Origin of the sequence: Burkholderia savannae (assembly GCF_001524445.2) — a bacterium.
Lineage (GTDB): Bacteria > Pseudomonadota > Gammaproteobacteria > Burkholderiales > Burkholderiaceae > Burkholderia > Burkholderia savannae.
In genome coordinates this window covers 3,659,410-3,714,605 of record NZ_CP013417.1, presented here as the reverse complement: position 1 = coordinate 3,714,605, position 55,196 = coordinate 3,659,410, and the positions used below count along the sequence as shown (strand labels likewise).

Annotated in this window: 55 protein-coding genes and 8 pseudogenes (2 of these 63 only partly in view); 32 read left to right on the top strand and 31 right to left on the bottom strand. The window is 64.1% G+C overall.

What is annotated here, in order from left to right; genetic code table 11:
• Positions 1–481 carry the 5' portion of an Lrp/AsnC family transcriptional regulator gene (locus WS78_RS18175; RefSeq protein WP_038748296.1) on the bottom strand. 8 nt of this gene lie to the left of the window's left edge, so the window shows 481 of its 489 coding nt (coding positions 1–481); the start codon lies at positions 479–481; its stop codon lies off the left edge, out of view.
• Positions 482–592: 111 nt separating this feature from the next.
• Between WS78_RS18175 and WS78_RS18170 the strand changes: the two genes are divergently transcribed.
• Positions 593–1,507, top strand: a complete 915-nt coding sequence (locus WS78_RS18170; RefSeq protein ID WP_082717672.1) for a DMT family transporter — start codon at positions 593–595, stop codon at positions 1,505–1,507.
• 224 nt (positions 1,508–1,731) lie between these two features.
• Here the strand turns inward: WS78_RS18170 and WS78_RS18165 are convergent, their stop codons facing one another.
• From WS78_RS18165 to WS78_RS18145, 5 genes are all read right to left on the bottom strand, one after another.
• On the bottom strand, positions 1,732–2,043 hold the full coding sequence (locus WS78_RS18165) for a DUF1289 domain-containing protein (protein WP_059578359.1): 312 nt from the start codon (positions 2,041–2,043) through the stop codon (positions 1,732–1,734).
• A complete protein-coding gene (locus tag WS78_RS18160; RefSeq protein WP_059578362.1) occupies positions 2,040–2,546 on the bottom strand; it encodes a YbaK/EbsC family protein in 507 nt (168 codons plus the stop codon). The genes WS78_RS18165 and WS78_RS18160 overlap by 4 nt, the downstream gene beginning before the upstream one ends.
• A 52-nt stretch (positions 2,547–2,598) precedes the next feature.
• A complete protein-coding gene (locus tag WS78_RS18155) occupies positions 2,599–3,531 on the bottom strand; it encodes a hydroxymethylglutaryl-CoA lyase (protein ID WP_038748291.1) in 933 nt (310 codons plus the stop codon).
• A 92-nt stretch (positions 3,532–3,623) separates the two neighbouring features.
• Complete coding sequence (locus WS78_RS18150) at positions 3,624–4,565, bottom strand: 2-hydroxyacid dehydrogenase (protein WP_059578365.1); 942 nt, start codon at positions 4,563–4,565, stop codon at positions 3,624–3,626.
• 4 nt (positions 4,566–4,569) lie between these two features.
• Entirely contained in the window at positions 4,570–5,007 is a 438-nt protein-coding gene (locus WS78_RS18145; RefSeq protein ID WP_038748288.1) for a VOC family protein, read from the bottom strand.
• Positions 5,008–5,156: 149 nt separating this feature from the next.
• Here WS78_RS18145 and WS78_RS18140 point away from each other — a divergent pair, with 149 nt between their 5' ends.
• Positions 5,157–5,792 carry an RBBP9/YdeN family alpha/beta hydrolase gene (locus WS78_RS18140; protein ID WP_038748286.1) on the top strand — a complete coding sequence of 212 codons (636 nt, stop codon included), beginning with the start codon at positions 5,157–5,159 and terminating at the stop codon, positions 5,790–5,792.
• Positions 5,793–5,873: 81 nt separating this feature from the next.
• Here the strand turns inward: WS78_RS18140 and WS78_RS36015 are convergent.
• The 4 genes and pseudogenes from WS78_RS36015 to WS78_RS18125 all read right to left on the bottom strand — a co-directional run.
• Positions 5,874–5,948, bottom strand: a pseudogene (locus WS78_RS36015) (ADP-ribose pyrophosphatase); the annotation flags it as partial.
• 126 nt (positions 5,949–6,074) lie between these two features.
• Positions 6,075–8,192 carry a phosphocholine-specific phospholipase C gene (locus WS78_RS18135; RefSeq protein ID WP_059578370.1) on the bottom strand — a complete coding sequence of 706 codons (2,118 nt, stop codon included), beginning with the start codon at positions 8,190–8,192 and terminating at the stop codon, positions 6,075–6,077.
• Between the two features lie 46 nt (positions 8,193–8,238).
• Positions 8,239–8,538, bottom strand: coding sequence for a hypothetical protein (locus tag WS78_RS18130; protein WP_038748281.1), 300 nt, complete (start codon positions 8,536–8,538; stop codon positions 8,239–8,241).
• 274 nt (positions 8,539–8,812) lie between these two features.
• Complete coding sequence (locus WS78_RS18125) at positions 8,813–9,271, bottom strand: Lrp/AsnC family transcriptional regulator (protein WP_038748280.1); 459 nt, start codon at positions 9,269–9,271, stop codon at positions 8,813–8,815.
• A gap of 124 nt (positions 9,272–9,395) precedes the next feature.
• Here WS78_RS18125 and WS78_RS18120 point away from each other — a divergent pair, with 124 nt between their 5' ends.
• From WS78_RS18120 to WS78_RS18110, 3 genes are read left to right on the top strand one after another with little or no spacing between them, the layout of a single operon-like run.
• Positions 9,396–10,124: an AzlC family ABC transporter permease gene (locus WS78_RS18120; protein WP_059578374.1), complete on the top strand. Its 729-nt coding sequence runs from the start codon at positions 9,396–9,398 to the stop codon at positions 10,122–10,124.
• A complete protein-coding gene (locus WS78_RS18115) occupies positions 10,121–10,423 on the top strand; it encodes an AzlD family protein (RefSeq protein ID WP_038748276.1) in 303 nt (100 codons plus the stop codon). Before WS78_RS18120 ends, WS78_RS18115 begins: the two co-directional genes overlap by 4 nt.
• Positions 10,424–10,429: 6 nt before the next feature.
• The gene (locus tag WS78_RS18110) at positions 10,430–11,272 is read left to right on the top strand and encodes an alpha/beta fold hydrolase (RefSeq protein ID WP_059578377.1); all 843 of its coding nucleotides are present in this window, start codon (positions 10,430–10,432) and stop codon (positions 11,270–11,272) included.
• A 525-nt stretch (positions 11,273–11,797) separates the two neighbouring features.
• On the opposite strand, the gene dapA is transcribed toward WS78_RS18110, so the two are convergent.
• Positions 11,798–12,685 (bottom strand): 4-hydroxy-tetrahydrodipicolinate synthase, encoded by an 888-nt coding sequence (gene dapA, locus WS78_RS18105; protein ID WP_197419453.1) that lies wholly within the window; start codon positions 12,683–12,685, stop codon positions 11,798–11,800.
• A 281-nt stretch (positions 12,686–12,966) separates the two neighbouring features.
• Here dapA and WS78_RS18100 point away from each other — a divergent pair, with 281 nt between their 5' ends.
• Complete coding sequence (locus WS78_RS18100; protein ID WP_226377166.1) at positions 12,967–14,706, top strand: tyrosine-type recombinase/integrase; 1,740 nt, start codon at positions 12,967–12,969, stop codon at positions 14,704–14,706.
• Between the two features lie 99 nt (positions 14,707–14,805).
• Here the strand turns inward: WS78_RS18100 and WS78_RS18095 are convergent.
• The 3 genes and pseudogenes from WS78_RS18095 to WS78_RS18090 all read right to left on the bottom strand — a co-directional run.
• Positions 14,806–15,617, bottom strand: a protein-coding gene (locus WS78_RS18095) for an IS5 family transposase (protein WP_156437532.1) whose coding sequence is annotated in 2 segments (ribosomal slippage) — positions 14,806–15,269 and positions 15,269–15,617 — 813 coding nt in all. Because the reading frame shifts where the segments join, the coding sequence is not laid out codon by codon here.
• A 261-nt stretch (positions 15,618–15,878) separates the two neighbouring features.
• Positions 15,879–16,094 (bottom strand): hypothetical protein, encoded by a 216-nt coding sequence (locus WS78_RS36010; protein WP_145986824.1) that lies wholly within the window; start codon positions 16,092–16,094, stop codon positions 15,879–15,881.
• Positions 16,091–16,375 (bottom strand): annotated as a pseudogene (locus WS78_RS18090) (aldehyde dehydrogenase family protein); the annotation flags it as partial. The pseudogene WS78_RS18090 and the gene WS78_RS36010, both read right to left, overlap by 4 nt.
• Positions 16,376–16,452: 77 nt before the next feature.
• Between WS78_RS18090 and tnpA the strand changes: the two are divergent.
• The 3 genes from tnpA to tnpC all read left to right on the top strand — a co-directional run bounded on the left by tnpA (position 16,453) and on the right by tnpC (position 18,989).
• Positions 16,453–16,914, top strand: a complete 462-nt coding sequence (gene tnpA, locus WS78_RS18085; protein WP_059584105.1) for an IS66-like element accessory protein TnpA — start codon at positions 16,453–16,455, stop codon at positions 16,912–16,914.
• Entirely contained in the window at positions 16,914–17,267 is a 354-nt protein-coding gene (tnpB, locus tag WS78_RS18080) for an IS66 family insertion sequence element accessory protein TnpB (protein ID WP_059580646.1), read from the top strand. The genes tnpA and tnpB overlap by 1 nt, the downstream gene beginning before the upstream one ends.
• A 99-nt stretch (positions 17,268–17,366) precedes the next feature.
• Positions 17,367–18,989 (top strand): IS66 family transposase, encoded by a 1,623-nt coding sequence (tnpC, locus tag WS78_RS18075; protein WP_059670996.1) that lies wholly within the window; start codon positions 17,367–17,369, stop codon positions 18,987–18,989.
• A 9-nt stretch (positions 18,990–18,998) separates the two neighbouring features.
• On the opposite strand, the gene WS78_RS18070 is transcribed toward tnpC, so the two are convergent.
• From WS78_RS18070 to WS78_RS36005, 6 genes and pseudogenes are all read right to left on the bottom strand, one after another.
• Positions 18,999–19,259, bottom strand: coding sequence for a hypothetical protein (locus WS78_RS18070; RefSeq protein WP_059574446.1), 261 nt, complete (start codon positions 19,257–19,259; stop codon positions 18,999–19,001).
• A 94-nt stretch (positions 19,260–19,353) separates the two neighbouring features.
• Positions 19,354–20,541, bottom strand: a pseudogene (locus WS78_RS18065) (aldehyde dehydrogenase family protein); the annotation flags it as partial.
• Positions 20,542–20,560: 19 nt separating this feature from the next.
• Positions 20,561–22,225: a GMC family oxidoreductase gene (locus WS78_RS18060; protein WP_156437380.1), complete on the bottom strand. Its 1,665-nt coding sequence runs from the start codon at positions 22,223–22,225 to the stop codon at positions 20,561–20,563.
• Between the two features lie 166 nt (positions 22,226–22,391).
• The gene (locus WS78_RS18055) at positions 22,392–23,333 is read right to left on the bottom strand and encodes a LysR family transcriptional regulator (RefSeq protein ID WP_038748267.1); all 942 of its coding nucleotides are present in this window, start codon (positions 23,331–23,333) and stop codon (positions 22,392–22,394) included.
• Positions 23,334–23,581: 248 nt separating this feature from the next.
• Complete coding sequence (locus WS78_RS18050; protein ID WP_226377164.1) at positions 23,582–24,574, bottom strand: alpha/beta hydrolase; 993 nt, start codon at positions 24,572–24,574, stop codon at positions 23,582–23,584.
• On the bottom strand, positions 24,575–25,495 hold the full coding sequence (locus WS78_RS36005; RefSeq protein ID WP_156437381.1) for an alcohol dehydrogenase catalytic domain-containing protein: 921 nt from the start codon (positions 25,493–25,495) through the stop codon (positions 24,575–24,577).
• Positions 25,496–25,795: 300 nt separating this feature from the next.
• On the opposite strand from WS78_RS36005, the gene WS78_RS18035 reads away from it, so the two are divergent.
• Positions 25,796–26,686 carry a LysR family transcriptional regulator gene (locus WS78_RS18035; protein ID WP_059584030.1) on the top strand — a complete coding sequence of 297 codons (891 nt, stop codon included), beginning with the start codon at positions 25,796–25,798 and terminating at the stop codon, positions 26,684–26,686.
• Positions 26,687–26,714: 28 nt separating this feature from the next.
• On the opposite strand, the pseudogene WS78_RS18030 reads toward WS78_RS18035, so the two are convergent.
• The 3 genes and pseudogenes from WS78_RS18030 to WS78_RS18025 all read right to left on the bottom strand — a co-directional run.
• Positions 26,715–27,107 (bottom strand): annotated as a pseudogene (locus tag WS78_RS18030) (IS5/IS1182 family transposase); the annotation flags it as partial.
• Positions 27,108–27,132: 25 nt separating this feature from the next.
• A pseudogene (locus WS78_RS37660) lies at positions 27,133–27,320 on the bottom strand (transposase); the annotation flags it as partial.
• Between the two features lie 157 nt (positions 27,321–27,477).
• Positions 27,478–27,852 carry a winged helix-turn-helix transcriptional regulator gene (locus tag WS78_RS18025; protein WP_059608709.1) on the bottom strand — a complete coding sequence of 125 codons (375 nt, stop codon included), beginning with the start codon at positions 27,850–27,852 and terminating at the stop codon, positions 27,478–27,480.
• A 130-nt stretch (positions 27,853–27,982) separates the two neighbouring features.
• Here WS78_RS18025 and WS78_RS18020 point away from each other — a divergent pair, with 130 nt between their 5' ends.
• The 8 genes from WS78_RS18020 to WS78_RS17985 all read left to right on the top strand — a co-directional run bounded on the left by WS78_RS18020 (position 27,983) and on the right by WS78_RS17985 (position 36,042).
• Positions 27,983–28,744 (top strand): isochorismatase family protein, encoded by a 762-nt coding sequence (locus tag WS78_RS18020; protein ID WP_052145010.1) that lies wholly within the window; start codon positions 27,983–27,985, stop codon positions 28,742–28,744.
• Between the two features lie 255 nt (positions 28,745–28,999).
• The gene (locus WS78_RS18015; RefSeq protein WP_085701526.1) at positions 29,000–29,290 is read left to right on the top strand and encodes a DUF1427 family protein; all 291 of its coding nucleotides are present in this window, start codon (positions 29,000–29,002) and stop codon (positions 29,288–29,290) included.
• Positions 29,287–31,179, top strand: coding sequence for an amidohydrolase (locus WS78_RS18010; RefSeq protein ID WP_038755458.1), 1,893 nt, complete (start codon positions 29,287–29,289; stop codon positions 31,177–31,179). Before WS78_RS18015 ends, WS78_RS18010 begins: the two co-directional genes overlap by 4 nt.
• 1 nt (position 31,180) lies before the next feature.
• On the top strand, positions 31,181–31,636 hold the full coding sequence (locus tag WS78_RS18005) for a DoxX family protein (RefSeq protein ID WP_059584761.1): 456 nt from the start codon (positions 31,181–31,183) through the stop codon (positions 31,634–31,636).
• Positions 31,637–31,684: 48 nt separating this feature from the next.
• Positions 31,685–32,551, top strand: coding sequence for a glyoxalase (locus tag WS78_RS18000; RefSeq protein ID WP_226377242.1), 867 nt, complete (start codon positions 31,685–31,687; stop codon positions 32,549–32,551).
• Positions 32,552–32,562: 11 nt separating this feature from the next.
• Positions 32,563–33,321 (top strand): YoaK family protein, encoded by a 759-nt coding sequence (locus WS78_RS17995; protein WP_226377163.1) that lies wholly within the window; start codon positions 32,563–32,565, stop codon positions 33,319–33,321.
• A 29-nt stretch (positions 33,322–33,350) separates the two neighbouring features.
• The gene (locus tag WS78_RS17990) at positions 33,351–34,793 is read left to right on the top strand and encodes an alginate export family protein (RefSeq protein WP_059584765.1); all 1,443 of its coding nucleotides are present in this window, start codon (positions 33,351–33,353) and stop codon (positions 34,791–34,793) included.
• A 331-nt stretch (positions 34,794–35,124) separates the two neighbouring features.
• Positions 35,125–36,042 (top strand): LysR family transcriptional regulator, encoded by a 918-nt coding sequence (locus tag WS78_RS17985; RefSeq protein WP_059584769.1) that lies wholly within the window; start codon positions 35,125–35,127, stop codon positions 36,040–36,042.
• 108 nt (positions 36,043–36,150) lie between these two features.
• Here WS78_RS17985 and WS78_RS17980 read toward each other — a convergent pair.
• The 4 genes and pseudogenes from WS78_RS17980 to WS78_RS17965 form a co-directional block, all read right to left on the bottom strand.
• Positions 36,151–36,928: pseudogene (locus WS78_RS17980) on the bottom strand (IS5/IS1182 family transposase); the annotation flags it as partial.
• A 191-nt stretch (positions 36,929–37,119) separates the two neighbouring features.
• Positions 37,120–37,800 carry a hydrolase gene (locus WS78_RS17975; protein ID WP_038755466.1) on the bottom strand — a complete coding sequence of 227 codons (681 nt, stop codon included), beginning with the start codon at positions 37,798–37,800 and terminating at the stop codon, positions 37,120–37,122.
• A 436-nt stretch (positions 37,801–38,236) separates the two neighbouring features.
• On the bottom strand, positions 38,237–38,527 hold the full coding sequence (locus WS78_RS17970; RefSeq protein ID WP_085701525.1) for a XapX domain-containing protein: 291 nt from the start codon (positions 38,525–38,527) through the stop codon (positions 38,237–38,239).
• A 255-nt stretch (positions 38,528–38,782) separates the two neighbouring features.
• Positions 38,783–39,544, bottom strand: a complete 762-nt coding sequence (locus WS78_RS17965; protein WP_052145010.1) for an isochorismatase family protein — start codon at positions 39,542–39,544, stop codon at positions 38,783–38,785.
• 130 nt (positions 39,545–39,674) lie between these two features.
• On the opposite strand from WS78_RS17965, the gene WS78_RS17960 reads away from it, so the two are divergent.
• Positions 39,675–40,049, top strand: coding sequence for a winged helix-turn-helix transcriptional regulator (locus tag WS78_RS17960; RefSeq protein ID WP_059584228.1), 375 nt, complete (start codon positions 39,675–39,677; stop codon positions 40,047–40,049).
• Positions 40,050–40,118: 69 nt separating this feature from the next.
• On the opposite strand, the pseudogene WS78_RS37995 reads toward WS78_RS17960, so the two are convergent.
• Positions 40,119–40,454, bottom strand: a pseudogene (locus tag WS78_RS37995) (integrase core domain-containing protein); the annotation flags it as partial.
• Positions 40,448–40,553 (bottom strand): annotated as a pseudogene (locus WS78_RS37990) (transposase); the annotation flags it as partial. The pseudogenes WS78_RS37995 and WS78_RS37990, both read right to left, overlap by 7 nt.
• A gap of 405 nt (positions 40,554–40,958) precedes the next feature.
• Here WS78_RS37990 and WS78_RS35990 point away from each other — a divergent pair.
• On the top strand, positions 40,959–41,885 hold the full coding sequence (locus tag WS78_RS35990) for a hypothetical protein (protein ID WP_156437589.1): 927 nt from the start codon (positions 40,959–40,961) through the stop codon (positions 41,883–41,885).
• A gap of 655 nt (positions 41,886–42,540) precedes the next feature.
• Here the strand turns inward: WS78_RS35990 and WS78_RS17945 are convergent.
• A complete protein-coding gene (locus tag WS78_RS17945) occupies positions 42,541–42,990 on the bottom strand; it encodes a hypothetical protein (protein ID WP_156439886.1) in 450 nt (149 codons plus the stop codon).
• A gap of 934 nt (positions 42,991–43,924) precedes the next feature.
• On the opposite strand from WS78_RS17945, the gene WS78_RS17940 reads away from it, so the two are divergent.
• From WS78_RS17940 to WS78_RS17885, 12 genes are all read left to right on the top strand, one after another.
• Positions 43,925–44,107 carry a Flp family type IVb pilin gene (locus tag WS78_RS17940; protein ID WP_038747161.1) on the top strand — a complete coding sequence of 61 codons (183 nt, stop codon included), beginning with the start codon at positions 43,925–43,927 and terminating at the stop codon, positions 44,105–44,107.
• Between the two features lie 86 nt (positions 44,108–44,193).
• Positions 44,194–44,673: a prepilin peptidase gene (locus WS78_RS17935; RefSeq protein WP_059584235.1), complete on the top strand. Its 480-nt coding sequence runs from the start codon at positions 44,194–44,196 to the stop codon at positions 44,671–44,673.
• A gap of 18 nt (positions 44,674–44,691) precedes the next feature.
• Complete coding sequence (cpaB, locus tag WS78_RS17930; protein WP_059584238.1) at positions 44,692–45,684, top strand: Flp pilus assembly protein CpaB; 993 nt, start codon at positions 44,692–44,694, stop codon at positions 45,682–45,684.
• 48 nt (positions 45,685–45,732) lie between these two features.
• Positions 45,733–47,109, top strand: coding sequence for a type II and III secretion system protein family protein (locus WS78_RS17925; protein ID WP_059584240.1), 1,377 nt, complete (start codon positions 45,733–45,735; stop codon positions 47,107–47,109).
• Positions 47,110–47,125: 16 nt separating this feature from the next.
• Positions 47,126–47,503, top strand: a complete 378-nt coding sequence (locus WS78_RS17920; RefSeq protein WP_038747022.1) for a CpaD family pilus assembly lipoprotein — start codon at positions 47,126–47,128, stop codon at positions 47,501–47,503.
• A gap of 27 nt (positions 47,504–47,530) precedes the next feature.
• Positions 47,531–48,745, top strand: coding sequence for an AAA family ATPase (locus tag WS78_RS17915; RefSeq protein ID WP_059584243.1), 1,215 nt, complete (start codon positions 47,531–47,533; stop codon positions 48,743–48,745).
• Positions 48,742–50,115, top strand: coding sequence for a CpaF family protein (locus WS78_RS17910; protein WP_038747164.1), 1,374 nt, complete (start codon positions 48,742–48,744; stop codon positions 50,113–50,115). Before WS78_RS17915 ends, WS78_RS17910 begins: the two co-directional genes overlap by 4 nt.
• Positions 50,112–51,086: a type II secretion system F family protein gene (locus tag WS78_RS17905; RefSeq protein WP_059584244.1), complete on the top strand. Its 975-nt coding sequence runs from the start codon at positions 50,112–50,114 to the stop codon at positions 51,084–51,086. The genes WS78_RS17910 and WS78_RS17905 overlap by 4 nt, the downstream gene beginning before the upstream one ends.
• Positions 51,083–52,045, top strand: a complete 963-nt coding sequence (locus tag WS78_RS17900; protein ID WP_081989503.1) for a type II secretion system F family protein — start codon at positions 51,083–51,085, stop codon at positions 52,043–52,045. Before WS78_RS17905 ends, WS78_RS17900 begins: the two co-directional genes overlap by 4 nt.
• A complete protein-coding gene (locus WS78_RS17895) occupies positions 52,042–52,896 on the top strand; it encodes a tetratricopeptide repeat protein (protein ID WP_038747030.1) in 855 nt (284 codons plus the stop codon). The genes WS78_RS17900 and WS78_RS17895 overlap by 4 nt, the downstream gene beginning before the upstream one ends.
• On the top strand, positions 52,893–53,321 hold the full coding sequence (locus WS78_RS17890; protein ID WP_059584247.1) for a TadE/TadG family type IV pilus assembly protein: 429 nt from the start codon (positions 52,893–52,895) through the stop codon (positions 53,319–53,321). The genes WS78_RS17895 and WS78_RS17890 overlap by 4 nt, the downstream gene beginning before the upstream one ends.
• 62 nt (positions 53,322–53,383) lie before the next feature.
• Positions 53,384–54,397: a pilus assembly protein TadG-related protein gene (locus WS78_RS17885; RefSeq protein ID WP_059584249.1), complete on the top strand. Its 1,014-nt coding sequence runs from the start codon at positions 53,384–53,386 to the stop codon at positions 54,395–54,397.
• Here WS78_RS17885 and WS78_RS17880 read toward each other — a convergent pair.
• A protein-coding gene (locus tag WS78_RS17880; protein WP_226377162.1) for a glycosyltransferase family 87 protein crosses the window boundary here: on the bottom strand, positions 54,370–55,196 show its 3' portion. It continues 406 nt past the right edge of the window; 827 of the gene's 1,233 nt are visible here — the last part of the coding sequence; the start codon falls outside the window, past its right edge; its stop codon occupies positions 54,370–54,372. The genes WS78_RS17885 and WS78_RS17880 overlap by 28 nt on opposite strands.

The following is a 55,196-nucleotide window of genomic DNA, read 5'->3' as shown; positions in this document are numbered from 1 at the left end:
CTTCGATCGCAAGCGGCGGCAATCGTCGTGCGACGGGCGTCGACTTGACGATCGCCGTGCTCGTCTCCGCGCGCTCGGTCACCTTCGCGAGTATGCCGTCGAGCTGCTCGATCGAGCGCAGGTACAGCCGGCAGACGAAGCAGTCGTCGCCCGTCACCTTGTCGCATTCGACGAACTCGGGAATACGCCGCAACAGTTCCTCGACGAGATGCAATTGGCCGGGCAGCGGCTTCACGCGCACGATCGCCTGCAGCGTGTAGCCGAGCGCGCGCGGATCGAGCTCGACCGTGAAGCGCGCGATCACGCCCTGCGCTTCGAGCCGGCGCAGACGGTCGGCGGTGCTCGGTGCGGACAGCCCGACGCGCCGCGCGAGCTCGCTGACGGGCTGGCGCGCATCGTCGGCGAGCGCGCGCAGCAGTTCGCGGTCGATCACATCGAGCATGCTCGCCGCCGGCTGCGGCGTCGAAAGGCGTTTTTGCATGACAGCCTTCTTTTCACAGGTGGAAAGACGTTCTGCGCTCAGTTTAGCGATGGAGATGCGCAAATCAAGTCCCTAAAATCAAAGCCAGGCTTTCCTCTTGCGAGAACTCTCATGGCTTCGGACATGGCTTCGAACGAAACGCGCCGCGGCGCGCTCGAAATGGTGGTCGCGATGCTGATGTCGGGGACGATCGGCTGGCTCGTCGTGTCGTCGCAGCAGCATCTGATGAACGTCGTGTTCTTTCGCTGCCTGTTCGGCGGCGCGACGATGCTGATCATCTGCGCGGCGCTCGGCTTTCTGCGCCGTGATCTGCTGACCAGGCGCACGGTCGCGCTCGCCGCGATCGGCAGCGTCGCGATCGTCGCGAACTGGGTGCTGCTGTTCGCCGCGTATTCGCGCGCGTCGATTTCGATGGCGACGGCCGTCTACAACACGCAGCCGTTCATGCTCGTCGCGCTCGGCGCGATCGTGTTCCGCGAGCGGCTCAGCGCGTCGGTCGTCGCGTGGCTCGCGATTGCGTTCGGCGGGCTCGCGCTCGTCGTGCGCGTCGTGCCGGCGGTGCTCGCGGTGCCCGGCCAGTATCTCGACGGCGTCGCGCTCGCGCTCGGCGCGGCGTTTCTGTACGCGGTGTCGTCGATCGTCACGAAGCGTCTGAAGGGCACGCCGCCGCATCTGCTCGCGCTGTTCCAGACGGGCGTCGGCGTGCTCGCGCTCGCGCCGTTCGTCCACTACGACGCGCTGCCCGCGACGGCGGGCCAGTGGCTCGATCTCGTCGCGCTGGGCGTCGTCAACACGGGGATCATGTACGTGCTGCTCTACGGCGCGATCCAGAAGCTGCCGACCGCGATGATTGGCGCGCTGTCGTTCGTCTATCCGGTCGTCGCGATCGTCGTCGATCGGATTGCGTTCGGGCAGACGCTCGCGTGGAGCCAGATGTTCGGCGCGGCGCTGATCCTGCTCGCCGCGGCGGGGGTGAATCTCGGCTGGCGGATCGTGCCGTCGCGACGCGTCGCGGCGCGCGGTTGAGCGCCGCGTGCGAATGCGGATGCGAGGAGTGCGAATGCGGGCTGCGACATTCCGACACGCGCAAGTAAGTTGTAGGGAAACTCCTGATGCGGTGCAGCGAGGGCGCTCGTATGATGCGCAGTGACGTTGATCACGTCCACAGAATTCTCATTGCGCATGCCGTTCGCCAGTTTGGGCGAACGGCTTTTTTTTCGTCGCGCGCATGCGGCTGCGCGCCGGCCGCGTCACGCACTGGCCGTGCGCCTCGCCGCCAGCCGCGCGAGCACCGCGCGCTTCGCGTCGTCGTCGAACTTGCGCCAGCCGGCGATTTCGTCGCGCGTGCGGCGGCATCCTTCGCACCAGCCGGTTCTCGCATCGATTCTGCAAACGTTCGTGCACGGCGACGGCACGCTCGCGACGGGCGCCGTGGTTGCCATGCTCGCTGCGGCCGCGCTCCCGTCGCCCCCGCTGACCCCGTGGGGCCTGTCGCCCCCGCCGGCCGCGCCCGGCGCATCGTCGAACCGCGCTGCGCCGTCGATCTTCGTCACGCCGCTCATGCGTCGCTGCGTTGCGCGACGTCGGCGATGGGCGCGCCCGTCAGCGACACGAGTTCCCGCGGCGACAGGTTGAACACCGCATGCGGATGGCCCGCCGCCGCCCACAGGCTGTCGAGCTCGAGCAGGTCGCGATCGATCAGCGTGACGGGCTCGACGAGATGGCCGATCGGACACACGCCGCCGATCGCGTAGCCGGTGTTGTCGCGCACGAACTTCGCGTCCGCGCGGCCGACTTCGCCGACCTGCGCGGCGACCTTCTTCTCGTCGACGCGGTTCGCGCCGCTCGCGACGACGAGCACGGGCGCGCCGTCCGCGCGGCGTCGAAACAGGATCGACTTCGCGATCTGTGCGACCGAGCAGCCGAGGCCCGCGGCGGCTTCGGCCGAGGTCTTGCCGGTTTCCTCGAGCATCACGATGCCCTTCGCATGGCCGCGCTCGCGCAGCAGCAATGCAACGCGTCGAGCGGAATCGGGAAGCTTGTCGATGGGGGCGGAGATAGCCATGATGGGAGCGCTTCGTATCCTCGTGTGATGTTTCGAATGGGTGCCGCGCGGCTCACGCGCAGGCGGGCGGTTCGGCGGCCGCGCGCCGCTTCGCGAGCAGCGCGCGGCCCGCGCGCGACACGTTCGCGCGGCCGATCGCGGTCGAGATGAAATCGCCGGCGGCGACGACCTGATCGAGATCGACGCCCGTGTCGACGTTCAGCCCGCGCATCATGTACAGCACGTCCTCCGTCGCGACGTTGCCGGTCGCGCCCTTCGCGTACGGGCAGCCGCCGAGGCCCGCGACTGACGCGTGGAAGATCGCGATGCCCTCGATGAGCGCCGCGTAGATGTTCGCGAGCGCTTGCCCGTACGTGTCGTGGAAGTGGCCCGACAGCCGCTCGCGCGGAAACACCTTCGCGACCGCGTCGAGCACCGCGCGCGTGCGGCCCGGCGTGCCGACGCCGATCGTGTCGGCGATGTCGATCTCGTCGCAGCCGAGCGCGGCGAGGCGCTCGACGACGTCGACGACCGCCTCGACGGGCACGTCGCCCTGATACGGGCAGCCGAGCGCGCACGACACGCTCGCGCGCAACCGCACGCCCGCGTCCTTCGCCGCGCGCGCGACGGGCGCAAAGCGCGCGATGCTCTCGGCGATGCTGCAGTTGATGTTGCGCTGCGAGAACGCTTCGCTCGCCGCGCCGAAGATCACGACTTCGTCGGCGCGCGCGGCGAGCGCGTTCTCGAAGCCCTTCAGGTTCGGCGTGAGCGCCGAGTAGATCGTGCCCGCGCGGCGCTCGATGTCGGCCATCACGTCGGCGCCGTCGGCCATCTGCGGCACCCATTTCGGCGACACGAACGACGCCGCCTCGATGTTGCGAAAGCCCGCGCGCGACAGCCGGTTCACGAGCTCGATCTTGACGTCGGTGGGCACGAACGCCTGCTCGTTCTGCAGCCCGTCGCGCGGGCCGACTTCGACGATCTTCACGGATTGGGGGAGCGTCATCCGAGTCTCCTGGTTCCTGTCTTCTGATGAATGTATCGTGGCATGCGGCTCTGCGGCTCTGCGGCTCTGCGGCGCGCGCTCGCGGGCCGCGGTCAATAGCCGCGCGCGCGGTCGACGATGCCGCCGATCGGCTCGCCGCGCTCGAGCGCGCCGATCTTCGCGGCGATTTGCTCGACCGCCTGCGCGCGCAGCGTATCCGCCGAGCAGTGCGGCGTGATCGCGATGCGCGGCTCGCGCCAGAACGGATGATCGTCCGGCAGCGGCTCGGCCGCGAACACGTCGAGCGTTGCCGCGGCGATGCGGCCGCTCGCGAGCGCGTCGAGCAGATCGGCTTCGACGAGATGCGCGCCGCGCGCGATGTTCACGAGGTACGCGCCGTGCGCGAGCTTCGAGAACGCGTGCGTGTTCAGGATGCCGTCGGTGTCCGACGTGCTCGGCAGCAGGTTCACGAGCAGCTTGACGCCGGAAAGGAACGCGTCGAGCTGGGCGGCGCCCGCGAACGTCGCGATGCCGTCGAGTGCCTTCGGCGTGCGGCTGTAGCCGCGCACCGGCAAGCCGAGCGCCGCGAGCGCGCGCGCGACGCCGGCGCCCAACGCGCCGAGCCCGAGCACGCCGACGACGAACGATTCGCGCGGATGCGGCTCGAGCACCTGCCAGCGGCGTTCGCGCTGCAACAGCGCGTATTCGTCGAAGCGGCGCAGATAGCGCAGCGCCGCATGCGTCGCGTATTCGACCATCTGGCGCGCCATCCCGGCGTCCTCGAGGCGCACGAGCGGCACGTCGGGCGGCAGCAGGCCCGGATGCGCGCGCTCGAGCGCGAGCACCGCGTCGACGCCCGCGCCGAGATTGAACACCGCCTTCAGATCCGCGCGCGGCGCGAAGAACTCGCGCGGCGCGCGCCAGACGAGCGCGTAGTCGGCGGGCGCGTCGTCGCCGGGCGTCCATGCGCGCAACTGCGCGCCGGGCAGCGCGCGCTCGATGTCGCGCTTCCAGTCCGGCGCGTCCCGATGCGGCGTATAGAACAGGATGCGCATGCGTCTACTTCGCGAACAACTGGCCGATGTCGGCGAACGCCTTGAATTCCAGCGCGTTGCCGCACGGATCGAGGAAAAACATCGTCGCCTGCTCGCCGACTTCGCCCTTGAAGCGGACGTGCGGCTCGATCACGAATGACGTGCCGGCCGCCGTCAGCGCGTCGGCGAGCGCGCGCCACTCGTCCATCGACAGCACGACGCCGAAATGGCGCACCGGCACGTCGTCGCCGTCGACCGGGTTGACAGCCGAGCGGCCCGTCTCGTCGGGCGCGAGGTGCGCGACGAGCTGATGTCCGAAGAAATCGAAATCGACCCAGCGATCGGAGCTGCGGCCTTCCGGGCAGCCGAGCAGGCCGCCGTAGAAGCGGCGCGCGTGCGCGAGGCTCGTGACCGGAAAGGCGAGGTGAAACGGGCGCAACGCGCCGCGCGGCGTGGCGGACATGCATCGTCTCCTTGAAGGAAGCTCTCATTCTACGGTTTTGCCGCGCGTCGCGTCGTGATGCGCGGAAATGCAAAGCACAAAATATTGGTTCGCCGCGCGCGGCGCGCACGTGACAATCGACGCCAGGCTCCTAGCTCCGCGAGGGACACATGCGCTCATGCAGCAAATCGACGTGGCCACCGCGGCTCGTCACGGTGCCCGGCCTGCACGGCAGCGAAGGCGCGCACTGGCAGACCTGGCTCGAGAGACAGTTCGCGCGCGCGCTGCGCGTCGAGCAGGACGACTGGGACGCGCCGCATCTCGCGCGCTGGGCGCAGAAAGCGCGCGATCTGCTCGCGCGCGAGCGCGGGCCGTTCGTGCTCGCCGCGCACAGCTTCGGCTGCCTCGCGACCGCGCATGCGCTCGCGCAGCACGCATCGGCCGCGGATGCGCCGGCGGCTGAGGTCGTCGGCGTGCTGTTCGTCGCGCCGGCGAATCCGCGCAAGTTCGCGTTCGCGGGCGACTTCGACGCGCGCCGCCTCACCGTGCCGTCGATCGTGATCGGCAGCGAGAGCGACCCGTGGATGACGCTCGCCGACGCGCGCGAGTTCGCGCACCGGCTCGGCAGCGCGTTCGTCAATCTCGGCGACGCCGGGCACATCAATACCGCGGCGGGTTACGGGCCGTGGCCGCGCGCGAAGTATCTCGTCGATACGCTCGTGCATTGCGCGGCGCCGCTCAGGTTTCGCGACGACGCGCCGGAGTTCGGCGCGAACGCGCCTGAGCCGCTCGTGACGGCGGCTTGAAGCCGTCGAGCGCGTTTCGTCGAGCGTTTTTCTTTTCTTTCCGCGCTTCAGGCTGTCTGCGCGCACGGCTAGACGGCGACCGCGCACCGCGTGCGTGAGCGGCTGCGGAAGATCGTCGAGCTCGAACCAGCCGAAGGCGTCGTGCTTGTCGGGCTCGTGCGCCGACAAAACGGCACTTTCCGCTTCGTCGCGGCGCGCATGCGCTTTCGATTGCGCATCGATCCGCGCCGACCGAGCGGCGGCGCACGCCGCGCGCGCCGCCGCCCGCATTCCGATCGTGCGTCAGGCCGTGACGGGCGCGATCGCCGCCGGATCGGAATAACTCGTCTTGCCGTTCTCGACATGGCCCGCGAAGCGGCGCACGAACTTGCCCGTCGCGCCGTCGGACACCGTCACGTCGTACCAGTGATGGCTCGCCGCGAGCGCCCATTGCTCGACTCGTTCGTCGCCGCCGCGCAGCGTGATGCGGCGCGGCGACGCGCCGTACGCATTGTCGGTCAGCGTGAGCTGCACGCTCCGGCCGCCGTGATTCTTCAGCTTCAGATACAGATTGCCGTTCGCGACGTCGTAGCCCGCCTTCACTTCCGGATGCGCGGCCGCGTGCCGCCCGTGGCCCTCGGCGGCGGCGGCGCCTTCGAACGCGCGCGCGAAGCCGTTCGGGCCGTACACCGAGAACGCATACGCGCCGTCCGTAGCCGCGAGATCGAATTCGTCGTGCAGCGAGCCGTGCGCGCCGACCGTGTAGCGCCACGGGCCGTCGCTGCGATTCGCTGCGTACACGTAGAAGTGCGCGCCTTGCTCGCCGCGGTTCGCGAACTCGATTCGCAGGCGCGCGCCGCCTTGCACCGACGCGTTCACGTGCAGTTCGTACGGCAGCGCGCGCGCCGGGCGCACGCCGGGCTCCTGCGGATCGACGGGGCTCGGCGCGGCGGGCACCGTCGGCGCGGGCTTCGTCGAGCACAGCCGATCGGCGATCGACCGATAGTTGCTGGTGTCGGGCAGCGGCGGCAGCGTCGCGTCCGGCGTGCGGAAATCGAACGCGGACGTGAGATCGCCGCACACCGCGCGGCGCCACGGCGTGATGTTCGGCTCGTCGATGCCGAAGCGCGCGGCGATGAAGCGGATCACCGACGTGTGATCGAACACCTGCGAGCACACGAAGCCGCCCTTCGTCCACGGCGACACGATCGTCATCGGCACGCGCGGGCCGAGGCCGTACGGCAGGCCGTCGGCCGTGTAGCTGCCGCCGCGGCCCGGGTTCACGACGTCGTGGATCTCGCCGTCGACGGTGATGGTGGACAGGCCCTGCGCGCGCGTCGTCGCCGGCTGCGGCGGCACGACGTGATCGAAGAAGCCGTCGTTTTCGTCGTACATGATGAAGAGCACGGTCTTGCGCCATACGTCGGGGTTCGACGTCAGCGCGTCGAGAATCTGCGACGTGTAGTTCGCGCCGTACGCGGGCGTGTATTTCGGGTGCTCGGAGAACGCGGCGGGCGGCAGCAGCCACGACACCTGCGGCAGTTTGTTCGCGAGCACGTCGGCTTTCAGGTCGTCGAGCGTGCGCGCCGTCTGCGCGCGCTGATACAGCGACGAGCCCGGCTTCGCGTTGATGAAGTTCGCGAAGTTCTGCAGGACGTTCGTGCCGTAGTTGCCGTTCAGCGGATCGGCGCCCGTCGTGCCCTGCTGATAGATCTGCCACGAAATGCCGTTCGCCTCGAGGCGCTCGGGATACGTGGTCCACGTGAGCAGGTCGTACTTCGGCGGCACGTCGCCGTCGACGTAATCGTTGTTGTCGAGCAGCGGGCCGCCGTACTTGCCCGTCGGGTCGACCGTGCCCGTCATCAGATACGAGCGGTTCGGATGCGTCGGGCCGGGCAGCGAGCAGAAGTAGTTGTCGCAGACGGTGAACGCATCGGCGAGCGCGTAGTGGAACGGGATGTCCTCGCGCACGTGATAGCCCATCGTCATGTCGGTCTTGTTCGCGGGCCACTGGTCGTAGCGGCCGCCGTCGATCGCGGCGTGCGTCTTGTACCACGAGTGATCGAGATCGCCGATGCATTGCGCGCTCGTCGTCAGCGTGTTCAGGCGAAACGGCAGCACGGGCTTGCCCGGATCGGCCTTCGACGGCTGATACCAGACCGGCTTGCCGTTCGGCAGCGGGATCGGAAAGCGGTCGTTGTAGCCGCGCACGCCGCGCAGGTGTCCGAAGTAATGATCGAACGAACGGTTTTCCTGCATGAACACGACGACGTGCTCGACATCGCGGATCGTGCCCGTGCGCGACGCGGCGGGAATCGCGAGCGCGCGGCGAATCGATTCGGGAAACACGGTGAGCGCGGCGGCGGCGCTCGCGGATTGCGCAACGGTATGCAGGAAACGGCGGCGGCTTTCTGACGTCATGTTTTCACCTTTGGCTCTGCGGGGAAGAAGGCGCGGCAAAAAGCGATCAGCCAGGATGCGATGCGGGCCGCGCGGAGGCCGCCGTCGCGCCGGATGCATCGTCGGCGTCGTCCTCGGGCGGGTAGTGGATCACGGGCGTCGCAAGCGGCGCGCTCGCGCCTGCGTTGCCGGCCGCCGTCGCGTTGCCGTTGAACGCGTTCGCGGCGCCGCCCTGCGGCGATGCCGGCGATGCGTCCGCGTGCGATTCCGCGCGGGCGTGCGAAGCCTCGTCGCTGCAAGCGGCGACGAGCGGCGCGACGCACAGTGCGCCGGCGAATGCGGCGAGAGCGGCGAGACGCTGGCGCATCGGCGTGTCTCCTGGAAGATCGCGAGTCTTGAACGTCCGCAAGTATGAGGAAACGATGCGTCGGTTACGTGAATCGTTTGCGACCGCCATATTATGACGATTGGCTTTCGGGCGGCCGGCGGCGGCGCGCGGGCGGCGCGGCGGCCGCGGACGCACGGCGCGGTGCGACGCTGTGCGGTGCGGCGTCTTGCGGCGCGCCTGGCCGCGCAGCCGGTCGAGTCGCGCGGCGATCGCGCGCGCCCTCGAATGCCCGGGCCGCCGAACCTTCACGCCGTCAAACCGGCACCTCCGACGTCAGCTTCACCTTCTGCAGCGGAATCTCGGTCTTCACGCTCTGCACGCCCTTGATTCGCGTCAGATGATGCATCTGGAACTGCCGATAGTCGTCGATGTCGGCGGCGACGACGCGCAGCAGGAAATCGCAGTCGCCCGCCATCAGATGGCACTCGACGACCTGCGGCAGTTGCCGGACCGCCTCGGCGAAGTGATCGACGGAGCCCGCGTCCTGCTCCTTCAGCCAGACGCGCGTGAACACGGTCAATCCGCGGCCGACTTTCGCGGGGTTGAGCACCGCGACGTATCGCTCGATCACGCCGTCCTCCTCGAGCAGCCGGACTCTCCTCAGGCACGGCGAAGGCGACAGGCCAACCTCTTTCGCGAGCTCGACGTTTTGCAGCCGGCCGTCGCGTTGCAGGGCTTGCAGGATGCGTCGATCGATGGCGTCAAGTTTCATTGGAATTCAATTCCAGAAAAGTATTGAAAATAGGTGGTTCGTACCAATTCGACATCAGGATATAGCAACAACGCAACCCAATTTCATCGAATTTGGCAGACAATATTGCCTCGAAGGAGGTTTCATGAACAGTCTGCCAACATCAACCGTCATTTCCGAGGAATCCACTGCAAGATCCGAAGCGTGGCGCGGCCTGCGCGCATCGCTGCCCGTGATGCTCGGCTTCGTTCCGTTCGCGCTCGTGCTGGGCGCGCAGGCGGCGCAAAAGGGCCTGAGCATCGTCGAAGTGCCGCTCCTGACCGGCCTGAATTTCGGCGGCGGTTCCGAATTCACGGCGATCCGGCTGTGGACGTCGCCGCCGCACATCTTGCTCATCGTCGCGATGTCGTTCCTCGTCAACTGCCGGCATATCCTGATGGGCGCGGCGTTCGCGCCGTATCTGCGGCATCTGTCGCGCAAGCAGACCTTTCCGGCGCTCTTCTTCATGTGCGACGAAAGCTGGGCGATGGCGCTCGACGACGCGCGGCGGCAGGCGCGCGGCCGCGTGAGCCTGCCGTATTACCTCGGCGTGTCGGCCGGGCTGTATCTGACCTGGATCTCGTGCACCGCGCTCGGCGCGGCGCTGGGGCCGACGATCGGAGACGTCGAGCGATACGGCTTCGACATGGCGTTCACCGCGGTATTCCTGGTGCTGCTGCGGGGCATGTGGAAAGGCGCGCGCGCGAGCCGTCCGTGGCTCGTCAGTCTCGTCGTCGCCGCGGTGACCTATCTGCTCGTGCCGGGCGCGTGGTACGTCGCGGCGGGCGCGCTCGCCGGGCTCGTCGCCGCCGTCGTCTGCGGGGAGCGGTCATGATCGACGTGTCCACGTTGCTGACGATCGTGCTGATGGCCTCGTCCACCTACCTGAGCCGGATTCTCGGCTACGTCGTGCTGCGCAATCGCACGCTGAGCCCGCGGATGCTGGCGGTGATGGAAAATGTGCCGGGATGCGTGCTGGTGTCGGTGATCGCGCCGGCGTTCGTGTCGGACAAGCCGGCCAACTTGCTCGCGCTGGCGATCACGCTGCTCGCGGCAACCCGCTTGTCGATCCTGCCGACCGTGCTCGTCGGCATCGTGTCGGCGGGCCTGTTGCGGCATCTGCTCGGTCAGTGACGGAACATGGACGAGCGGCGACACGCGACGGAAGATCGCCGGGTCGATACCGGGCGGGGGAGCCTGTTCGTGCGATGCTGGGCCGCGCCGCAACGCGCGCACGCGCACGACGGTGTTCCGCCACCCATCGTGCTGTTCCACGATTCGCTCGGCTGCGTTCGCCTGTGGCGAACGTTTCCGCAAGCGCTCGCCGAATGCACGGGCCGGCAGGTGATCGCGTACGATCGGCTCGGCTTCGGGCAGTCCGATCCGCGCACGGACACGCTCGACGCGAGCTTCGTGCGCGACGCGGCGCGGCGGTTCTTTCCGATGCTGCGCGAGCAGCTCGGCTTCGATCGTTTCGTCGCGCTCGGCCATAGCGTGGGCGGCGGCATGGCGGTGCATTGCGCGGCCGCGTATCCGTCGGCGTGCGAAGCGCTCGTCACCGAATCCGCGCAGGCGTTCGTCGAAGACAGGACGCGCGCCGGCGTCGCCGACGCGCGCGAGCAGTTCAAGCAGCGCGACGCGTTCGAGCGTCTGCGCGCGTATCACGGCGACAAGGCGCGCTGGGTGCTCGACGCCTGGATCGATACGTGGCTGTCGCCGGGGTTCGCCGGCTGGTCGCTCGAAGATGCCTTGCCGCAGGTGACGTGCCCGACGCTCGCGATCCACGGCAGCGACGACGAATACGGCTCGAATCTTCATCCGGAGACGATCGCGCGCTTGGTCGCCGGGCCGGCGCGGATCGAGATCGTGCCGGGCGCGCGGCACGTGCCGCATCGCGAGCGCGAGCGGTGGGTGGCGGAGCTTGTCGCGACGTTTCTTCGCGAGGTGCGGTGCGGCGGTTCCGAGCAGGGCGGTTCCGAATAGGCTGCATGGCGTTGGCGTTGGCGTTGGCGGCAACGGCAACGGCAACGGCAACGGCAGCGACGAGCGACGAGCGACGAGCGACGAGTGGCGAGTGGCGAGTGGCGAGTGGCGGGCCGTTGCGGCGCGCGCCGCTGGCGGCCGGCTTCCGTGTTCTCGGTTCCGCAAGCACGGCCATGTAATGAAACGCCGACACGCCCGCGTGTCGATACGCTGACGTTCCGAAACGCCGAAACGCCGAAACGCCGAAACGCCGAAGCTCCGAAGCTCCGAAGCTCCGAAGCTCCGAAGCTCCGATGCGACAAAGCGAACTATTGTCGAGTCGATGATGAGTCGAAAAGATGAACGACGAGACGACGCGTCACTCTAGAAAGCGACGCTCGAATCGACGGATTCGAACCGCCGCCGCATCACATACAAGCCACCGATCGACGCGTTGCCTTCCGCACGAACCGCACGAACCGCACGAACCGCACGAACCGCACGAACCGCTCAAACCGCTCAAACCGCTCAAACCGCTCAAACCGCTCAAGCGTCGGCCGTCTCGCTCTGCCGCAGCGCTTCCCAATGCGCGGCCAGCCGCGCTGCGAGCGCGTCGCTCACCGGCAGGAACGGCAGTCGCAGCTCGTTGTCACACCAGCCTTGCGCGGCGAGCAGCGCCTTCACGGGCGCGGGATTCGGTTCCGCGAATAGATCGGCGATGAGCGTTTGCAGCGCGACCGCGATCCGTCGCGCGTCGTCGAGCCTGCCTTCGCGCAGCAGCGCGTGCACGCGCACGTGCCACGCGGGCAGCACGTGCGCGGCGCTCGTGATCGCGCCGTGCGCGCCCGCGCACAGCGCCGCGAAATTCTGGCTGTCGTCGCCGGAGAGGATGCGCAGCGGCGTTTCGTGCACGAGCCGCAGCATCCGTTCGATCGTCCCGCCGCATTCCTTCACGCCGACGACGCGCACATCGCGCGACAGCGCCTGCAACGTGTCGAGCTCGACGTTCACGCCGGTCCGGTACGGAATGTTGTAGATGAGTACGGGCAGATCCGCCGCTTCGACGATCGCCTCGATGTGCCGCCGCACGCCCGCTTGCGACGGCCGAACGTAGACGGGCGGCGTGGCGAGCAGCCCGTCCGGGCGCAGTGCCGCGAGTTCGCGCGCGCGCTCGGCGACCGCGCGCGTTGCGCTCCCGTTGATGCCGAGCACGATCGGTAGCGTCGGCGCGGCGTCGCGCAGCGTTGCGAAAATCGCTTCCTGCTCGCCGGCGTTGAGGAGTGCGCCTTCACCCGTCGTCGCACCGGCGACGAAGCCCGCGATCCCTTCGCCCGCGTAGTGCCGAGCGAGGCGCGCGAGTGCCGGATGGTCGATTTCGCCCGCGTGGAACGGCGTGACGATCGGAAGCCAGATACCTTCGAAACGTGATTGCATGTGCATCCTCTAGGTGAAACGAATGGAGGGAAACCGTCCTGCCGGCCGGTGCCGGATCGAGATATGTGCGAAGAGCGAGTCAGCGCGCGGGCGACCCGCCCGGCGGTCGCCCGACACGATACGACGTCCCCGCGTGTTGCCGTTGATCTGCATGTCTCGATGTTGCGGAAGACGGTGATAGTGCAAGGTTATCAATGGGTTAGTGGTATTGGGGAAATGGGGATCACTGTCATGCAATTGCCCCCTTTTACTCAAACCGCTTACGCAGAAGTGACACAAACTTGGCTCGTATCAACTTCACCGCCGGGCGCGTGCGCGACTTTCGCTGCCCTCCCGATGCCAAGCAATTCTTTATGTGGGACTCGGGTGCGCCGGGCCTTGGGCTGCGCGCCACCGCTGGCAGCGTGTCTTATGTCTTCCAAGGTCGCATCGCGGGCAACACGGTTCGCACCACAATCGGCGACGCTCGCACATGGGATATCGATGGCGCTCGCCAGAAAGCGCGCGAACTTCAGAAACTCATCGATGAGGGTAAAGACCCGCGCGTCGAAAAGGCTACGGCTATCGCGGTTACGCAGGCACGGCGAGTCGAGTCGCGGCGCCGTCAGGCCACGCTGGATACTGCATGGAAGAGCTATATCGAAGCGAATCGTTCCCGCTGGAGCGACCATCATGTTGCGGATCATGAGAAGGTGTCTCATCGTGGCGGCGAAATGAGAAAGCGCGGACGCAAGCAACCTCGCGTTGGCGGCGCACTATCGAGTCTACTTGATGTGCCGTTGCCGGACTTGACCGCAGACGTGATTGCCGAGTGGCTAAAGCGCGAGACGGAAAGCCGACCGACCCAAGCTTCGCTCGCATTTCGATTGCTGCGCGCATGCGTGAACTGGTGTGGCGAACAACATGAATGGCCGGGACTTGTGCCGGAACACGTATGCCGTACACGCAAGGTGCGTCAGAACGTCCCAAAGATTCGTGCGAAATCCGATTGCCTCCAGCGAGAACAACTGGCTCCATGGTTCGACGGCGTGCGTCGGATTGCAAACCCTATCGTATCCGCATACCTGCAGGCGTTGCTTCTCACGGGAGCACGCCGCGAAGAAATGAGCGAACTCAAATGGACCGATTTGGACTTCCGCTGGAACACGTTGATCCTGTGGGACAAGGTGGACGGCGATCGAACGATTCCTCTGACGCCGTATGTGGGATCGTTGCTGGATGCATTACCTCGCCGCAATGAATGGGTCTTTAGCAGAGTCAAGTCGGAATCCGGCCGCTTGCAAGCTCCCGACGATCGGCATCGCATTGTCTTGCGGGCAGCGCATCTCGAAGGGCTCACCCTGCATGGGCTGCGCCGCTCGTTCTCGACGCTTACCGAGTGGATCGAGTGTCCTGCGGGCGTCGTCGCACAAATCACGGGCCACAAGCCAAGTGCCACGGCGCAGAAGCATTACAAGCAGCGCCCGATCGATTTGCTGCGCGTGATTGCCCGCGAATCGATCACGGTGATGCCTATATCCGCCAACGATCTCGAATGGTGGACCAAGCTCGACGAGACGGCTTTGTCTTGCGACGCGATGTGTTCGCACGATCGGATTGTCGTCCGTATAGGCGACGCGAAAACCTGGATCGCATCGCTTGGCACGAAGTTACCTGGCATATTGGCTGAGAACTGTTCGAAGTCGTCCGGCACATCGGCAGATCGGGATGTGTTACAAAACCCATCGGCGGCGGATATGACCGAAATTCGCTCGGTTCAACAATCAACCGTTTCGGTCGCTTGGCAGTTGCGGCTTGTCGAGCATTGGCCAGATATCGTGCGCGAGCATGGGGCATCCGTGGAGGCTCGCGCTGTCATGCGATACATCAAGAAGCATGACGAGTCGGGCGTGATTGTGGCTCATCCTGTCGCCGACGAATTGATGTGCCGTACGCAACTCGGCGATACGAAGATCGTGGGTCTCAAGACGTTCAAAAACGCCGCGAGCTTGCTGCGCAAGCGTGGTTGCCTGGGGACGTAGGGCTTTGCGAGGGGAGTGTGCGTGCTTCCCTCGGCATCCCGAGGGTGTCCCGAGACCGTCCCGTCTATCGTCCCGAAGTCGCTGAATGCCTAAGCATCTCTAACAGAATGATGTTTGAAGTTGTCGCCGGCAAATGATGCAGGCGGCGATGTTCACGAACGCTTCGTGGATTGCCGCGAGGCGTTCGAACCGGATGCGCTGCCGCCTGAAGTTGTGCAGCCATGCAAAGGTACGCTCGACGACCCAGCGAGTCTTGCCAAGGCCGCTGCCGCGAGGCCCCCCACGGCGAGCGATCTGCGTGGCGATACCGGCAGCGTGCAGAGGCTTGCGATATTTGCCGTGGCCGTGGCCGCGATCGGCTTGCACGATGACGGGCTTTGACTGCGGCCGTCCCCGCTCGCCGCGAATGGGTGGAATGGCCCCGATCAGAGGCGGCGGTTGAGTGACGTCGTTGCGGTTGGCGCACGTGAGAATCAGCGCGAGCGGGATGCCCTGCGCTTCGGTAACGAGGCGGTGCTTTGAACCGGGTCGTGCCCGATCGGTGGGATTGGGTCCTGTTTTTGACCTGATCCCACTGCGCGAATGGAGGATGAATCGATGACCACGCGCGACCAGTCGATGCGATCGGCCGCTCGAAGTTTCGCCAGCAGCACCTCGTGCAGCCGGTCCCAGGCGCCTGCCTGTTGCCAGTCGCGCAGTCTGCGCCAGCAACTCATGCCCGAGCCACATCCCATTTCCTGCGGAAGCATCTCCCAGGGAATACCGGATTGCAGCACGAACAGGATGCCGGTGAGCACGGCGCGATCGTCGAGCGGCTTGCGCCCCGGGTGTCGCGTGCGGCGTGGCTTCGGTGGTGGCAGCAATGGTTGGATGAGTGACCACAATTGGTCATCGAGTAACGGTTTTGCCATTGCCCCCTCGTCAGCGAAACAACGAAGCGGTTGACAATGCGTGCGCCGGGTTATCAGCCCCCTGATACTCATTTTGTTAGAACTTTTAATAAGTCGAAAGCAAATGACGATTCACGAATCGGACTGATTCAGGATCGCGCTGGACCGCAGGCTCGAGTCCTGACGGCACAACGACTCGAGTCGATTGCACGGTCGATTCGTCTGACATGGCGCGACTGCCGTCATCGACGAGCCGTCCGCAACATTCGACGGTCTGGGCAATCAAGGATCGATTGCGCGCGCCATGACGTGAGTGACGGAATAGTGTCGCCGATACAGTGACGATCTCTTATCGATGCGTCTTTCCGCATCGAGCGGCCGCGTATCGATGTTTGCCAGGCAGCCGCCGCCGTTGCGGGGTGATTTTCCCGACGCGTTCCATCGCACTTCGTTGAGTCCCGTCATAGGATGCCCGTCGCGAATGATCGCGCCTGTCATTGAGGGACTCCGGTGCTCAGCGTGATGTGTTTGTACTCGATGAAATCGTCGATGGCGGCGGCGCCGTTGAGGCGGCCGAGGCCCGACTGGCGGTAGCCGCCTTCCTCGAATTCGTCGTAGATCTTCGCCCAGTCGTTGATCCAGATCGTGCCCGCCTGCAGCGCGCGCGCGACCCGCATCGAGCGCTGGACGTCGCGCGTCCACACCGCAGCGGCGAGGCCGTATTCACTGTCGTTGGCGAGCTTGATCGCTTCGTCTTCCGTGTCGAACACCGTAAGCGCGAATTTAACCCCACCTAGAATCGAAAGCTGAACGAGCGCAGGCTTGCGTCCGCAACTACAACTTGCGGACGCAACCGATGACACAGAACGAAGTTGATTTCCTGCCACTGCGGGTGACCGGCGTGACCGCGACGGGCAAGCGCAGGTTTGACGCCGAGGGTAAGCGCAAGCTGATTGAAGCCTGCCTGCAGCCGGGCGCGTCAATTGCCGGACTGGCGTTGAAGGCGGGTGTGAACGCGAACCAGCTGCATAAGTGGATTCAATTGCGCGAACGCGCGAATGCTGCTGTGACGGCGTGCGTCGAGCCCTTGCCATCGGCATTCGTGCCGGTCGTTCCGATCAACGAGGTGGCACCGGTGCGCACGAACCCCGAGCCGGTGAACGTACGGCGAACGTCACACAGGTACGAAGCGGCGAAGGCAATGACGCCGGCGCGACTATCAGCGCAGTTGCCCAACGGCGTAACGCTACAGCTCGAATGCGCCGCACACGATGGCGCTCTCGTGAAGGCGATGATCGAAGCGTTGGGGGCACGCTGATGTTCCGCTTCGACGCGGACCTGCAGATCTACCTGCACCGCGAGCCCATCGACTTCCGCGCCGGCATCAACAGCCTCGTCGCGCTGGTCGAGCAGTCGATGCTGCTCGATCCGCTTGCGCGAGCCGTCTTCGCGTTCCACAACCGCAAACGCGATCGCGTGAAGCTTCTGCTGTATGACCGGGCCGGATTCTGGCTCCTATTGAAACGCCTCGAGGCCGACCGTTTCGTTTGGCCCCGCCGTCAGCAAGCCGTGATCGAACTGACGGCCGAGCAGCTTCACCTGCTGCTCGACGGCGTCGATATCGACGCCGTGCGCCGCCACCCAGCGCGGCAGTACTGCCACACGAACTGAAGCAGGGTATCGCCGCTGTTGTCAGTAAACAACGGCGGCTTTAGCTGTTACAAATTCGCGTAAACCTATTTGGCTCTGCGTTTCGCTATCGTTGAGCGCATGTCCCCTCCCAATCTCCCCCGACTTCCGCGCACCGCCAAGGCCTATATCCACAAGCTGGAGGAGCGGGTGGCGGCCGATGCTCAGGTCATTGCCGAGCGTGACGCCAGGATCGACGAATTGACCAAGCGCCTGGATGCGCTGGAAGAGCAATATCGTCTCGCGTTGGCCCGACAGTACGCGCCGAAGAGCGAGAAGCGCCGCGACCGCGTGTTCAACGAGGCCGAAGAGGCAGCCCACGCTGAGCCGGCCGAGGAGGACGACGGCGAGCCGCTGACGTTGCCCGATACCGGGTTGCCGGAACCCGGCCAGCCTGAACCGCGCAAGCGTGGCCGCAAACCGCTGCCCGCGGACCTGCCGCGCGAGCGAATCGAGTACGACCTGCCCGAAGACCAGAAGATCTGCCCGTGCTGCAGCAAGGCAATGCATCGGATGGGCGAGGAAATCAGCGAACAGTTGCACATGCAGGTCAAGGTCTCGGTGCTGCAGCACGCGCGTTTCAAGTACGCGTGTCGGCACTGCGAGCGTCACGGCACGCACACACCGATCGTGGTCGCGCCGATGCCGGCGCAGCCCTTGCCGGGTAGTCACGCCAGTGCATCGATGATCGCCGCCGTCACGGCCGGCAAGTATGTCGACGGCACGCCGCTGTACCGGATGGAAGACGTGCTCGCACGCTCGAATATCGCAGTCAGCCGCGGTACGCTGGCGAACTGGATCATCCGCCCCGCCGAGCTTCACTACACGCGCCTGTTCAAGGCGCTCAAGAAGATTCTGCTCAGCCAGTGGCTGATTCACGGCGACGAGACCACCGTCCAGGTCCTGAAGGAGAACGGCCGAAACGCGCAGGACAAGTCATACATGTGGGTCTACCGAAGCGCGGAGGATAGCGAGCAGCCGGTGGTGCTGTTTGAGTACCAGCCGGGGCGTGGCCAGCAGTACCCGAAGGAGTTCCTCGGAGACTACGCGGGCACGCTGATGACGGACGGCTGGCCTGCGTGGCGGACGGTCAAATCGGCCACGCACCTCGGATGCCTTGCGCATGGACGCCGGATGTTCACGGATGCGCTCAAGGGGCAGAAGAACAAACCGAGCCCCCGCATCACGAAGGCGCTCGAATTCTTCCAGGCGCTGTACCAGGTCGAGACGCTCGCCAAACAGACGTTGCCCGAAGGCGAGACGCTGGCCGATTACCGGTACCGCTTGCGCCAACAGCACAGCGTGCCGTTGCTAAACGCCTTCAAGAGTTGGCTCGACGAGCTCGCGCCGAAGGTTCTGCCCAAGAGCCTGCTAGGCGAGGCGATCGGCTACTGTCTCCGGCAATGGCCTTACCTGAGTCGCTATGTGGACGATGGCCGGTTTGCAATAGACAACAACGTCATCGAACGCGACATCAGGCCGTTTGCCACGGCGAGAAAGTCGTGGCTCTTCAGCGATACGGTCGACGGCGCGAAAGCGAGCGCGATGGTCTACAGCCTGATGCTCACGTGTCGAGCCTGTGGCGTCGATCCCCATGCCTATCTGCTGCACGTGCTGACCGAATTGCCGCAGCGCGCACCGGATGCCGATATTAGCGACCTGCTACCGTTCAACTTCGCTCGACAGCAAGCCGTTACCGGGTAACTCCGATCGCTACCGCGCTGGGCCGAAGTATTGGTCCCACTGTTCCGAATCGGGATCGAGTCGGCGCACAATCGCGTCGTCTGCCCGCGCGATCAACCGTTCCAGCATCTGGCGCTTCGTTACCGAGTAACGGCGAGCTAACCGCGTCAGAGCAAGATACGCTTCCGTGCTCATCCACATATCCAGACGTCGATCACCGTTGCCGTCCTTGCCTGCCGTCTCGCGCCTTGCCCGATAAGCCGCCTGCCGCTGCGCCGTCGTTTGCGTCATCTCGCATCTCCTTCGTTACCCGGTAACTATCGATTCGAAACATGTTACCCGGTAACACGTCACCTAACGACGTGTGGCGGATTTAGCGCTTACCGAACACCTGCAGCGTCATCACCGGTCCGAACGTTTCATGCTGCACGATGTCGAGCCCCGGATCGTCGACTTCGAGCAGCGTCGGCCGGTAGAACGCACCTTTCGCGAGATCGCCGTCGGTGGCGGGGCCGCCCCGCAGCAGCACCTTTGCGCCGGCCGCGATCGCCAGTTCGACGGCGCGGTCGACGCGCGCGACATTGGCCCGGTCGATGAGCGGCCCCATGTCGCTGCGCGGGTCGGCGGCGGGACCGACGCGCACCGCGCCGAGGCGCGCGGCGAGACGCGTGCGGACAGCCTCCGCCACGCGCCGCTGCACGAGCAGGCGCGAGCCCGTCATGCAGAACTGGCCGGCGAACACGGTGATCGACTTCTCGATGACGGGCAGCGCGGCGTCGAGATCGGCGTCGTCGAACACGACATGCGGCGTCTTGCCGCCGAGTTCAAGGCCGAAGCGCTTCAGGCGCTGCGCGCCGGCGGCCGAGATCGCGCGGCCGGTCGCCGTCGATCCCGTGAAGCTGATGACGGGCACGTCCGGCGATGCGACGAGGTATTTCGCGCCGTCGGAGCCGGATTCGCTGAATACGTTGACGACGCCGCGCGGCAGCGACGGTGCTTCGGACATCACCCTGGCGACGAGCGCATTGGTTTGCGCAGTCTGCCCCGGCAACTTGACGACGGCGGTCGTACCGGCGGCGAGCGCGGGCGCGAGCGAGCGCACCATCAGCACGACCGGCGAGTTCCACGGCGCGATGATGCCGGCGACACCCATCGGCTCGCGCAGCACGAGCGACACGACGTCCGGGTGCGGCGTGCCGCCGTGAGCGCGCTCGGCGCGCGCGAGCGCCGCGTAATAGCGCAGCTTCGACGGCACCATTTCGACCTCGAACCGGGCTTCCGGCTTGATCTTGCCGTTCTCGAGCGAGAGCTGGTCGATCAGTGCATCGGTGTGTCGTTCGAATGCGACGGCGAGTTCCTCGAGTACCTTGGCGCGCAGCGCGGCGTTGCGCTTCCAGGGCGTGCGATCGAACGCGCGCAACGCGGCGGCGACGGCCGCGCGCGCCTCGGTTTCGCCGCCGTCGGCATAGCGGCCAATCACGGCGCCGGTTGCGGGATCGAGCGAATCGCGATGAACGGGCGAATCGACCCATTCGCCGTCGATCCAATGCAATGCATGAGAAATGGAAGTCATGAGTTTCCCCGGCCCGGATTCAGAGGTAGTGGCGAGCGATATGCTCGGCCGTTGCGATGGTGGTGACGTTGGTGGCGACGGAAACCGAGTCCGGGAAAATCGACGCGTCGACGACGCGCAAGTTGTGCATGCCGTGCACGCGCCCGTCGAGGTCCACGACCGCGTGCGGATCGCCCGGAACACCCATCGGCGCGGTCGACGTGGGGTGGTGGTAGGTGTCCAGGGTCGACCTGACGGACGCGAGGATCTGCTCGTCGGTCGCCGCGCCCGGGCCGGGATTCAGCTCGGAATGAATGAGGTCCGACAATGGGGCGGTGCGGCCGATGCGCCGCGCCAGCTTGATGCCGTCGAGCAGGCGCACGCGGTCCTGCTCGTCGGCGAGGAAGTTCAGGTCGATCACCGGCGCGTCGCCCGGCTTGCGGCTCGCGAGCTTCAGGCTGCCGACCGACAGCGGCCGCGTTAGCGCGACCGCGAGCACGAAGCCGACCTTGGTCGGGCTCTGGTCGTGCGGGAACAGATGGGTCGCCGTGACGTGCAAATCGAGGTCGCCGTTTTGCGCGGACGCGCTGTGCGTCCAGAGGAACGCGCCGATCACGGGCGACTGGTCGCCGATTCTGTCGGGGCGCGCCGCGTAGGCGTTGTAATAGAAAGGGTGATCCTTCAGGCGCTGCCCGACGGGCAGATTCGCGACTTCGGGGATCGACAGCGCGCGCAGATCCGCGCCCGGTCCGATGCCGGATCGCAGCAGAATCGCGGCGCTGCCGTAGCTGCCCGCGCTCAGGATCACTTCGTTCGCGTGGATTTCCTCGCCGTTCGCAAGCCTGACCCCGATCGCGCGGTCGCGGTCGAAGAGCACGCGGTCAACGAGCGCGTCTCCCCGGATTCGCAGGTTGTTGCGCGCGCGGACGTCGTTGGTCAGATAGGCGATGCCCGTGTTGACGCGCACGCCGTTGACGATGTTCATCGAATACGGGCCGACGCCGTTGGCGTCCGGACCGTCGAAATCGTCGATGACGCGATAGCCATTCGCGACGGTCGCATCGACGAACGCGCGTTGCATCGGCGTGATGTCCTCGCGGGTCAGCTGGCGTACCGGCAGCGGGCCGGCATGGCCATGCAGCGCGGCGCTGCCGCTGTCGCGGCTTTCGAGTCGCTTGAACGACGGCAGCATGTCGTCGAATGACCAGCCCGGAAGATTCCAGTTCTTCAGATCCTGCGGGCGAGGGCGAATGGCGACCGCACCGTTGATCGCGGAACTGCCGCCGAGCACCTTGCCGCGCAGCGCGCCGATCGGGTGATCGATGTAGCCGGTCTGGGTGCGGTAGCCCCACTCATGGCGCGCGTCGCCGCCGACGATGTCGCTGCTCGCGATCACGTGCGGATAGTCCCACGCGGCGTAGTTGCGGCCGGCTTCGAGCAGCAGCACGTTGCGGCTCGTCTTCTCGCTGAGACGCGCCGCCAGCACGGCGCCGGCCGAGCCGCCGCCGACGATCAGCACGTCGAGCGTGCGTTTGCCGTTGCCGGCGCGGCGGCGGGACGGCGCGTCTGTCGGTGCGTCGGCGGAGGCCGGCGCCGCGGTCGCTTCGCCGTTGAGCAGCGAGCCGACGGCGAGTGCGGCCGAATGGGAGAGTGTCTGCGCGAGCATCGTGCGGCGCGCGAGGTTTCGCAGGGTATCGTCACTCACGGTCGTGGGCCTTGTGAAAATGAGTCGCGACCAGATTACGAATTGCGAACGCACCGGCATAGCCGGCGGCAGGCGAACGCGGCGTTCGGTTTCCACGAACGCCGGGCCCGACAACGACGTGTGCGGCACATGGGCGGCGATTGGGCCCAGGGGGCGTGAAGCGCCGTTACGCCTGCCGGACGCGAGGCAGAATGCCGCGCTCGACGAGCGCGGCGTCCCAACTGGCCGGTTGGCCGATCTCGTTGGCGAGAAACTGGACGAGCGCCTGGATTTTGGGCGACGTGCGAATCGTTTTTCGGTACAGCGCGGATATCTGTCCGCCCGGCGGGGGGTGGTCCGGCAGAACGGGCACGAGATCGCCGGCGGCGAGCGCTTCGGCGGCGAGGAACGTGGGTAGGATCGCAAGGCCCAGGCCTGCCAGTGCGCCCGCCAGCAATTGATGTCCCGAATCGGTTCGCATCCGGACACGGATACGAAACGACTGCTGGGTGCCGTCGAGCGGCAGGCTCCACATGCCGTTGGGCTCGCGATTCAGATAGATCAGTCCGTCGTGCTGCAGTAGATCCGCGGGATGCGCAGGCACGCCGCGCCGGGCAAGATAGGCGGGGCTGGCGCAAATCAGGTGGTGATTGGCGGTGAGCGTGCGCGCGACGAGATTCGAATCGGTCAGCTTGCCGATGCGTATTGCGAGGTCGAAATGACCGTCATGCAGATTGGATAGCCGGTCCTCCGCCTCGACATCCACGCAGAGGTCGGGATATTTCGCGGCAAAGCGAACCAATAGCGGCGCAAGCTGGCGCGTGACGAACGTGGCCGGCACCACGAGCCTCAATGTGCCGTGCAGGCTCGCTCCGGCTTCCTGAACGTCGGATTCGATTCTTTCGAGCTCCTGAAGAAGCGGTCTCGAATGATCGAAGTAACTTTGTCCGGGTTCGGTCAGCTGCAGCGGGCGACCGCGTTTGAGTAACATGCAGCCGAGACGCTTTTCGAGCTGCTGGACGCGCTGGCTGACGATTGACTTGGTCGTGCCGAGGCGGCGGGCGGCTTCGGAAAAGCTGCCTGATTCGACGACGGCCACGAACGTGCTCATGTCGGAGAATTTGTTCATTTTTCAGTGCGGCAGGCCGAGATCGGCGCGCGGGCCGGCCCGCGCGCCGCGTGACCGCTCCATCTGGAATACGTAGCCGGGCAGGTTCCTGGTCGCGGAATCGCTGCGTGCCAATCCGTCCATCAACTGCTTCCCCCAAGTTCCGCGGTCACAAGCCCGGCGCTCGCGACTTGCCGTCCATGCACCGAGCCTCGTCGGACCGTGCGTGTCATTTCGGATGTATGCCCGGCGCCAGCCGGGCTTACGGATTACTGTGAGGCAGTTTGTTTCCGGAGAAATCGTATTCCATCGTCTAGTGCGACCTCGCCTCGGGGATGATTCGCCTTGTCCTTGAAGAACTGGATGAAACCGTGTGACTGCCCTTCGTAGACGATGACGGATGCTTCAACGCCTGCTTCTTTCAGGCTGCTTGCGTACGCGACGTTCTCGTCGCGCAACGGATCGAGCTGGCCGACCTGAATCAGTGTTGGCGGCAGATCGGCATGATCTCCCAGGATGGGGGAAAGCAGCGGCGCATGCGGACTTGTTTCCGTCGGCACATAGCTTGCGAGCACATTGCGCATCACCTCCCGCGTGGGAAAGTACGCGTCGCCCAGCTCGGCCCATGAGGGTGTGTCCAGTTTGTTGCTCACGGACGGGTACATGAGCCATTGCGCCACCGGTCGAGGACCGCCGCGATCGCGGGCGAGCATGGCGGTCGCCGTCGAAAGAGTCGCACCGGCGCTATCGCCGCAGAGCACGACCCGCTTGGCATCGCCGCCCATTTCGTCAACGTGGTCGGCCGTCCATCGCAGCACGGCGTAGACGTCTTCAAGACCCGCGGGGAACGGAAATTCGGGCGCGAGCCGGTAGTCGACGGCAATCACGAGCGCGCGAGCACGGCTGGCGATCGCGCGCGCGAGCACGTCGTGCGTATCCAGATCGCCGGACACGAAGCCGCCACCATGCGTGAACAGCACGACCGGAAGTCGTTCGTCCGCTCGCGCATCGGTCGGCTTGTATACGCGCACCGGGATGTTTCGGGCGGGATGCGTGGCGGCTACATCGATCGCGAGCACCTGATCGACCGGGTCGGGTGCGCCGGCAGACGGAATCATTGCGCGATAGGACGTTCGCATGTTTTGGGCGAACGTCGCCGTTTGGTCGTTGACCCATTGTGCCGCGGTCGCACCCGGCTCGACGATTCGATGCGGCGCCAAGATGCCGAAACGTGAATGGCTAATGAGTTTCCACTGAAACATTCATACACTCCTAATCCTGCTGTTTGGACACGTACTCGAATGGCAGCGGCCTGCCTGTGCCATCCGCTTTGATAGAAACCCGGACAAGCCGAAGGGTATCGGCGTGGGTGGCATTCGTTGCGCGGCCGACCGGCTGAGCTGTTTGCGGCGCGAGTGCCGATCGCACGATCTCAGCGACGAAAGTCTGGCGAATTGCCCGGCCCCGTTCCTGTGTTGCCGGAAAATCGCCGTCACCCGAGCGGCGTGCATGGCGTGTCGCTCGGGCGAACCCGTCGGGCGAACGTCAAGACTTCGGATGCCGAGCGAATCCCTCAGGGTGCCGGCGCCGACGCCTTCCCGCACGACGTCGACGCCAGACGGAACAACTTCCTTGACGGTTGCAGCAATTTGCCCGCCGTCGACGAGAGCAAGATCGGCGCCGACGTCGCGCATCCGCTGAAAATGGGCTTGCGCCCGGTTCGTAGCTATGACCGTGACGCAACGGTATTTCGCATGGGCGATTGCCGCGAGCGCGACCGAAGGCGTACCACCACGGATCAGCAGCGTTTGGACGGAACAGATCGCCAGCACCTTGTCGAGCGCGCCGGCCGCAGTGACATACGCTTGCGGCAACGCGGCGAGCGCTTCCCATGAAAGCGCCGAGTCGTCCACGGCGACGACGTTGCCGCGCAGAACGGTGACTTGCTCCGCGTAGCTGCCCGGTCGCGTGAATGGCAGCCCGCCCATCGCGGTTGCGACGGCCTGTCCGGTTCGACGCTGGCCGGCAGGATCGTGGAGCACTTCACCGACCGCTTCGACGCCCGGCACGCGAGGCTGGTCGCCAATTGGCCCGAGGTTGCCCGACCGGAGATACATCTCGGCGCGGTCGAGTCCGAACGCGCGAACGCGAATCCGGATTTCGTCGTCGCGGGGATTCCGCATCGGCACGTCCTGCAACTGCAGGACGTGCCGGGCCGCCGAAGCGTTCGATGACGTAGGCCTTCACGAGAACTCCGGATGCGCGCCGGGCGCGCACGCGACACGGTCTCCGTACCGGGCGTCTCCATCGTGACGCCCGGCGGAATCCGCTTCGGCATGCGTTGCCCGAGGTGCGAAAAGTTGCGAAATGACGGCTCATCCGTTAGATCGATGAGCCGTCGAACACGCGTCATTCTGGATTGGTCAAATCTGCAACGGAACTAGCTAAAATGAAAAAATCTCTTTCATTTTTGGCAGGCTGAATTGGACCTCAACGACGTACGGATATTCGTGGGCGTCGTGCAGACGGGCAGCCTTTCCGGTGCCGCCGCGCGGCTGGAGATGCCGTTGCCGACGGTCAGCCGCCGTATTCGTGCGCTCGAGAAGCAATTGCAGGTGCAGTTGCTGGAGCGCACCACGCGCGGCACCAAGCTGACCGAAGCCGGGACCCGGTTCTACGAGCATGCGAGCCGAGGCGTCGAGATGCTCGCCGAGGGCGAGCAGGCGGTGGTCAGCGATCAGGCCCGGCTGAAGGGACGGTTGCGCTTGTCGTTGCCGCCCGCATTCGAGGCGTGGTGGGAGCTGTTGTCGGCGTTCGGGAAGCGGTATCCGGATATCCACTTGCACGTGTATACGACCGAGCGTCGAGTCGATCTGATCGAGGATGGGATCGACGTCGCGCTGCGGATCGGAGCGATCTCGCACGAAGCGATGGTGGCGCGCCGGTTACTCTCCTACCGCCACGTCCTGGTCGCCAGTCCGGCGATGATCGACGCGTTGGGTACGCCGGAGGCGCCAGACGACCTGCATCGGTTCCCCTGTGCGGTCTGGAGCACGGGTGCGAATTTCAGTCGGGGATGGCGTTTGGGCGAGCAGACGTTCGAACCCGGCGTCGTCTTGTCCACCAATGACTATTCACAGTTGCGCCGCAGCGCAATATCCGGAGAGGCAGTCACGGAGCTCCCGCCGTTTCTCGCCGCCGATCCGATTCGTCAGGGACGGTTGACTGCGTTGCTTCCCAACCACCCGCTGCCTGAACAGCATGTCAATCTGCTGTATCCGTCGCATCGGCATCCGTCGGCGCTGGTGCGCGCCTATCTCGAGTTTTGCCAATCGCGGCTTGCGTGGTTTGCAAGCGCTTGTGCCGTTGGCTAGGCTAGCGCGTTGCCGCATCGGATGGGGCGGCCCTCAGGGTCCGCAGCGCCTTCTTCATCCGTTTGCACTGCTTCGCGTGCGCATGGCGGCCAATCTGGCTCTCCGGGCGGGGCGCCTCGCGGTTGTCGTTCTGCCTCAGCTTCGGCCCATGTCGAGCGGCCGCCTTCACCGGATGTTCGCGGCAGCGCTCGAGCAGCCGCGAATCGGTCGGATAGGCAATCGCCTTCTTCATCACCGTCGTATCGACGATCACGCGCTTCAGACTCGCGTGCTTGACGACCTTGGCCCGTTTGGCCGCCTCGATCGTCTCCGCCAGCCGCTTTTCAACGCAAGCTTCGCCCAGCCGCTTGCGCCAGCGCGTCAGGCTCGGCGGATCGAGCGGCAGCTTGGTCTGCAAGTACGTCTCACCCGTGAATACCTGAAGCGCCCCGAGGATGTAGGAGACGTCCACATCCCATTTCCTGCGGAAGGATCTCCCAGGGAATACCGGATTGCAGCACGAACAGGATGCCGGCGAGCACGGCGCGATCGTCGAGCGGCTTGCGCCCCGGGTGTCGCGTGGGCGTGGCTTCGGTGGTGGCGGCATCGGTTGGATGAGTGACCACAATTGGTCATCGGGTAGCGGCTTTGCCATCGCCCCCTCGTCAGCGAGACGACCAAGAGGTTGACAGAGCGCGCACCGGGTTAACAGCCCTCGCTACTCATTTTGTTAGAACTTTTAAGTATCGCCTCAAATCGAGCACGATACGTATGATGTCGGACCGAATAGGGAGGGAGAACCACAAAGACGTTCACTGATTGACGTCTTGACTCGATAACTCATCACCGAACAGTTGATCGGAAATCTGCGCCATCGCATGAAAAACCGGCTCGAGCAACTTGCCCCTGTCGGTAATCATGTACTCGACATAGGGCGTGGCCGACTTCCGAGCGATGCGTTTGACGAGCCGCTGCTGTTCGAGATATCGCAGTCTTTCAGTCAGTACCTTCGACGAGACCGGCTCGACTATTCGTTGGATTTCCGCGAAGCGATAAGTAGCCCCATCCAGCAGAAGCCACAGAATCCGTGGCATCCATGTGCCGGAAAAAATATCCACGAAGCGCTCGAAGGGGCAAGGTTGCCTGGACGCCGGGAACGGCGCGATTCTGGGGGTGGGTTGGTCCATGTCGAGTCCTGTCGGTTACCAATTGGTAAGTACCTTACCGTATAGAAACTTGCGTGTTAGTGTCGCACATACTCGCCATTGATGTGTAGAAGCGTTTAGCGAGATCCCTCCACTAATTTCGGATAACAAAATGATCGACAGACCGGCAGATATTGTTAGCCCCACCACCAATCAGATCCAGCCTCCCGTTGTTTCGGCGGAAGACGCGGCGCGCGCTGGCCGTGTGCCGTACGACAAGCCGACGCCGGAAAACGCGATCGTCCTCTTTATCGATCATCAGATCGGGCTGATGGCGGGTGTGCGCGATTTCGGCTCCTTGGCCGAATATCGAAGCAATGTCGTCGGCCTCGCGCGCGCGGCGAAGGCGCTGAAGATGCCCGTGCTGATCTCGTCATCGAACGCGCAATGGCAGAACGGCGATACGCTACCCGAGATCAAGGACATCTTCGGCGACGAGCCGATCTACAGGCGCACCGGCATCATCAACTGCTACGAAGATCCGACGTTTCGCGCAGCGCTGGAGAACCTGGTTCGGCAAACTGGCCGCAGGCACATCATTATTTCCGCCGTGACGATCGGAACCTGCTGTGCGTTCCCGACGCTCTCCATGTTGCAAGACGGCTACAAGGTGTTTCCTGTCGTCGACGCATGCGGCGCGTGGAACGCCTATGAGGCGCAGGCCGCCATGTCGCGGATGAGCAAGGCTGGCGCTGAACTGGTCACGACGTTCGCGCTCGCCTGCGAGCTTCAAGCCGACTGGAAGCTGCCGAGCGCGAACGACATGCTCGCACCGTTCATCCAGAACCTTCCGGAATACGGATTCGTACTGCAGAACTTCTGGAACAACGCGAATCAGCACGCGGTTCCGGACCCGTTCGGGATCGTGAAGTAAGCTCATTGAATCATGTTGTAGAGAAAGGAATTGGAAATCGAATTTGATAATTCGGCATCCATAATATATTGGCAGGAAGTTCCGCCACGTCGCGCAAGCGTGAGTGGCGGAAACGCATTCGATGCGCCCAGACGCCGCGCTTCAAACGACGCGGCGATCGAACCTACGCGCCCCCGCTTCGCGAGACAAATTGCAGAGCCGCAGAGCCGTTGGGGATTTCAATTTCGCTTCGGGTGAAATGTTTTTCACACGCTCATGAAACTCTACCTGTTGTCATTGGGAGCCGGCGTTTTCGTCGGCGTCATTTACAGCCTGATCAACGTGAGATCACCCGCGCCGCCACTCATCGCGCTGCTCGGCCTGCTCGGCATGCTGGGCGGCGAGCAGATCGCACCGCTCGCAAAACGCTTGCTTGGCGGGAATACGCTGCAGGCCGCCTGGCGCGATGCAGGTTGCAGCAACCACATCTTGGGGATGCTGCCCGGCCGGCCGGCGCCCAAGCAGTCAAGCGCCATATCGGAATCCACCGGAGACATTCGCTCATGACCGCCTCTTTCCACATTCCCGATCTCGTCTTGCGCAACGGACGATTCGTGACTCTGAATCGGTCGAAGCCGACGGCGAGCGCAGTCGCAATCGAAAACGGCACGTTCGTCGCTGTCGGCGACGAGGCGGAAATCATGCCGCTCGCCGGTTCGAACACGCGCATTGTCGATCTGAACGGCCGCCTCGTACTACCGGGGCTGATCGACAACCATGCGCATCTCGTGCGAGGCGGCTTGAACTTCAACATGGAACTGCGTTGGGACGGTGTGCGCTCGCTGGCCGACGCAATGGACATGCTGAAGCGGCAAGTCGCGATCACGCCGCCGCCGCAGTGGGTGCGCGTGGTAGGCGGCTTCACCGAGCAGCAGTTCGTCGAAAAGCGGTTGCCGACCATCGACGAGCTGAACGCCGTGGCGCCGGATACACCGGTATTCATCCTGCATCTGTACGACCGCGCGTTGTTGAACGCTGCAGCATTGCGCGTCGTCGGATACACGAAGGAAACCCCCGAGCCTCCTGGCGGCAAGATCATGCGCGATGGCCAAGGCAACCCGACTGGCCTGCTGCTCGCGAAACCGAATGCATCGATTCTCTACGAGACCCTCGCGAAAGGCCCCAAACTGCCATTCGACTATCAGTTGAATTCGACGCGTCATTTCATGCGCGAACTGAATCGACTCGGTGTCACCGGCGTGATCGACGCGGGCGGCGGTTTCCAGAACTATCCGGAAGACTACGAGGTGATTCAAAGGCTCGCGGATGAAGGACAACTGACCGTGCGGCTTGCGTACAACCTGTTCACGCAAAAACCGAAGGAAGAAAAGCAGGACTTCCTCAATTGGACAAAAACCTCGAAGTACAAGCAGGGGGACGATTACTTTCGGCACAACGGTGCCGGTGAAATGCTCGTCTATTCCGCCGCAGACTTCGAGGATTTTCGTGAGCCGCGGCCTGACACGCCGCTACAGATGGAAGACGAACTGGAGGCCGTGGTGCGCGTGCTGGCCGAGAATCGCTGGCCGTGGCGCTTGCACGCGACGTATGACGAGACAATCAGCGGCGCGCTCGACGTATTCGAAAAGGTCAACCGCGATATACCGCTGGCGGGTCTCAACTGGTTCTTCGATCATGCCGAGACGATCTCGGAGCGCTCGATGGATCGTATCGCCGCACTCGGCGGCGGCGTCGCCGTCCAGCATCGGATGGCTTATCAAGGTGAATACTTCGTCGAACTCTACGGCTCGACCGCCGCGGCAGCCACGCCGCCGGTGGCGAAGATGCTGGAGAAGGGCATTCGGCTATCGGCCGGCACCGACGCCACGAGAGTCGCTTCGTACAACCCGTGGGTATCCCTCGCGTGGCTGGTGACGGGAAGAACGGTCGGCGGTCTGCGCCTGTACCCGCAACGCAACTGCGTCGATCGCGAAACGGCGCTGCGCATGTGGACTGAGAAGGTGACCTGGTTCTCGAACGAGGAAGGAAAGAAAGGGCAGATCGCGGTTGGACAATTCGCCGATCTGATCGTGCCGGACCGCGACTTCTTCTCCTGTGCCGAGGACGACATCGCGCACACGACTTCGATGCTGACGCTGGTAGGCGGGCGCGTTGTCTATGGAACGGGCGAGTTCGCTTTTCTCGACGACGGCGAGCCGCCGCCCGCCATGCCCGACTGGTCGCCGGTGCGGCGGTTCGGCGGCTTTGCGGCCTGGAGGGATTCGAAGGGCGACGCAGAGGCGGCGTTGCAGAAGGTGGCCGGCGCGTCGTGCGGTTGCGCAAACGCATGCATCGTGCATGGGCACAGCCACGACCAGGCGTGGTTGCGCAGCGTACCCGCGTCCGATGCGCGTTCGTTCTGGGGAGCGCTCGGCTGTGCGTGCTGGGCGATTTGATATGGACGCGGTCAAGACTCGCCGTCCCGCATGGGTGAGCGCGATCCTCGGCTGGCGCCCGCTTGTGCCAATGGCTCGAACGGCGCTGGTGTCCGCCTACCTGTTCGGTAGCCTAACGAAGCTCTTGAATTATCGGGCGGCCATCGCCGAGCTGAATCACTTCGGACTTCGACCAGGGTGGCTTTGGGCGGCTCTCGCCATTGCCGTCGAGCTGGGCGGGTCGGTTTGCGTCATCGCGGATCGTCTTGCTTGGCTCGGCGCCGGCGGCCTCGGATGCCTGACGGCAGTCGCGATGCTGGTCGCGAATGATTTCTGGAACATGGCCGGTGCCGCTCGGCTGCGTGCGGCCAACAGCTTTTTCGAGCATCTCGGATTGATTGCCGCGCTGTTAATGGCGGTGTGGCTGTCCGATTCGATTCGTCGAGATGGCAAGCGCCATCTTCATGAAAAACCATAAAGATACTTCAATGCCATGTCCCTCTTCCGTCTCTTGATCGCGACCAGCATGGTCACCGCCGGCCTCGTCTCGACGCTGCTAGCCGTCGCGACGCCAGTCTCGGCGCCGACGGTATCCGTCGGCCCCCAGTACGACACAACGCACGTGTACGTGGCACCGGAAGATTTCGACACATTCGTCGAAAGCTTTCTCGCAACGTTCGGCGGTCACAAGTCAAAGCAAGGCGAGTTCCAGGTAACGCCCGCGCCGAGCCGAACGATTTCGCAGCTCGTGTTCACGCCGGTCGGCACGCTGTCGGTATTCGGTTTCAAGACGCCGATTCCCTATCCTTTCGGTGATGAACGCACAGGCTATATGGTGACCGACATGGATGCGGCAATCCAGTCGGCGAAAGCGCACGGCGCGGACGTGACCGTTGCGCCATTCCCCGATCCGGTCGGGCGCGACGCGATCGTCGCGTGGCCCGGCGGCGTCCAGATGCAGTTCTACTGGCACACGCAGGCGCCGAGGTACGACGAATTGAAAACGGTGCCGGAAAATCGCGCCTATGTGTCGCCGGAGCGCGCGGATGAACTGGTGCGTAACTTCGTTGCGTTCTCGCACGGGAAAGTGGTGTCGGACGTGCGCGACGCTTCGGGCGCGGAGATCGGGCGGCCGAACGACACGTATCGCCGCATCCGCATCGAATCGGGCTTTGGAAAGATGACGGTCGCCGTCACCGACGGTCATTTGCCCTATCCCTTTGGCCGCGAAACGACTGGCTACGAAGTGTCGAATCTCGCCAGCACGTTAAAGAAAGCGCGATCCGCCGGTGCGACGGTGCTGGTACAGCCGTTCACGTCGGACAAGCGCGAAGCGGCATTTGTGCGGTTCCCGGGCGGCTATATTGCCGAAATTCACGCCGCAGCCCGATGACTAAAGCGCGCATGTTGATTACCGTCCGTTCGATGCTCCCCAATCGGGCCTGGACGAAGAGGCACGAAGACAACGTGCTTGCAGCCATTGCCGGCTATGTCGACACATTCAGCTTCGTCGCCCTGTTTGGTCTCTTCACGGCGCATGTGACGGGCAACTTCGTGTTGATCGGCGTGGACGTTGCCGGTTATGGACAGGGCATCTTCACGAAACTGATGACCTTCCCCGCGTTCGTCTCCGGCATCGTATTAAGCAGCGCGGTGGTGAAGGCCATGCGGTCTCAGGACGCCAATCGAAGAGCGGCGTCCTTGTACGCGATGCAGGCGGCGCTCCTGGTGGCTTTCTGTTTTTCCGGCATCGGCATCGAACCGGCACTCGGCGCCGATAGCGTGCCGATCATCGTGTGCGGAATGCTCGGCGCGGCGGCCATGGGCGTGCAGAACGCCCACAGTCGGTTGATCGAGCGCGTCGGCGTGCCGAACACCGTGATGACCGGTAACGTCACCCAGGCCGTGCTCGATGCCGTGAACCTTGCTTCCTCGGAGACGCCGGTCGACACGAAGGGGGCCGTCCGCGCCCGCCTCGGGAAGACGCTCCGGGTCATCTCGTGTTTCGGTTCGGGCGCCGTCATCGGTGCGTTGGCTTATCGATATGTTTCGTTTTGGGCGCTGATGCTGCCGGTCGCGTTGCTCGTCACGCTTGCACTGAGCCTCTTCCTCAACGCGCCGGGCGCGCAGGATCGCGCAGCAATGCCGGGGCCGAACCCATGATGCGAGCGACATCAATGCAGGATAGTCGAATGTGGTTGCGTTGGCCGGCATTCATTCGTCGACGCCACAACTGCTCTGTGCTGCCCATCATGGTGGCCGCGGCATTCGGCCTTGGCATCGGCAAGCGCGTGGAGGCGAATGAGAATGCGGTGGCGTGCGCGCAGAAGCGGCCGCGCGTGCTCTCCAACCGCTGGCAGGAAGACTGGTCGGTTCTGGCTGACCCGTGCGTGCCGGCAAAGCCTCTGGACGACCTCAAATACATCCCACTCGGCGACGATCCGCACTCGTACCTGTCTCTTGGCGCGAATCTCCGGGAGCGTGTCGAGATCAGTGGAGCGCCGCTGTTCGGCGTTGGTCCGGCATCCGCCAACACCCGGCTGCTGCAACGGGCGCAGGTCAGTGCGGACTTACGGATCGCGCAACATTATCAGGTGTTCGTCCAACTCGTGGATGCGCGAGCGTATGGCAAGGATATCGCGACGCCGGTCGACAGGAGCCCGCCGGATATCGAGCAGGCGTTCGTCGCATGGGTGGGGCACGCGGCTGGGGCTACGGCGAAGCTTCGCATAGGGCGGCAGGAAATGGCTTTCGATCTGCAACGCTTCATTTCCGTTCGCGAAGGCCCGAATGTTCGGCAAAGCTTCGATGCAGTCTGGGGCGATCTGGAATACAGCAAGTGGCGCTTTATCGGTTATGCGACGCAACCGGTGCAAAATCGAGGCAATACGGCGTTCGACGACAGATCGAACCGACATCTCACCTTCAGCGGCGTGCGTTTCGAGCGCAAGGACGTCGGCCCGGGCGATCTGTCCGGTTACTACTCGCGTTACAACCGAAGCAACGCGGTATTTCTCGACGCAAAGGGCGACGAGCATCGGGATGTATTCGATTTGCGCTATTCCGGAAAGGCTGGGCATGCCGATTGGGACGTCGAATCCATGCTGCAAACGGGCCACGTCGGCCGCGACGTAATCAATGCATGGGCGATTGGCTCGCTCGTGGGCTACGCGCTGGAGGGTTGGGGCACGCCTCGCGTTGGTCTTCAGATCGATGTGGCGTCCGGCGATCGGCATCCGGGAGACGGCCGAGTGGGAACGTTCAATCCGCTCTTTCCGAACGGCTACTATTTCACGCTGGCTGGATTCACCGGTTACGCGAACATTGTTCACATCAAACCGTCAATCACGTTGAAGCCGTCGAGCAGGCTCTCATTACTTGCTGCATTGGGCTTTCAGTGGCGCCAAACGGCGAATGACGCCATTTATCAACAAGGCAACGTTGCCGTGCCAGGTACCGCAGAGCATGGTTCCCGGTGGACCGGGATGTACGTACAGCTTCGGTCGGACTGGACGGTTGCCGACAATCTGATCAGCTCGATCGAGGCCGTTCATTTTCAGGCGGGTAATGCCATCCGGAGTTTGGGAGGCAAAAATGCCGACTATGCAGGCATCGAATTCAAATACGGATGGTAATGGATGGCTGGGCGATCGATTCGCGGGCCATATGAACGAGTTGGTTTCCCGGATCGACTTGCGAGGGTGCCGGTTGCATCGCGGATCACCGGGCCATGTCGGCAGAGTTTGCAAGACCGCCTTCGAGCGGACAGCCCCCGGCGAGCACGTTTGGCGTGCCACATGTCCGCCCGGCCGTCTTGACATCCGGGCCGGCGCAGCCTGGTTCCGAGCGCCATTCGCCACGGCCATCGGTTAGACGATCGTGGCGGGAACAGCGTTTTGAATATCGATTCCAGATGGTTTTCGAGAAAGCAAAAATCGAATATTTATGTTGCAGTTGAAATTGAGAATGGACTATTTTCAATCGCTCCGAGTGTTTGTAAAGATTGTGGATCTTGGCGGCTTTACACGTGCGGCGTCCGCGTTGGATATTTCAAATGCAGTAGTAACACGCGCACTTGCAGCGTTGGAAGCTCACCTTGGCACGAGGTTGTTGAATCGGACAACGCGTAGCCTTTCACTTACGGAGCCGGGGCGTGTTTATCTGGAAAAGGCGCGTCAGATTCTGGTTGAACTCGACGACGCCAAAGAGATGGTTGCCGCCGGGAACCGCGAGCCGTCTGGCACGTTGCGAATCGTCGCCCCCATCGTGTTTGGCTTGAACAGTTTGGCTCCGCTTCTGCAGTCATACAGCGCGCGATTTCCCAAGATCGTGCCGGACTTGACGCTACTCGACAATCAGGTCGATCTGGTCGAAGACGGCTTCGATGTCGGGATTATGGTTTCCAAGCAAATGCGCAGCTCGAGCATCGTTACGCGTCGCCTGACGACTGAAAGTTGGATTGTATGCGCGGCGCCGAGTTACCTGGAGAAGCATGGGGTTCCGAATCGAGCAGAGCAGATTTCCCACCATGTATGTTTGAGCCTGCCGGCCGATCATTGGGGCGAAGATTGCACTTTTGCTGGGTTAGGTGGCGCGGCGTGCAGTCAACCGCTCAATCGATTCGTTGCAAACAACATCGAGATGCTGCGCAAGTTGGCGATTCTCGGCATGGGCATTGCCACTTTGCCTGATTATTTGATCAAAGGGGATATAACGTGTGGTCGCCTCGTGCATCTCTTCGGCGATCATCGGCATCCAAAGTTCGATATTCATGTGGCATACCCGAGTCGTCGCTACCTGGCGGCCAAGGTTCGAACCTTTGTCGATCACATCGTCTCCAACTTCGATCATGTGGCGAGCGCCGAGCAGAGTTGTTCGCCGTAGCTCCAAACACGACCTCACTCTACGGATGGATGAATCAACGGAACGCGGAAACTCGCGTGACAAACGATCCTTCGGCGCAGCAAAGGCGACGTCGGCATAGCGCGACTCGCTGCGTCGCCGGATCATCGCGCGCAGGCCGCGTGTGATGCCGCGTCGCAAACCCGGGTGATAGACCTACACCCCATCGATGGCGACGACCTTGTAGCCGGGATCAGCGACGGCGTTCCGGTTGGACGTCGCCCAGGATCGCCGCCTGCTCCAGCGCTTCGGTCAGCGTGTGCCCGGCGTACGGATTGCCCGGCACCGAGCGCGCGCCCACGACGAAGCCTTCCTTGTGCGTCGTCGTGATCGACACCTTCACGCCGCATTCGTACGGCTTGCGCGCCTTGCCCTTGGCCAGACACTCGACTTCCGGCGCATGTAGTGCGTACAGCTTGTTCTTGTCCTTTTGCTTCTGCGACAGAATCCGCTTCGTGCGGCCAATCAAGTCTTCCAGCGCAGGGCGGCTTTGCCGTGCGACGCCATCGAGTTGCCGTTCGACGTCTCTCATCACGCTGCCCATACGCAGACACAAGGTCCGCAACGCCCCCTTCATCCGCTTGTACTGCTTCGCGTGCGCATAGCGGCCAATCTGTTTCGCCAGGCGCGACGCCTCACGGTTGTCGTTCTGCCGCAGCTTCAGCCCATGCCGGGCGGCTGCCTTCACCAGATGTTCGCGGCAGCGCTCGAGCAGCCGCGAATCGGTCGGATGGGCAATCGCCTTCTCCATCACCGTCGTATCGACGATCAAGCGCTTCAGACTCGCGTGCTTGACGACCTTGGCCCGTTTGGCCGCCTCGATCGTCTCCGCCAGCCGCTCTTCGACGCTAACTTCACCAAGCCCCTTGTGCTCCTCGCGACCCGGTTGCGAACGCGTTGCAGGCCTGACACGGATGCAATCACCTGGTGAGCCGTTTGCGATGGTCACGCGACAGCGGGCGGGCGGTTCACGAGGCGTGCGAGAAGCGGCGCCGAAGCACCGGAAAGCGACATTCGGCAAGCGGTGCCAGCGGCGGCGCGCTGGCACCGTCGCAAGCGTTACGACCGTTCCGAATCGAGCTGCTCGTTGTTCTTCACGACATCCTGGGCCTTGAGATAGCTCTCGATGAGCAGTCGGTACTGAGGGAAAATCATCGCGTAGACATCGACCCATTGCTGCGCATCAGGACGATGCCAGGTCTGCTGCAGTTCGCCGGCTACCGCTGCCGTGTCGACCGGAACCACGCCCGCTTGAACGACACGAGCGAGTGTGATCTCCTGCGCCATTTTCGAGTACGTGCCGGAGGCATCAACCACGGCGAAGACCTTGTAGCCTTCCTGCACGGCCGAGATGGCGGGGAAAGCCATGCAGATGCTCGTGATGGTGCCGGCGATGATCAACGTCTTGCGTCCCGTTGCCTTGACCGCGTCGACGAAAACGGGATTGTCCCAGGCGTTAATCTGCCCCTTGCGAGCGACATATTTTGCATGCGGCGCGCTTTCGTGGATTTCGGGGATCAACGGACCGTTCGGTCCTTGCGGAACCGACGCGGTCGTGATCACCGGTATCTTGCAGAGCGTTGCGATCTTGGCTAGCGCAATGGCGTGATTACGCAGGACGGTCATTTCCATGTCCTTGACGGTCTGGAACAGGCCGCTTTGATGGTCGATCAGCAGCATGGCGGAATCGTTCGGGTCAAGGACGGGGCGCTGACCATTGAAGTTTGCGGGTGCGCTCATCGGAATACTCCTGATAGTGAGGCCAATCGCAGCGCCAGAACAGTGCTGGAACGACCGGTGGTTGCGCGGTTGCGCGAATAACAGCTTTGCCGCATTGGCACTAAAGTCGGGAAATCATCGTGAACAGGACATGCAGCAAGGCGCAGATCAACGCGAACAGCAGGAGAGATGCGACGTACAGGTCTGTTACCGTGCCGACTTCCAGCCGTCTCGGTTGGCGGCTCGGAATGCGGGAACGAGGAAGGGTTGCTCACGCAATGCGCCGGCGCGAAACATGTTCGACGACCCATATCAGGCCGCCCATGGTTCGGTGCCGTCCGGACGAGTCGACCTTGCCGCGGAATACCCAATATGCGAATGCGTTGTAATCGAGGACAACCGCAACATGACCAGTGCGCCGACCGCGACCATGAGCCAGTTGCCTGGGGCGGCCACGTCATGAGCGAATGTCCCCGGTGGAATCCGATTTGGCGCTTGACTGCTTGGACGCCGGCCGGCCGGGCAGCATCCCCAAGATGTGGTTGCTGCAACCTGCATCGCGCCAGGCTGCCTGCAGCGTATTCCCGCCAAGCAAGCGTTTTGCGAGCGGTGCGATCTGCTCGCCGCCCAGCATGCCGAGCAGGCCGAGCAGTGCGATGAGTGGCGGCGCGGGTGATCTCACGTTGATCAGGCTGTAAATGACGCCGACGAAAACGCCGGCTCCCAATGACAACAGGTAGAGTTTCATGAGCGTGTGAAAAACATTTCACCCGAAGCGAAATTGAAATCCCCAACGGCTCTGCGGCTCTGCAATTTGTCTCGCGAAGCGGGGGCGCGTAGGTTCGATCGCCGCGTCGTTTGAAGCGCGGCGTCTGAGCGCATCGAATGCGTTTCCGCCACTCACGCTTTCGCGACGTGGCGGAACTTCCCGTCAATATATTATGGATGCCGAATTATCAAATTCGATTTCCAATTCCCTTCTCTACAACATGATTCAATGAGCTTACTTCACGATCCCGAACGGGTCCGGAACCGCGTGCTGGTTCGCGTTGTTCCAGAAGTTCTGCAGTACGAATCCGTATTCCGGAAGGTTCTGGATGAACGGTGCGAGCATGTCGTTCGCGCTCGGCAGCTTCCAGTCGGCTTGAAGCTCGCAGGCGAGCGCGAACGTCGTGACCAGTTCAGCGCCAGCCTTGCTCATCCGCGACATGGCGGCCTGCGCCTCATAGGCGTTCCACGCGCCGCATGCGTCGACGACAGGAAACACCTTGTAGCCGTCTTGCAACATGGAGAGCGTCGGGAACGCACAGCAGGTTCCGATCGTCACGGCGGAAATGATGATGTGCCTGCGGCCAGTTTGCCGAACCAGGTTCTCCAGCGCTGCGCGAAACGTCGGATCTTCGTAGCAGTTGATGATGCCGGTGCGCCTGTAGATCGGCTCGTCGCCGAAGATGTCCTTGATCTCGGGTAGCGTATCGCCGTTCTGCCATTGCGCGTTCGATGACGAGATCAGCACGGGCATCTTCAGCGCCTTCGCCGCGCGCGCGAGGCCGACCACATTGCTTCGATATTCGGCCAAGGAGCCGAAATCGCGCACACCCGCCATCAGCCCGATCTGATGATCGATAAAGAGGACGATCGCGTTTTCCGGCGTCGGCTTGTCGTACGGCACACGGCCAGCGCGCGCCGCGTCTTCCGCCGAAACAACGGGAGGCTGGATCTGATTGGTGGTGGGGCTGACAATATCTGCCGGTCTGTCGATCATTTTGTTATCCGAAATTAGTGGAGGGATCTCGCTAAACGCTTCTACACATCAATGGCGAGTATGTGCGACACTAACATGCAAGTTTCCATACCGTAAGGTACTTACCAATTGGTAACCAGCAGGGCTCAACATGGACCAACCCACCCCCAGAATCGTGCCGTTCCCGGCGTCCAGGCAACCTTGCCCCTTCGAGCGCTTCGTGGATATTTTTTCCGGCACATGGACGCCACGGATTCTGTGGCTTCTGCTGGATGGGGCTACTTATCGCTTCGCGGAAATCCAACGAATAGTCGAGCCGGTCTCGTCGAAGGTACTGACTGAAAGACTGCGATATCTCGAACAGCAGCAGCTCGTCAAACGCATCGCTCGGAAGTCGGCCACGCCCTATGTCGAGTACATGATTACCGACAGGGGCAAGTTGCTCGAGCCGGTTTTTCATGCGATGGCGCAGATTTCCGATCAACTGTTCGGTGATGAGTTATCGAGTCAAGACGTCAATCAGTGAACGTCTTTGTGGTTCTCCCTATTCGTCCCGACCGGAGTTGACCCTGCAACTCAGGACACGCGGACACTGTTAGGTTGATGGCACTGCGGCGTGCCTGAACTCGTGGGGCGAGCGGTATTTCAGGGCTTGATGCGGGCGGCGCTCAATGTGGTGTTCAAACGCAATAGCTAGACGCGAGAGCGCCGTTGATGCGTCAGGCTTGTCCATGCATGCGACGTAATTGTGCTTCATGGTCTTCACGAACGATTCGGCCATGCCATTGCTCGGCGGCGAACGGACCGGCGTGGTCAGCGGTTCAAGGCCCAGTTCCCGAGCGAAGCTGCGTGTGCGGTGGTCGATGTAGGCCGAACCGTTGTCCGACAGCCATTCGATGGGCTGCGCGGCCTGCGTGGTGCCGAAGCGCAGTGGCTCGAACTTCGCCTGCCGATCGCGCGGAATATTTCGTTTCAGTTCGCCGTTGGGTGTCAGGACCGTCTTGGGGCTGGTGCCGTTGCGGTGGTTGAGTCCTCTCGCGTTCCGGCCGATGGGCTGACGCGGGGAGGGTTGCATCATGTCCACCGGCATCTTGCCTGCCGCGCGGTCCCTTCCTCGCCTGCGGGCTTCGCTTGATCGGACGGTTTGCAACCGTCCAGCCCGCTCGCCAGCCCGTATGGCGCGCGATGTCGTCCGTTTCACGGCGCGCGAAAATCGTGTGTTTTGATGCACAGTGGGGCGGACTCACGCGCCTCAAATTGCGGTGACCGATTTCTCGGCAGATCGTACCTTCGGCTAGCCAATCAACGGTCTTGATTTTGTCCACCATGCGCATCGTGTCGTAACTCAGCGGATCGGCGCTCGTCGCGACAGAGGCCGACGAGAACGACAATCGAACCGTGGAGAAAGACGACGGCGCAAGCGATGCATGGCCGCATGAACAAACAATTTCGCTATCGGTTGCGAATTCATGTGCAATCCGCGGCGAACCCGGATGGGTTCGCCGCGTTTAATCACGAAATTCGAGCACAAAAACAAAACGACGACGGGAAGGCAATCCGATGTTTACCCGTTTGGTGGCGTGCGGTAGCATTAATATGCCGTCCAGCTTCGGGAGAAATCATGGACCGGAAACAGTGCATCTCCCTCATTGAGAGCGGCTGTATTATTAGTGCCATAATCAGTGGAGGACAAATGATCTCAGGCATTGTCCACAGCCTGAATCAGGAAAGCAGGACGATAACGGTCAGGCGCGGCCATGATAAATATTGCGATATATTCGTCAATAAAATAATGGCGATCAGCGTCAGGCCGCGCCCCGCCGATGTCGACAATTTCAAGATCGAGATCGACTCGCTTCATGATGAAAAATTGATCGAGCGCGTGAGGCGAGAGTTCTTGACGCCGTGGCAGCGCACGATTACCCCGCTGCATTTTCGGTTCTTGTATGGAAAATCAGGCGCAAACCAAGCGACCAGGACGAAAATAGATCGCTGGATAGACGCCGTTCGAACCCTCCAGGCTGCGCTTAGAATAAAAGACGATGAAATCATTCGGCAGATAGCACTATATGTCTATTCGATCAAACACGATGGCCACGTGCAGAGCGAAAAATTTCCCCGGGAGTCGATCGAGGAGAAACTGATGGCGATTCCCATTGGAGAACAGGTAACGCTATACGGGGATTTTAGCGATTCAATTAATTATAATATCGAGCAGGGCCGGCTATTGGAAATTGACATGGATAAACGATTGGTCAGGCTGCATAGTGCGATTGATGATCTGGATTTCGACATTGATCTCGATGCGATATTTGCAATTGAAGCGGACCGGCTCGCAGCCGATATTGCGGCATCGCACTAGATGCGCTGTCGCATCTCCCCATGATTGTTCGTCCGAAATATCGCCGGATTGGCGGGAAGCTGCGCAAGCGCCGAGGCCGAACGACAGACAGCAGACAGCAGACGACAGGCGCTCCGCAACCGCAGCGGACGATCTTCAAGCGGTCGAATAACGAGCCTGCCGCTTTCCGCGAAGCTGTCGCCGGCCGCCCGAGGTCAAACGCTGCGCGAACGCGGTCGCATTTTTCGGCGAGCGCAGCAGAACCCGGACGGCACCGCGCATGAGCGCCGAAAGGCGAGGTGCGAGGGGCCGCGCCCGCGTGACGAGGCCGGCCGAGCGGATGAAAATTCGGCTGCTCTTCTTGCTTGATGATCACCTGCATAGGCGCGCGTTCGGCACGGTCATGACGAGGGCGATATGGATCGCGCTGCCGCCGCCGCCAATAACGGCCGCACTGTCGCCGCGGACGACAGCACCTCGATACGCGGGCCAAGCCAAGCACATCGACGTCGCGAGCAACGCAACATGACGCGTCGTCGCGCGACCCGCGCGAAGCGTGTTGTCGCTTGATCCGCGACCCATTCCCGGTGCGGATGAACTTTGCGTAGTCCATGCGCTCGCGTCGTCGCCCGGCGAATGCGGGTGGTGCCGCGCAGCAAGCCGCGCGCGTTTCAGCTCATCGGAAGCGGACGGCATGGCGCGTGCCTTGATCGGAAGGATTCCGCGCCAAGCCGTTATCGCCGTGCGGCCGAATGCCGAAACTGACGGTTGCACCATTGTTTCGCTCGCGCGTGCACGCGGCCGCCGCTCGCGCGATCGAGACGCCATGCCGGACATGCGCGATCCGTCGGCCATCGACATATTTGGCAATGCGCTTGTCGAAATATCTCGCGGCATGGCCCTTCTCTGACGTGGCGCGTTCGAATCGAAATCGGCATTCAAACAGTTTCGGCGGCCGTCGCCACGGGTTGCCCGCAGCCGGCGAGCGCGTGATCGCGGCAACGGCGATGCAGATGACGAAAAAGCCGGCCATCCACGGCCGCCACGCCCGGGCGCTGCATGCGTTGGCGGTGGGGGCGGCGTCGCTGCCGTGCGGCAACCGGGCGGTGAGCCGCACGTTCGACATCGCGAGACGGCACCTCCGATCCATGCGGCACGCACGGCCGGGTGATCCGATGGCCATCGCCGAAAACGCGCGATGCGTGAACGGCCCGGCGCGAAGCCGAACGCGCCGAGCGCGAGATCGCATGGCGGCGGCTCGCCCAATAACGGAACGCAGCGCCGAGCCGCGTTCGTGACGAAGCGAACCAAACGCGTCGCGGCGGCGATTGCCGTCTGATGGAATCGGTTGCTTTCGAAGGTTTGAAGGAAATTGACTGGAAAAGCATCGCCGATGGGCGATGGGAACATCCGGCGGCGCCGTCAAACTCAGGAACCGAAAGGCGAGCGCCCAATAAGCATATCGCTCACGAAATACACAAGACGGAAAGATGGAATTAAAAATTTCCCTTTGCCATCCAATTCGTTTTCATGTCGATCCGGACGGATGGATTTATTTATAAATAAGTGGTTATTTGCTTCGGCTCGCGGCATTCGCCGGCAGAGAAATTCATTTTCTCTCGCGAGCGGCGCGGAGATGCCGGGTCGGGGCGCGCGATACGCTTGCGGATGCGAAGAGAGGCGCATCGCGCATCGCTATCAAACGGGGCTCAATGAACGCCGGCGCCGCGCAAGGTACAGAGCAAGTTGCGCTACAAAAAGGCGATTAATTTTAAATTCCGGCTCAAACATGAATATTTTGCAAATCCGGCTTCAGCGTCATATATAAATATTGGTGGCGCGATATCCATCCGTTAATTCGCGAGGGAGTTTTCGGGTTCGGTCGATTGTGATTTGGTGAAAAATGCAAATTATTCTTGCATGAATGATCGTGCCGCAGAATGCGAAGCGCGTTTTCGCACTTTTCGTGCCATTGATGTGCCGGGCCGCCTCCGGGGTGACGGTGGCGCAGTTCTCTTCGCCAAAGGATCGATGTCCGATCGCGTGAGATGGAGGTTCTGATGATTCGCTACTTCAAATCCCTGATGCATGACGAACGGGGTGTGAGCGCACTCGAGTACGTCGTCCTCGGCGGCATCGTCGTTGTCGCGCTCGCGGCGGTGGGCACCATTCTGAGCAGCACGTCCACCGGGCTTCCGAACGTCTTTTCGACTTTGCTTGCGAAAGTCACGGGCCTGATCTAAATCCTTTTTTCGCGTGTTGCCGGGGACGACACGGATTCGGCGAGGTCGGACGCCCTGTCGCGGCGCGCGAACGGACGGCGCTCTTTATGGCCAGCTATGTACAGGCGGCAGCTACGCTAATTCTGGCGCTGCTCGCGGCGCAGGACATTTGCGTTCGGCGTTTAGCCAACGGCGCGGTGCTCGCGCTCGCGACGCTTTACTTCGCGGACGCGGCGCTCATTCGCGACAGCTCCGCGTCGGTGGCGAGCCACGCCGCCATCGCGGCGGTGATGTTGGCGCTGTTCGGGGCATTGCGACATCTCGGCTGGATCGGCGGAGGCGACGTCAAGCTGGCGGCGGCGATATTCCTCTGGGCGGGACCGGCGTTGGTGTTCCCCGTGATGCTGATCGTCGGGGCGGGCGGGCTGCTGCTCGGCTTCGCGATCGCCGCCGCCGTTGCGTGGCGGCGCGGGGCGACGGCATCGCCATGCATCTCGGCGCGCGGCGTGCCGTACGGCGTTGCGCTCGCATTGGGCGGCGCCTTTGCGATATGGGCGCCGGTGGCGAATAGCGCTTCCATCAATTAGCGTCGCGTGCCCGTCGTCATGCCAAAGTCAATCAGAATGGCCGCGCTCCTCATCGCCGCAGGTATCGGCGCCTTCGTGCTGCGCGGACTGTATGTGGCCGCATCGGTTCAGAAGGCGGCCGAGCCGGCGCCGCTCGAGCGCGTGCGCGTCGCGGCGGCCGATTTGCCCGAGGGGCTCTTGCTGCGCGACAACGACCTTGCCTGGCAAAGCATGCCGCGCACCCAGATTCCGGCCGGCGCGTTCGTCGAGACGCAACCCGGCGCCGATCTCAAAGGCGCGTTGCTGCGCAGCCGGGTCAGTGCAGGTACGCCGCTTCGCGTCGACAACGTCATACCGGCAGGCGCGCCCGATTTTCTCGCCGCCGCGCTCAAGCCGGGCATGCGTGCGATCTCGGTCCCGATCGACGACGTCTCCGGCAACGCCGGCCTGATCCAGCCGGGTGACTACGTGGACGTGCTCCTGACCCAGCAGATCGGAGGCAACGCCGCGGCGTCCGTTCCGCTCGAGCGCGCGATCGAGTCGGAAACGGTCGTCACCCGCATCCGCGTGCTCGCGGTGGGTTCCGAGTTCCAGCGGCCGAAGGCGTCCAACGCGGCCGAGTCGACCGCGCGGGCGCGAACGGTGACGCTCGAAGTCAGTCCGCGCACGGCGCAGGTGGTATCGGTCGCGACGCGTCTCGGCGCGTTGTCGCTCGCGCTGCGCAGCTTCGCGACGAGCGACCGCCGTCATCCGGCGGGCGGCGAGGAGATGGAGTCCGATACGCCGCCCGTCTGGGCGGGCGACGTGTCGCGCGCGTTTCGCGATTCGGCGCGCTCGCAGGCTTCGTCGCGAGACTTCGCCCGGCAGCAGTTGCCGTTGCAGTCGGTGGTCATCTATCGCGGTTCGAGCATCGCCGACAGCGCGCCGGCCGGAAATACCGGCACGCCCGGCTTGCCGCCGCTGCCGCCGGGATTGGCGAGCAGCGGCGGGGTGGCCGAGGGGGCGACGCCGCCTCGGGCGACGACGCAGTGACCGTTTGGATTTCACTCAATCGCCGTTCGGCTTCTGACGGGGACACGAATGTTGCGCATAGTCCGCTCGCTCGCTTGCTGCTGTCGGCTGGGAATCGCCGGATTCGGGATCGCGTGCGCGCTCGGCGCGTTCGCGCAGGATTCGGGTTCGACGCTGATCGTCGCGAGCGGCAAGGGCGAGATGCTGTCGCTGCCGGAGCCGGCCGTCGCGATGTTCGTCGCGGACCCGGCCATCGCCGACGTTCAGGTGCCGACGCCGCGCACCGTGTTCGTGCTCGGCAAGAAGGCCGGCACCACGACGCTGATCGCGCTCGGCGCGAACAACCGGACGATTCTGCGCAAGACGATCGTGGTCCAGGTCGATACGCAATCGCTGCAGCGCGTGCTCGACACCCGGTTCCCGCAACTGGGCGTGACCGTGACCGGCGCGCCCGGGTCGCTGATGGTGAGCGGCCGCGTACCCAGCGCGGCGGACGCGGACGCCGTGATGCAATCGCTCACGCCCTACCTGCGCGACAAGGAGAAAATCGTCAACAGGCTGACCCTGTCCCGGCCCGTCCAGGTGAACTTGCGGGTGAGGGTGACGGAGGTCGATCGCAACATCACGCAGCAGCTCGGCATCAACTGGAGCTCGCTCGGCAACGTCGGCAATTTCGTCGGCGGCCTGTTCAACGGGCGCACGCTGTTCGACCCGACGACCAACCAGTTCAATCTTTCGCCGACGGGCACGTTCTCCGTTCGCGGCGGCTTCCATACGTCGCGATGGTCGATCGACGTCGTGCTCGACGCGCTCGATCAGGAAGGGCTGATCACGATGCTGGCCGAGCCCAACCTCACCGCGATGTCCGGCGAGACGGCGAGCTTTCTCGCCGGCGGCGAGATACCGATTCCCATCGCGCAAAACAACACGGGCGCGATCACGATCGAATTCAAGCCGTTCGGCGTGTCGCTCGACTTCACGCCGACCGTCCTGGCCGACAACCGGATCAGCTTGAAGGTGCGGCCGGAAGTCAGCGAGATCGATCCGGCGAACAGCGTGACGACGGGCGGCGTCCGGGTGCCGGCGCTTACCGTGCGGCGCGTCGAGACGACGGTCGAGCTGTCGAGCGGGCAGAGCTTCGCGATCGGCGGCCTGTTGCAGAGCGAGACGAGCGACATCGTCTCTCAACTGCCGGGGCTCGGGCGCTTGCCCGTGATTGGCCGGCTGTTTTCGTCGAAGAGTTTTCAGGACAACAAATCCGAGGTCGTCGTGATCGTCACGCCGTACATCGTTCAGCCGGCCGGCCCCGGCCAGCTCGAGCACGCGATCGACAGCGTCACGCGGCCGAGCAGCGATCTCGAGTTCGCGCTCCAGCGCAATCTGGGGCTGGATTTGTTGACGGGCGACACGCCGCGGCTCGTCGGCGCGGCGGGCTTTGTCTATTGACTGTCGGGAGGCCACGATGCGCGTTCGAACGATCGCCTTCGCGCTGACGCCGCTGGCGCTGGCGAGCTGTCTGTCGGCGCCGCCGCCGCTCGATCTGCCGGATGCGTCGGCGATCGGCTTCGACGGCGTGCGCGCGGTGCCGCCCGACTGCGGCCGGTTGGCGGAGCCGTCGCATTTCGTCGACGCGGGATACCGGCGGCCGAGCGTCGCGTTCGGATGCGCGACGTACAGGAATCTTGCCGCGATGCTGGCGCGGCCCGAGGATCTCGTCGCGCCCGTGCCCTACGCCGGCGCGGACGCGGCGTTCGCGGCCGACGCCGTTCGCCGGTTCATGGAGGACCGCGTGAAGCAGCCCACGTCCGCAAGATCGAACACGACGACGATTGCTCACTGACTCCGATCGAATGCCGATCCCACGCACATGAAAGTCCTGGAACGTCGCCCCTTCAAACGCACCGCCGCCGCGAGGACGGTGGACTTCGTCGCAGTCGTGTCCGATCCGGGAAGCGAGGATGTCATCCGCCGCTTCGCGCAGGATCTGGCCATCACGCGGATGCATCTGCAGATCGGGCAATTCGACGATGCGATCAGGCTGCTGCAGCAGAGCGAGCGCTCGCCGCGCCAACTCGTCGTCGACATATCGGATTGCGCGATGCCCGTTTCCGATCTGATGCGCCTGGCGAAGATGTGCGATCCGTCGGTTCGCGTCGTGGCGATCGGCACGCGAAACGACGTCGGCTTGTTTCGCAATCTGCTCGGGATCGGCGTGCACGATTATCTCGTCAAGCCGATCACGGTCGAACTGTTGCGGCGCGCGCTGACGACCGACGAGGCCATCGCGCAGGTCCGCACCGGCAAGACGGTCAGCTTCGTCGGCGCGCGCGGCGGCGTGGGCACGACCACGATCGCGGTTTGCCTCGCCCGCTGCCTGTCGGACGAGAAGCTGCGCCGGGTCGCCTATGTCGATCTGAACCTGCACGGCGGCGCGGCCAATTCGCTGCTCGGCCTCAGCAGCAACAACGGGCTGACCGAGCTGCTGCAAATGGAGCAACGTCCCGATGAAGCGTTCATCGAGCGCATGTCCGTCGCGAAGGGCGACCGGCTGAGCATTTTGTCAGCCGAGCTGCCGTACGCAGCGGCTGCGCCGGTGCGCGCGGGCGCCATCGCGGATCTCGTCGACACGCTGAAGGGCAAGTACCACTACGTGCTGCTCGACGTTCCGGTTCAGGCTAGCGAGCTGATCGAGGACGCGCTGCTCGCGTCGGATCTCGTCTACATCGTCGCGGATCGCTCGGTTCACGCCGCGTACGAATGCGCCCGCCTCGTGCGCTTCGCGCAGCAACTGCCCGGCGAGCGGAGCGTGTCGGTACTCCTGAACAATCCGCTCGAACCGGTGGCCGGCCGCGTTCAGCCCGCCGAATTCGCGCAGGCGTTCGAACGGATCAACGTGCGCGAGCTGCCGCACGAACCTCAGACGCTCGCTGTCGCGGAGAATCTCGCCGAACCCGTCGGCGATGCGAAACGCGTCGGCTTCCTGCACGAAATCCGCCGGCTCGCGGACGGCATCACCGGCGAGCCGATGTCTGTCGCCGAGGCGTGGTATGCGCGGTTCGTGAAGTGGAGGAGAGGAACGTGACGTTCGGCACGCGAAATAGCGAACCCGCCCGGCCGACGCCGCCCGAGAAGCCGGCTGCGGCGCAGCCCGCCGTTCGCGTTCCGGCGCCCGCCGCCGACAGCCACGAAGCGTTGATTCGATCCGGCAAGTTCGATGTGATCCGCTCGGCGGTGTTCGCGTCGATGAACATGTCCGCCGCGCTCATGAAGACGCGCGACGAGGTGCGCGCGGGAATCGAACAGGTCGCCGCGCATACGGCCGAGCGCGAGCAACTGAAAATCACCGCGGGCGAACAGGTGCTGATCGTCGACGCGATCCTGAACGACATGTTCGGCGTCGGGCCGATCGAGCCGCTGCTCGCGGACGACGCCGTCACCGACATTCTGGTGAACGGCCCCGATCAGGTCTACGTCGAGCGCAGCGGACGCCTCGAGCTCACGTCGCTGAAGTTTCGCGACGATGCGCACGTCATCGGCGTCGCGCAGCGGATCGCGGCCGCCGTGGGCCGGCGGGTCGACGAAAGCAGCCCGATGGTCGATGCGCGGCTCGCCGACGGCAGCCGGGTCAATGTCGTGCTGCCGCCCATTGCGATGCGCGGCCCGTCGATTTCGATTCGCAAGTTCGCGAAGCGCGACATCACGCTCGCGCGCATGGCGCAGCAGGGCAACCTCTCGCCGACGATGCTCCAGGCGCTGAAGCTCGCATGCGCATGCCGGCTGAACGTCGTCATTTCAGGCGGCACCGGCTCGGGCAAGACGACGCTGCTCAACGCGATGTCGCAGCATATCGAGGAGCACGAGCGCATCGTGACCATCGAGGACGCCGCCGAGCTGCAACTGCTTCAGCCGCACGTGGTCAGCCTGGAAACGCGCCCGGAGAACACCGAGGGGCTGGGCGAGATTTCGCAAAGGGATCTCGTGCGCAACGCGCTGCGAATGCGGCCCGACCGAATCATTCTTGGCGAGATTCGCGGCCCGGAAGCGTTCGACGTGCTGCAAGCGATGAACACCGGCCACGACGGCTCGATGACGACGATCCACGCGAACTCCCCGCGCGACGCGATCAACCGGCTCGAGAGCATGGTCATGATGGCGAACGCCAATCTCCAGCTTCTGTCGATCCGCCGCCAGATCGTGAGCGCCGTGCATCTGATCATCCAGATCGAACGGATGCGCGACGGCGTGCGTCGCGTGACGAAAGTCACCGAGATCGTCGGCATGGAGGGGGAGGTGGTCATCACGCAGGACCTGTTCCTGTTTCGTCAGGATGCCGACACGTCGAGAGAGACGGTCAAGGGCGGTTTCGAAACGACGTCGCTGCGGCCGGCGTTTGCGGCGCGCGCCGCCTATTTCGGCCTCGAGAGTTCGTTGGACGAGGTCTTCCGATCATGACGGCGAATGTCTTTGCCGTCTGTGCATTCTTCGTGATCGTGGCGATCGGCCTGGCGCTGATGTCGCTGCGCGATCGCGTGCGCAATTCGCCGCAGCGCCTGATAAGCGAACGGCTTCATCGAATCGTGCCGGCGGATGCGGGCGGCGCGGCGCTCGCCCGGGCGGAATCCGGAACCGCGCTGCTCAACCTGGAACAGCGGCGCGGCAGGCTTAGATCGTGGCTTCAGCAATACGTCCAGCGCGTTCGTACCGTGGCCGGCAGCGGCGGCCTGCGCATCGTGGGCGCGAGCGCGGTGGCCGGCGTGATCGCCGCGGCGTCGGTCATCGCGTTCTTCGACCCGCCCGGCGCGATGCGTCCGTTCATTTATCTGGGGTTGCCGCTTCTTGCGGTGAGGCTCAGCTATCGCGCGTTGATCTCGCGGTTTCGCACCCGATTTCTGGAGGCCTTTCCCGATACGATCGATTTGATTGTGCGCTCGGCCCGCGCCGGCATTCCGGTCACGCAGGCGATCAGCACCGCGGGCGAGGCCGCGGCCGAGCCGGTGCGCTCGACGTTTCGCGTCATGGGAGACCGCCTGCGGCTGGGCGTGGAGCTGAAGGACGTGCTGAGCCAGGCGGCGGGGCGGCTCCTGATCGCGGACTTTTCGCTGTTCGCCGTGTACTTGCTGCTGCAGCGCGAGACAGGAGGAAGCCTCGGCGAAACCCTGGATGAGCTGTCGGCGATCATCCGCACCAGGCGGGACATTCGGCTGAAATCCCGGGCGTTGACCGCCGAAGGGCGCATCACGACCAACATCATTTCGGCGATGCCGTTCGTCATCATCGGCGTGCTCTACATCGTGAACCGGGCATACGTCGAACTGCTGTTCGAGACGGATGCGGGCCACACGATGCTGACGACGGCCGCCGTGATGCTCGCGATCGGGCTCGTGCTGATCCGGAAATTGTCGAAACTGGATACGTCAAGATGACAGCCTTTCCCGGCATCTCCGCGTGGTTCCTGCTCAGCCGCGGATTCGCGTTGCTGCTCGTGCTGGGCTGTGTCGCCGTCGCGCTCGCCGACCCGGGCGCGCGGACGCGCGCTAGGATCGCCGAGCGCGTGCGGCGCGCGACCGGGCAGGCGGGCGCGACGTCCGGAATGACGATGTTCCAGGCCGGGGATCTTCGTCAGGGGCTGTCGCGGCGGCTGGCGCAGCTCGGAGAGCGGTTGCCGGAATTCGATCCGATGCAGCGCGTGAAGCTCGGCCGCCAATTGACTCGGGCGGGTTTGCGCGATCGTCGCGCGGTGTCGTCGATGATCGGGATCAAGTTGTCGAGCGGCCTTCTATTCGCGGGCGCCGCGCTTCTCCTGAGCCCGTTCATCCCCCGCTTCGGCGCGTATGTCGTCATTCGTTTGCTGGCGATGACGGGCGCCTTCGTCGTCGGCCTGATCGTGCCGGAGTATGTCCTCGCCGCGCTGATCGCCCGCCGTCGCCGGAAGATTGCCGCGTGCCTGCCCGACGCGCTCGACCTGCTCGTCGTTTGCACGATGGCGGGCAACAGTCTCGTGACCAGCATCAAGCGCGTCGCGCTCGAACTGGTGCGCATCTGCCCGCCGCTTGCCGACGAATTGTCCGTTTGCGCGGACGAGATGACGATCGGGGAAGGCAGTGCCGTCGTGCTGGTCAACTTCGCCGCGCGAGTCGACCTTCCGTCCGCGCGATCCCTCGCCGCGACGCTGATTCAATCCCAGCAATACGGCACGCCGATCACGCAGGCATTGCGCACGCTGTCTCGGGCCGAACGGGCGGAGCAGCTCTTTGCGCTCGAAGAGAAAGCCGCGAAGCTCGCGCCGAAAATCACGCTGCCGATGATGGTGTTCATTCTGCCGACCGTCGCGTTGATCGCGGGCGGCCCCGCGGTGATACGCCTGCTCACGATATTCAAATGAGACATTCGATCTTGCAAACGGCCTGGCTTGCGATCGCCTTGCCGATCGTCTTTGCGGGATGCACGCAGCCGGGATTCCAGCCGCGCCCGGCGCTGTCGCATCGGATCGACGATCCGGCGGCCGATCTGCGCATTGCGGACAGCGCGCTGTCCGGCGGCAACGTCGATCTTGCCGCCACGCTGTACGAAAAGGTGCTCGACGCGCATCCGGATTCGCTGGCGGCAAGGCTCGGCCTGGGCGACGTCTATTATCGATCCGGCAACCTGGAGCGTGCGCGAGTGCTGTATTCGCAGGCCGCCGAGCAGGCGCCGGCCCAGCTCGGCGCGCGGCTCGGCCTCGCCCGCGTCGCGCTGCGGCAGCGCCGTCTCGACGATGCGCTTCGCCTGTATCGCGCGTTGCTCGCCGAGCAACCGGGCAACCCGCTCGTGGCCGAAGGGCTCGGCACGGCGCTCGACATGGACGGGCGGCACGCGGACGCGCAGGCGGTCTATCGCAATGCATTGCTCGCGCATCCCGATGAGCAGGGGCTGCGCATCAATCTCGGGTTGTCGCTCGTGCTGAGCAACCGCTCGCGCGAAGGCGTGAACGTCCTGCTCGATGTCGCGGGCCTGCCGGACGCGCCTTGGCAGGCGCGGCAAAGCCTCGCGTTCGCGTACGGCGTTCTCGGCAACGCGGATTCGGCCAAGCGGATTCTGTCGTCCGAGCTTCCGCCTTCGGCCGTGGCCGACAACTTGCGCGTCTATCGGGCCGTGCGCGCGAAGTTCGCGTCGCGCGATCTGCCGGAAGCGCCGCCGTCGGCGAGCGATGTCCGGCCGGGCGCCGCGCATTCCGGGCCGAGGGCGAAAAAATGACGCGACGCGCGAGGTTCGCCGGAGGGCAGCGCGGCGTCGTCTCGCTCGAATTCGTTCTGATGCTTCCGTTTCTCTTGATGGTGCTCCTCGGCATCATCGACGTGAGCTTCGTTCTGTGCGACAAGGCGGTGATCACGAACGCGAGCCGCGAGGCGGCCCGCGCGGGCGTCGTGTTGCACGTGCCGCAGTTGACGAGCGCGCAGATCAGCAGCGTCGCGCTGGCGTACGCGCAGAACAGTCTCATCACCGGCGGCACGCCGAGCCCGCCCACGATCACCGTCAGTCAGCCGAGCGGGACGTCTTCGGGCAGTCCGTTGTCGGTGACGGTCAGCTATACCTATACCGGTCTCGTGCTGGGGTCCGCGTTCAGCGCACTGACGGGGCCCGTCACCATCACCGCCACGACCGTCATGAACTACGAATGAGGCGGCGCGTGCGACTCACCACACGTTCGAATCGACATGCGCCCGAGCGGCGGCGCGGCGGGATGACGGCGCGGCGACAGGACGGATCGATCGCGCTGTTCTTTCTGATGTTCCTGATTCCGTTGCTGTCGTTCGGCGCGTTCGCAATAGACGTGGCGCGCGTGGCGGTGGTGCGCAACGAACTGCAGAACGCGGCGGATGCGGCGGCGCTGGCGGGCGCCGCGGCGTTGCTGCCGTCAGGCGGCACCAGCCCGAACTGGGCGCAGGCCGCATCGGCGGCCACCGGGGCGATATCGCTCAACGCGTCCGACGGCGTGAAGCTTTCGGCCGGCACGGTCAGCGCGGGCTACTGGAGCCTGACCGCCAGCCCGGCCAGCATGCAAGCGTCGACGATTACGCCCGGAACCTACGACGCGCCGGCCGTGCAGGTCACGATGACGCGCGCGACGGGCGTCAACGGCGGGGCGATTGCGTTGCTGCTGGGCGGCCTGCTCGGGATCGGCAGCGTGTCCGGCAGCGCGACCGCCGTGGCCGCGATCGCGGCGCCGGGGGCGGTCGCCGCGGGCGGGTTGTTTCCGATCGCGCTGGATCAATGCGTCTACAACCAATATTGGAATCTGGCGACCAATCAGCCGCTCGTCAATCCGTTGACGAACCTGCCGTACGAATTCATCGTGACGAACGGGCAGACATACGGCTCGTCATGCACGGCCGGTCAATGGACTTCATTTCAGTCGACCGCGAACGACGTGACGACGATGACGAACCTGATGACGGCCGGCAACCCGGCGTCGCTTGCCATCGGCGACAGCATCTGGCTCGTCACCGGGGCAAAGACGGCGCTTTACAGCTCCGTCCCGGTCGGGACGACCGTGGTGCTGCCGGTCGTCACGCAGACATCCACCAAGAGCTATGTCCCGATCGTCGCCTTTGCCGCCTTCCACATCGATGCGTCGCTCGGCGGCACCGCCAAGTACGTTCAGGGCCACTTCGTCGGCGGCGTCAAGCTGACTGGCGTCGCGACCGGCGTCGGGCCGTACTACGGCGTCTACGCGCCGCCGAGGCTCGCGTTTTGAGCCGTGATTCGCGTGCGGCGCAGGATGGCGAGAAGCATGAACAGCAGCACGATCGGGCCGATTTGCGGGAGCTCGAGCCATGGATTCAGCATCTCGTACACCGGCAACAGCCAGGCGCAGATCGCGGCGGCCTGCTCGCCCGGCAACCACCCGTCGCGCAGGCCGAGCGTGACCACGCACGCAAGCGCGATGCCGAGCCAGGCCAGTTCGTAGTGCCACAGGTACGGATTCGAGATGAGCGTGGAGACGAACAGCGCCGCGCCTCTCAATCGCGTGTCGCGCGTGCGTCTCCACACGCTGCATGCCGCGGCGACGGCCACGACGGCAACCGATCCGTGCCACGCGTATGCGTAACTGAGCGGCACGTCGCTCAGGCGAAGCGCGGCGAACGGTGTCGGCGACACGAACCAGAACACGACGCCGTGCTCGAGGATCAGCGTTCGCGCGAGCTCCGCGTTGACGGCGAAGAGGCGCACCGACTCGACGCCGCAAACCAGCACGGCGATCGCAGCCAACAGGATGGCGCTGACGGCGGCCGACGCGAGCGTGCGCCACGCGCGCACGGCGATCAGGACGAATGGGAACAGCAGCGCCATTTGCGGTTTTGCGCTGAGCAATCCGATGCAAATGCCCGCGTGGATGGGCTTCTTGTCGACCCAGTACACCGCGAGGGCGGCGCAAGCGGCCGTCAGGATGGCGTTCTGCCCGAAGATCGCCGTGACGAAGATGCACGGGGAGGCGACGAGCGGTACGCAGCCGAGACCCGGCGTGCGATGGATGCTCGCGGCGCCTGAAATGC

Bases quoted from the DNA above. Each gene is read 5' to 3' on its own strand.
- WS78_RS17900 (WP_081989503.1), top strand. From the start codon at position 51,083: ATGACAGCCTTTCCCGGCATCTCCGCGTGGTTCCTGCTCAGCCGCGGA.
- tnpC (WP_059670996.1), top strand. From the start codon at position 17,367: ATGTCCCCTCCCAATCTCCCCCGACTTCCGCGCACCGCCAAGGCCTAT.
- WS78_RS18130 (WP_038748281.1), bottom strand. From the start codon at position 8,538: ATGCGCCAGCGTCTCGCCGCTCTCGCCGCATTCGCCGGCGCACTGTGC.
- WS78_RS36010 (WP_145986824.1), bottom strand. From the start codon at position 16,094: ATGACAGGCGCGATCATTCGCGACGGGCATCCTATGACGGGACTCAAC.
- WS78_RS18115 (WP_038748276.1), top strand. From the start codon at position 10,121: ATGATCGACGTGTCCACGTTGCTGACGATCGTGCTGATGGCCTCGTCC.
- WS78_RS17970 (WP_085701525.1), bottom strand. From the start codon at position 38,527: ATGAAACTCTACCTGTTGTCATTGGGAGCCGGCGTTTTCGTCGGCGTC.
- WS78_RS18125 (WP_038748280.1), bottom strand. From the start codon at position 9,271: ATGAAACTTGACGCCATCGATCGACGCATCCTGCAAGCCCTGCAACGC.
- WS78_RS18170 (WP_082717672.1), top strand. From the start codon at position 593: ATGGCTTCGGACATGGCTTCGAACGAAACGCGCCGCGGCGCGCTCGAA.
- cpaB (WP_059584238.1), top strand. From the start codon at position 44,692: ATGCCAAAGTCAATCAGAATGGCCGCGCTCCTCATCGCCGCAGGTATC.
- WS78_RS18120 (WP_059578374.1), top strand. From the start codon at position 9,396: ATGAACAGTCTGCCAACATCAACCGTCATTTCCGAGGAATCCACTGCA.
- WS78_RS17985 (WP_059584769.1), top strand. From the start codon at position 35,125: ATGGACTATTTTCAATCGCTCCGAGTGTTTGTAAAGATTGTGGATCTT.
- WS78_RS17965 (WP_052145010.1), bottom strand. From the start codon at position 39,544: ATGATCGACAGACCGGCAGATATTGTCAGCCCCACCACCAATCAGATC.
- WS78_RS36005 (WP_156437381.1), bottom strand. From the start codon at position 25,495: ATGCGGAATCCCCGCGACGACGAAATCCGGATTCGCGTTCGCGCGTTC.
- WS78_RS18160 (WP_059578362.1), bottom strand. From the start codon at position 2,546: ATGGCTATCTCCGCCCCCATCGACAAGCTTCCCGATTCCGCTCGACGC.
- WS78_RS18150 (WP_059578365.1), bottom strand. From the start codon at position 4,565: ATGCGCATCCTGTTCTATACGCCGCATCGGGACGCGCCGGACTGGAAG.
- WS78_RS17890 (WP_059584247.1), top strand. From the start codon at position 52,893: ATGACGCGACGCGCGAGGTTCGCCGGAGGGCAGCGCGGCGTCGTCTCG.
- WS78_RS18070 (WP_059574446.1), bottom strand. From the start codon at position 19,259: ATGACGCAAACGACGGCGCAGCGGCAGGCGGCTTATCGGGCAAGGCGC.
- WS78_RS18055 (WP_038748267.1), bottom strand. From the start codon at position 23,333: ATGAACAAATTCTCCGACATGAGCACGTTCGTGGCCGTCGTCGAATCA.
- WS78_RS18110 (WP_059578377.1), top strand. From the start codon at position 10,430: ATGGACGAGCGGCGACACGCGACGGAAGATCGCCGGGTCGATACCGGG.
- WS78_RS18145 (WP_038748288.1), bottom strand. From the start codon at position 5,007: ATGTCCGCCACGCCGCGCGGCGCGTTGCGCCCGTTTCACCTCGCCTTT.
- tnpB (WP_059580646.1), top strand. From the start codon at position 16,914: ATGTTCCGCTTCGACGCGGACCTGCAGATCTACCTGCACCGCGAGCCC.
- WS78_RS18135 (WP_059578370.1), bottom strand. From the start codon at position 8,192: ATGACGTCAGAAAGCCGCCGCCGTTTCCTGCATACCGTTGCGCAATCC.
- WS78_RS17925 (WP_059584240.1), top strand. From the start codon at position 45,733: ATGTTGCGCATAGTCCGCTCGCTCGCTTGCTGCTGTCGGCTGGGAATC.
- WS78_RS18155 (WP_038748291.1), bottom strand. From the start codon at position 3,531: ATGACGCTCCCCCAATCCGTGAAGATCGTCGAAGTCGGCCCGCGCGAC.
- WS78_RS17935 (WP_059584235.1), top strand. From the start codon at position 44,194: ATGGCCAGCTATGTACAGGCGGCAGCTACGCTAATTCTGGCGCTGCTC.
- WS78_RS17960 (WP_059584228.1), top strand. From the start codon at position 39,675: ATGGACCAACCCACCCCCAGAATCGTGCCGTTCCCGGCGTCCAGGCAA.
- WS78_RS17905 (WP_059584244.1), top strand. From the start codon at position 50,112: ATGACGGCGAATGTCTTTGCCGTCTGTGCATTCTTCGTGATCGTGGCG.
- WS78_RS18020 (WP_052145010.1), top strand. From the start codon at position 27,983: ATGATCGACAGACCGGCAGATATTGTTAGCCCCACCACCAATCAGATC.
- WS78_RS18005 (WP_059584761.1), top strand. From the start codon at position 31,181: ATGGACGCGGTCAAGACTCGCCGTCCCGCATGGGTGAGCGCGATCCTC.
- WS78_RS17915 (WP_059584243.1), top strand. From the start codon at position 47,531: ATGAAAGTCCTGGAACGTCGCCCCTTCAAACGCACCGCCGCCGCGAGG.
- WS78_RS18015 (WP_085701526.1), top strand. From the start codon at position 29,000: ATGAAACTCTACCTGTTGTCATTGGGAGCCGGCGTTTTCGTCGGCGTC.
- WS78_RS17995 (WP_226377163.1), top strand. From the start codon at position 32,563: ATGTTGATTACCGTCCGTTCGATGCTCCCCAATCGGGCCTGGACGAAG.
- WS78_RS18025 (WP_059608709.1), bottom strand. From the start codon at position 27,852: ATGGACCAACCCACCCCCAGAATCGCGCCGTTCCCGGCGTCCAGGCAA.
- WS78_RS17885 (WP_059584249.1), top strand. From the start codon at position 53,384: ATGACGGCGCGGCGACAGGACGGATCGATCGCGCTGTTCTTTCTGATG.
- WS78_RS17975 (WP_038755466.1), bottom strand. From the start codon at position 37,800: ATGAGCGCACCCGCAAACTTCAATGGTCAGCGCCCCGTCCTTGACCCG.
- WS78_RS35990 (WP_156437589.1), top strand. From the start codon at position 40,959: ATGAACAAACAATTTCGCTATCGGTTGCGAATTCATGTGCAATCCGCG.
- WS78_RS18050 (WP_226377164.1), bottom strand. From the start codon at position 24,574: ATGTTTCAGTGGAAACTCATTAGCCATTCACGTTTCGGCATCTTGGCG.
- WS78_RS17945 (WP_156439886.1), bottom strand. From the start codon at position 42,990: ATGTCGAACGTGCGGCTCACCGCCCGGTTGCCGCACGGCAGCGACGCC.
- WS78_RS18140 (WP_038748286.1), top strand. From the start codon at position 5,157: ATGCGCTCATGCAGCAAATCGACGTGGCCACCGCGGCTCGTCACGGTG.
- WS78_RS17990 (WP_059584765.1), top strand. From the start codon at position 33,351: ATGTGGTTGCGTTGGCCGGCATTCATTCGTCGACGCCACAACTGCTCT.
- WS78_RS18010 (WP_038755458.1), top strand. From the start codon at position 29,287: ATGACCGCCTCTTTCCACATTCCCGATCTCGTCTTGCGCAACGGACGA.
- tnpA (WP_059584105.1), top strand. From the start codon at position 16,453: ATGACACAGAACGAAGTTGATTTCCTGCCACTGCGGGTGACCGGCGTG.
- WS78_RS18000 (WP_226377242.1), top strand. From the start codon at position 31,685: ATGGTCACCGCCGGCCTCGTCTCGACGCTGCTAGCCGTCGCGACGCCA.
- WS78_RS17940 (WP_038747161.1), top strand. From the start codon at position 43,925: ATGATTCGCTACTTCAAATCCCTGATGCATGACGAACGGGGTGTGAGC.
- WS78_RS17920 (WP_038747022.1), top strand. From the start codon at position 47,126: ATGCGCGTTCGAACGATCGCCTTCGCGCTGACGCCGCTGGCGCTGGCG.
- dapA (WP_197419453.1), bottom strand. From the start codon at position 12,685: ATGCAATCACGTTTCGAAGGTATCTGGCTTCCGATCGTCACGCCGTTC.
- WS78_RS18165 (WP_059578359.1), bottom strand. From the start codon at position 2,043: ATGAGCGGCGTGACGAAGATCGACGGCGCAGCGCGGTTCGACGATGCG.
- WS78_RS17895 (WP_038747030.1), top strand. From the start codon at position 52,042: ATGAGACATTCGATCTTGCAAACGGCCTGGCTTGCGATCGCCTTGCCG.